Below are 55032 nucleotides of genomic sequence, written 5' to 3'. Positions count from 1 at the left end.
AATGGCCTTCTTGGTATGTGCAACACGTGAAAGAGGCGGGATCCCCCATGACCACCAAGGCCCAGAAGAGCGACGACGGCAAAGTGCGCGGCCGGTTTCTGCTGAAGCTGTCCGGAGAGGCCTTCTCCGGTGGCGGCGGCCTGGGCGTCGACCCCGACGTGGTGCACAAGATCGCCCGCGAGATCGCGGCCGTCGTACGTGACGGCGCGGAGATCGCGATCGTCATCGGCGGTGGCAACTTCTTCCGCGGCGCCGAACTCCAGCAGCGCGGCATGGACCGGGCCCGCTCCGACTACATGGGCATGCTCGGCACGGTCATGAACTGCCTCGCCCTCCAGGACTTCCTGGAGAAGGTCGGCGTGGACTGCCGGGTGCAGACCGCCATCACCATGGGCCAGGTCGCCGAGCCGTACATCCCGCTGCGCGCCGTACGGCACCTGGAGAAGGGCCGCGTGGTCATCTTCGGCGCCGGAATGGGCATGCCGTACTTCTCCACCGACACCACCGCCGCCCAGCGCGCCCTGGAGATCGACGCCGAGGCCCTGCTGATGGGCAAGAACGGTGTGGACGGGGTCTACGACTCCGACCCCAAGACCAACCCGGACGCGGTGAAGTTCGATCACCTCGGCTACGGCGAGGTCATCACGCGCGATCTGAAGGTCGCCGACGCCACGGCCGTGACCCTGTGCCGCGACAACAAGCTCCCGATCGTGGTCTTCGAGCTGCTGGCGGAGGGCAACATCGGACGTGCCGTCAAGGGTGAGAAGATCGGCACGCTGGTGGGGGACCCCGGCAGCCGGGACTGACACCCCGGGTACAACCCCGTCCGGGGGACGGACGGGACGGAGCCGGGCCGGGGGATGGACAATGTCCTGCCGGTCGGGAACCGTGCAGGAAGAAGACGCGACGCAGCCGGCCGCCGCCCCACATGGAACCGCAGCCGGGCCTACTCAAGACACGCAGGAGCAAGTGGTGATCGAAGAGACCCTCCTCGAAGCCGAGGAGAAGATGGAGAAGGCCGTCGTGGTCGCCAAGGAGGACTTCGCCGCGATCCGCACCGGCCGTGCGCACCCGGCGATGTTCAACAAGATCGTGGCCGACTACTACGGCGCGCCGACGCCGATCAACCAGCTGGCCTCGTTCTCCGTGCCCGAGCCGCGCATGGCCGTGGTGACCCCGTTCGACAAGAGCGCGCTGCGCAACATCGAGCAGGCGATCCGCGACTCCGACCTGGGCGTCAACCCGAGTAACGACGGCAACATCATCCGTGTGGTGTTCCCCGAGCTCACCGAGGAGCGCCGCCGCGAGTACATCAAGGTCGCCAAGAGCAAGGGCGAGGACGCGAAGATCTCGATCCGCTCCGTGCGCCGCAAGGCCAAGGAAGCCATCGACAAGCTGATCAAGGACGGCGAGGTCGGCGAGGACGAGGGCCGCCGTGCGGAGAAGGAGCTCGACGACACCACCGCGAAGTACGTCACGCAGGTGGACGAGCTCCTGAAGCACAAGGAAGCGGAGCTGCTCGAGGTCTGATGAACGACTCTTCCTGGGGGGCGCCGCCACAGGCCGGGTACTGGGAGCCCACCGACCAAGGGCATGGTCACGGGCACGTCCAGGGCCCGGGCCAGGGGCACGTCCAAGGGGCCGCTCCGGCGGGTCCCGCATACGATGCGTATGAAGCGCCTCAGACTCGCCCCATGCCCATCGTGCCCGACGTGACCGCATTCGGCGGAAACCAGGATGACGACCGGGGGGCTGCTCGGCTGAGCGGCACCCCGGTCCGAAACGACACGAATCCGGAGCCCATGCCCGACGCCCCGCAGCCGGCGCCCAAGCCGTCCAAGAAGAGCGCGGGTCGAGACCTGAGTGCCGCGATAGGGGTCGGTGTCGGGCTCGGTGTGGTGATCGTCGCCTCGCTGTTCGTCGTCAAGGCCGTGTTCGTCGGTGTCGTCGCGGTGGCCGTGGTGGTGGGCCTGTGGGAGCTGACCAAGCGGCTGGAGGAGCGCAAGGGCATCCGGGCGCCCCTCGTACCGCTCGCGCTCGGTGGTGCCGCGATGGTCGTCGCCGGGTACGTCCGGGGCGCCGAGGGCGCGTGGGTGGCGATGGCGCTCACGGCACTGGCCGTCCTGGTCTGGCGCATGACCGAACCGCCCGAGGGCTTCCTGAGGGACGTCACCGCGGGTGTCTTCGCGGCGTTCTACGTGCCGTTCCTGGCGACCTTCGTCGCGATGATGCTGACCGCCGACGACGGGCCGCAGCGGGTGCTCACCTTCCTGCTGCTCACGGTCGTCAGTGACACCGGGGCGTACGCCGTCGGCTGGCGGTTCGGCCGGCACAAGCTCGCCCCGCGCATCAGCCCCGGCAAGACCCGAGAGGGCCTGCTCGGCGCGGTCTCCTTCGCCATGGTCGCGGGGGCGCTGTGCATGCAGTTCCTCATCGACGACGGTGCCTGGTGGCAGGGCCTGGTGCTGGGCCTCGCGGTCGCGGTCACCGCCACACTCGGTGACCTCGGTGAGTCCATGATCAAGCGGGACCTCGGCATCAAGGACATGGGCACGCTGCTGCCGGGGCACGGCGGCATCATGGACCGGCTCGACTCGCTGCTGCCCACGGCTCCGGTGGTGTGGCTGCTGCTCGTGCTGTTCGTCGGGTCCGGCTGAGGCGTACTTCTGTCAGCGAGCCCCCGTCCTTCCGGTCGGGGGCTCGCTGCCGTCTCGGGGAGACGTCCGGAGGCATGAAGTGGGACGATTCAGATGTACCTCCCAAAGGAGGCCATCATGGCCATCATTCGAGAGAGCATCGACGTGGACCGCCGCCCCGAGGAGGTCTACCAGTACGTCATGGACGCCGGCCACATGCCGGAGTGGCAGCTGAGCGCGGTGTCAGCGGAGCGCCTCGACGAGGGGCCCGTCGGCATCGGCTCGAAGGTCCGGGTGACCCGGCACGTCGGCCGCCGCGTCATGCCGATGACCATGGAGGTCACCGAGTACGACCCGCCGCACAGCTGGGGCATGCGCGGTGTCGACGGCCCCGTACGGGCCCAGGTGCACGGCGAGGTCGAGCCCTACGACGAGGGTCGCCGCTCGCACGTCACGATCGACATCGACTTCGAGGGCCACGGCATGGGCAAGGTCCTGGTCCCGCTCGTCGTACGCCCCCAGGTCCGCAAGGAACTCCCACGCAACGAGCAGCTCCTGAAGGACCGGCTGGAGCACACGGCCGAGTAGGAGCGAGGGCGGAGGGGGAGGGGCGAGGGGGGCACTGCCCTCCGGCGGCGCGGCTCAGCGCCGCCGGGGGAACCTCCAGCCGTTCTGCCGCAGCTTGAAGAGGACGAACACGCCGCAGAGCGCCCACACGCCGAGAAAGGCCCACTTGAACCACGGGGGGCCCTGCCATTTGTCCGCCAGCTGCACCGGTGCCGCGTAGAAGGACGTCATTGCTCGCGGGTGCCCGGCTCCTCGAACGGGAACACTCGGTTCCGCGGCGCCGGAGCCGACGCATCCGTGGCGCCGGAGCCGACGCACTCCTGGGCAAGGCCGTGTGGCCTCACATCCTCGACCTGCTTGGAGCGACGGCCTGGGCCGACCGGCGACGGGGCCCTGCCGGTCGTTGTCGCGCGGCACGGCCGGCATCTCCGCCGTCGTGCCAGGGTCCTTGCCGGCGCTGGACGCGGTTCCCAGGTCAGCCCCTAGTCGTCCCCGCCGCTGTGCTGGGTGCGGGAACTCCGGCTCGCGCTGCGGGCCAGTTCGCCGCCGATCAGCGTCGCCTTGGCCACGCCACGTGCCCAGCGAGGGGCGTCGCCCCGGGCTGCCCAGAAGACGCAGACGCAGCCGCCGATGATGAGCAGAACGACTGCCGACAGTATGAGCACGAGCATGCTCGCCCCTCGTCTCGTGTGATGGTCCGCTCAATCCTTGCAGGCGGTCTCATTCGGCAGGCCCTGAACGTCACAGCGGCGCGGCTGGGCTCGCGCGAGCGGCACGTGCGTCGAACTGGGCATCGCCCCACCCCTTGGGCGTCTGCACGCGGGCGACTGGGCCCCGAACCAGACTGAAGGCGACGAGGTGCTGTACTTGTTCGACGGCGGTCGGCTCGGCCAGGACGAGCCGACCAGGATCAGCTCGCAGACCGAGGAGCTGAAAAGCTTCGCCTCCACACACCCGAGCAGATCTCGGAGCTCACGCTCCCGCGAATGTCCCGGCGCATCATCGCCACACCGGAAACCCGAGACGCGACTGCGTCCCTCTCCGTGGGGCAGACACCCGACACAGAGGCGGCATGACGTCCCGCAACATGAGTCGAGAGAAAGGCATTCACCTCGTCCAGCGGCTCATGAACGCCGACTACGCCGACGAGGCCGAAGCCGACGAGATCATCGCAGCACTCGCTCGCGGACTTGGCTGCCCACACATCAGCGACTACGTCTTCTGGGACCACGATCCGCAGCTGACGGCGGAGAAGGTCGTCGACCGGGCCATGTCTTACGAGCCGTTCGCCCTGTGATCGCACACTCGAACGGTGTCGGATCCCAGCCGGCGCTTGACGTTCTGGTCCAGTTGATAGTTGACGGCGGGCCTGAGGCTGTCCCGTCTCTGGCTACCCTGCGGTCATGGAGCAGGACCACCCCCTTGTCCGTGATGTCTTCCCGGATCTCGTGTCAGAGCTGATCACTCTTCTGGAGAACGAAGGAGAACGTGAGCTGGCCAATTGTGCGTGGGATCTTCGTCTGGTTGACGAGTGCCGCTGCGGCGATGCCTCTTGCCAGAGCTTCCAGACCGCAGCTCATCCACAGGGGCAGCCATACGGCGCCGGCCATCGGTGCGTGCCGCTCCTGCCTTCACGAGGCATGCTGTGCCTGGACGTCGTGGACAGCCGGATCATGTACGTCGAAGTACTCGATCGGCCACCCATGCACCGCCAGAGTGAGCGGAGATGAGGTCGACCTCGACAACCGACATCTCCACCAGCGCCCATCCCGCCTCCCCACCTGCTCCGCAACGACGCGCACAGAAAAGCCGATCACGGCCACTGAGCGCCGGCTGCGGTGGCGGACGTCAGCGCCATCTCGGGTGCCGGTGTCACGGACACGATGAACTGGGGCTGCCGAACGGGCAGTGACGGACAAGCACCGCTGGGCGTCTGCACCCCCGTAGGCGCCCAGCGGTGCTTTCCCGCGTTCGGGGGCCATGGACAGTGGGGGCGGCGAAGCGCTCGGGCCCGGCATCACGTGTCGGGTGCCGTGCCCTCGGCCCCCGCTCTGCGGGCGGCTCCGGCGATCTCCTCCAGGGCGGCCAGATGTGAGGCGAGCCTCTGGCGGCCCTGGAGGGTGAGTGAGATCCAGGTGCGCGGGCGCTTGCCGAGGTACCCCTTGCGGACGCTCACGTAGCCCGCCTTCTCCAAAGCCGCGACCGTCTTGCTCATCACGGAGTCCGACACGCCGCAGTAGTCCCGCACGGCGCCGAACTCGGCCTCCGCGCAGCCGGAGAGGAAGGCCGCCACGGTCAGCCGTGTGGGGTGGTGGATCTCCTTGTCCAGAGCGGGGGGGATCATCGGGCCGGTCATGAGGGTTTCCGCGCCTGGGCCTGGGCCTGGCGCCTGAAGCCTTGTGCCCAGGTGACCAGCCCTGCGGTGATCCCGAAACCGACGAGGCCGCCCGTCATGCCGTAGGGGATCAGCGCGAGCAGACCGACCGCGATCGGTACGGCAGGCAGGCCCCGGGAAAACCAGGACGACCTCGTGTCACGGGGTGCGAACCAGGGGGCCACCCCGCCGTGGTGCATACCCAGCCAACTCGCGCCCAGCAGGCCGGCGAGGCAGACGAGGGCGATGACGATGAGGAGCCCTTCCCACTCGGAGTCGGCCATGGACAGGCCTAGGGCGGCGAATCCCCCCGCGCACAGCAGGCCCTGCACCACGGGGAACCAGCCCGGCAGCGCACGGGGGCGCTGGGCTGCGGCCTGCGCGGCCTTCGAGCTCCGTAGGGCGGCGGCGGCCGCCTCGGGGTCCGGTCGCCTTGCTCCAATGCTGTTCATGACACGCAAGCCCTTCACATGACGGAGGTGAACTGTCGCTCTTTCATCATGGCAAAGTACTTTCCGGATGGGCAAGTAGATTCCATCAAGGCGATACTGGGGCCACCCACGAGCCACCCGGAGGGCCCGCCTATGCGTGCGGGCAAGGAGGGAAAGCCACCGCGAGGTCATGGGGTCGAGCGCCGCGGTATCGCTGAGCGGTTCTCGTGGCACGAGCGCTGCCGTCAATGGCCATATCGGTATTCCTGCAGATCAGGCCAGCAGCGCAGGGGTGGTGCTCGGGCCAATCGCCGAGGTCGGGCAGGAAGGGCCGGCGGAGCCGGGCCGCCGTACCGCCGCCGTCACGGATGCGGCAGCGTGAGCGGATCACCGCCTAGGGGTGGCTGCCGCGATGTGGCTGAGCCCGTCGTGGGCGCTCCGCCAGGCGCGCCGTGGTGGAAGGACTGGGGGTCGTCCGAGGCCGGCCAACGCTGACAGTCGGCACCCACGGGTGACCGCCCCCACCTCCCTCCGGCCTGGGCAACCGGAGTTGATCTGCGACACTGGGAGGGTTATGCCGAAGCCCGGAGAACTGATGTGCTCCGGGCATGAAGAAGCCCCCTACCAGCGATGTTGTCGCCAGTAGGGGGCCGTCTTGTGCCCGCTGGGCCGTCCCTGGGCCGTCAGGGCTCCTGGGCCGTGCCGAAGACGCCGTCCAAGGCCCGGCGGGCGCGCTCGGTGCTGCTGGGCATCAGGTGGGCGTACACCCGCAGCGTCATCGCCGGATCGGAGTGCCCGAGGTATTCGCTCACGGCCTTGATGCTCTCGCCCGCGTCCAGGAGGACGGAGGCGTAGAAGTGGCGAAGGGCGTGCATTCCGTGCTGCCGGGCGGAGGCGTACGGCTTTCCGGGTTCGGGCGTCGGGATGAGGCCGGCGGCTGCGAGGGCGGGCTTCCATTCCTGGATGTTGAAGTTGCTTCGCCAGACGATGCCGCTGGCAGTGTTGGTGAAGATCAGGCGTCGCTCGGTGAGAGGACCGTCCGGCCTGGCCCACGGCAGCTTGATTGCTACGGGCGGGTGATTCTCCATGTGCCGCCGCAAGGCGGTGGCGACCGAGGACGGCAGCGGTACGTCTCGCTCCTTGTTGCCCTTGGGCGGAGCGAAGACCGCGACCCCCCGGATCAGCTTGACCTGAGCGGTGACCCGGAGGGTGTCGCTGTCGAGCTGCAGGGTGTCTTCCGCCAGACCGATGATCTCGCCCTGTCGGAGGCCGCAGCCGCTGCCGACGTCGACCATGGCTTGGTAGCGCTCGGGCAGGGCGTCTCGAACCGCACGTACCTGGGACGGAAGCCAGGGCACGACCCTGAGGGTCAAGACGGCGGGTGGGCGCACTGACGCTGCCGAGCACGGATTACGGGCGAGAAAGCCGTCATCCACGGCCGCCGAGAGAACGGCACGGACGTTGGCGTAGATGTTGCGGGCGTAGGTGCCCCCCATCGGACCGTTCTCCAGGTCGCGCACGAACTCGCGGATGTGGACCGGGCGGAAAGACCCGAGCGGTCGAGCCCCGATACGCGGGAAGGCGTGCAGCCGAAGCCGGGTCTCCACACCGATGCGCGTGTTCAGGTCGGTCGTCTGTCCGGTGATCCAGCGCTCCGCGTACTGCTGAAAAGTGGTCTGCGCTGCCCTGGGGTCCACGTACTGACCACGGGACATGTCGGCAGCCGTCTCGGCCAGCCACTCTTCGGCCCGCCGCTTCTGACGGTCTGGGAAGGACTTGCTCTTCTCGGTGCCGTCCGGGCCGACGTACCGGGCCCGGTAGCGGAGTCCGTTGCCGTGGCGGTCGGTCTTGACCCTCACCGGCTTGCCGTCGGGTCCTGGCTCGGTTTTGTACCAGCGGTCTTGGATATGGCCAGCCATCAGGCAGCCTCCGCAAGCTGCGAGTCCACCCAGGCCCGCACGTCACGCGGGTCGAAGCGCAGGTGCCGGCCGACCCGGAAGCCGCGGGGGCCGGTGTGCTTCCGGCGCCACTGGTAGACCGTCTCGACGCTGGGAAGCTCGAACATCTCGACCAGGTCCTCAGGGGTCAGGAACCGGTTCGGCAGCTCTGACGCCATGGTCAACAATTCCTTTCGTCGGCGAGCAGGGTGGGCAGTTCTTCACGAGCGGTTTCGCGGTTGTGTTGGATGTCGCGGCGGATGTTGGCGGCGAGCCAGGATTCGCCGGGGGTGTGGCCGTGCCCGGCGTAGGACCAGTGGGCGAGGGTCAGGGTGGTTGCTTCGTCGTCATCGAGGTCGGGCAGGCCGAGGGCTTCGCGTTGCTGGGCGGCGCGGTAGTCGGCGCGGGTCTGGCGGAGGGCGCCGAGGGTGGTGGAGTAGCGGCGGGACTTGGTGGAGAAGTGGCCGCGGAAGCCGAGCATGTGAGCCCAGTCCCGGAGCTTGCGGTCCGGGTAGAGCGCGTGCAGGTCGAGGCAGGCTTCAATGAGCCGGGCAGGGTGGTCGGGCACGCCGAGCAGGACCAGCGCTTCCTTGTTGCCGATGCGGCGGTCGACGGTGCCGGTGGTCTCGGCTGCTTTGGTGGCGTACTTGGCGACGTAGGAGGCGACGGCCTGTTCGGTGATCTCTTCGCCGTGGCCGAAGGCGCCGATCGGCTGCACGTCGAGCTGCGTGCCCCAGTGCAGCGTCCGGGCGGGCTGGTCCCCGGCGGCGGGCACGTCGACCGCGACGCGGGCGGCGGCGGCATGGATGGAGTCGGTGAGCAGGTCGAGGGTGGCCCATGCCGGTGGCGGGTCGTTCGGCCCGTCGGGTCCGTCAAAGCGGATCACGGCATGGAAGTGGACGGCCCCGCGCTTTTGGTACTCGGCGACCTTGCCGAAGGAGACGCGGGACTGTTCCTTGGCAGCCTTCTGTGTGAGCCCGGCTCGCTTGGCGATCTCGCGGCGCAGGTAGATCGTGAAGTAGCGCCACAGCTCGGAGGCGTGGTTGTTCCACAGCACCGCGCACGCGTAGTCATAGCCGTCGGGGTCGAGCGGGGTGCCGAGTTCGGGTGCGTCCTCGCCGTGGCGGGTGCCGCAGCGGCAGGGCCGGTTTCCGGGGCGGTTGTGGACCGGGCCGAACGAGGGCGCGGTGAGGGTGGCGAAGACCCTGGGGTGGTCGCGGATGGTGTGCGGGGTGCCTTTGGCGGGGTCGCCGACGAGGCCGGCGCGGATCAGATGGTAGGTGTCGCCCGCGTAGGTCCAGGCGCAGGCCGGGCAGCGGGAGGCCCGGCGGTTGCCGCAGGCGACGCGGAGCCGTCCGCCGGGCTCGGTGTCGGTCGAGTAGGAGTGCAGGACCTGCCCGGTGGTGGCGTCGCGGGTGACGGTGGTGCCTTGCAGGTGGATGGGGTCGGAGCAGCCGCCAGTGCGGCGGATCTGGTCTTGGATGCGGTCGAAGCCGGTGGACCCGGCCAGCCTCAGCACGTCGGCGAGGGTGGCCGGGTCCAGGCCCGCCATGGTGGCGGTGTCGGTCACACGGCACCGTCCGGGGTGGTGTCGGCGATCCGGTCGAGGACCGAGGCGGCTTCCTCAGCGGCGCGGGCCAGGGCGCGCAGGGCGTCGGCGGTGTCCGGACGGGCGATCAGCGCAAGGTCGATGAACTCTCCCCCGACACGGAGGCTGACGAAGCCTTCATCCTCGGGCGTGGGAGCGAACACGCTCACGCGGGCGGTGGTGTCCGGCTCCAGGTGAGCTGAGGTGGTGATGGTCCTCATGGCGGCGGTCACCTCCCGACGCGGGCGAAGCGGGCGGCAGGCGCGTTGCCGGTGCCATGGCAGGCCGGGCAGCCCACGGTGAGGGTGACGCGGGTGCCGTCGGCGTGGCGGCTGCCGGTGGTGATGACGACGGCGGCGAAGCCGTCGCAGTCGCGGCAGATCCGCACGGCGGGAGCGTGCTGGGGCATCATGAGCTTGCCTTTCATGTCCGTTGGGTGTGGAAGGTGGGAAGGCGCCCGGAGCGGCGGAAGTTTGGCGACCGAGGCCGCTCCGGGGGCCGTTCAGCGGTGGTTGTTCAGGTCCTTGACGAGCAGGCGCAAGACGACCGCGACCACGGCGATGGAGACGCCGGTGATGGCGACCGCGAGGAGCATGGAGACCAGGACTGCGCCGACGACGAGGACCACCGCGCCACCGCCAGCGGCAAGGGCAAGCGCGCTGCCCGGGGTGAGCTGGACCGTCGGCCGGTTCGAGACGGGCGCGACCGGGGGCGGGGTCGGCTGGACGGGCGCCGGGTGGCGGGCGACCGTCGGGGCACCCGTGGCGTTGACCGGGGGTGCGGTGTCCTGGGGCGGGTACTTTGGCGTGAACACGAGGCGGTTCCCTTCTACTTGAGGACGGTGGCGAGGGCGGGGGCGAGGAAACTTCCGGCGACGAGGTAGCCGCCGACCAGGAGCACGGCCACCAGCCACCACGGCGGGCGGGCGAGCTTGACGCCGAGCCATCCGACGACGAGCAGGGCGAGCCAGAGCGGTACGTCCATGGCGCGGTCTCCTGTCAGACCTTGCAGCGGTGGGTGCGGGCGGCGAGTTCGGCGCCGGCGCGGGTGTCGTAGTCGGCGGCGAAGCCGCAGCCGGGCGCAGTGCAGGCGGCGGTGTGCTTGTCGCGGCCCCGGCCGTCGTAGGCGGTGGCGACCTGCACGGGGCCGATGCGGATCACATTGCGGAAGCGGCGGTAAGCAGGCACAGGCGGTTCTCCCTTCGGATCAGGCGAGCTGGAGTTGGGCGGCGATGGCGTCGGCCACCGGGGCGGGCAGACCGAGCCGGGCGGACAGGGCTTCGGCGGGCATCGGTGACCCGGTAGAGGCCTGGTGGGCGTCGGCGATCTTCCGGGCGTGGTCGAGCAGCGCGGCCGGAACAGCAGGGGCACTGGGAGCGGACTGTGGCGGGGCCTGAGTCAGCTCGGGCACGGTCGCCGCAGGCTCCGGGTCGGGTGAGAGGCCGGGGGCGGTTTCGGCCGTGCGGTGGATCTCGACTTCCGGCACGGCTGGCTCGTCGTCCACAGGCTGTGCCGAAGGGGCGGGCGGTTCGGCAGGGGAGTGGACCAGGAGGGTCCCGCCGAGGAAGGCCAGCGCGGGCCAGCCAGCGACGAGGATGCGCAGCCACGCGGGCACGTCGTGCAGGTCGAGCAGGCCTGCGGTGGCGATGTTCGCGCCGAGCGAGGCAGCCAGGGCGATGACAAACCAGGTCCAGGCGGAGCGGTCGCGGCGGGCTGTGCGCAGCCGGTGCCAGGCGGCGACCAGGAGCAGATCAACCGAGACCGGGTAGGCCCAGGCCTTCCAGCCTGTCTGTCCGGCAGCTTCGGCCAGGTCGTGCAGGTGGGCGAAGGACAACGCACCGGCAATGACGGCCTGGATAAGAACGGCGTCCGGGCGGATCGAGCGAGACACGTGGGCACCTCCCTTCAGGGAGTGGGGCCGGGGCGGGCGGAGATCGATGTCGGGCCGCCCATCGGCATGGCGGGGGTAGGGACCTGGCGCGATGCGGTCGCGCCGTCCGTGGCGGTACGGGGTGTTACTCGGTGACCGGGCGGGGCTTGACCAGCGACGGACCGGCGGCCGGCGCCCCGGCGGGCAGGTGGGGGCGGAACGGTTCGAGGAACGGCAGGGCCGGGACCAGGTGGGCGAACTCCCGGCAGACGGATACCACTTCGTCCCGCGAGGTTTCCGGGGTGCGGATCTTCGACCAGCCGCCCGAGGGGTCCGCCGCGACAGCGGTTCCGGGGCGGTTCATGGGGATCAGGCTTGCGGCCGGTACGGCGTCCGGGGCCACGTCCGCCAGGCCCATTTCGGCGGTCTGCTTGTCGTTGACGCGGTGCACCACACGGCCGGTGAGCTGAGCACGCAGCATGGTGGCGCCCTTGCCCAGGTCGGAGCCGAAGCGCTGCCCGCAGACCTCCAGATGGATACCGATGGCGCGGGCCATCTGTGCGAGCCGGATCAACGCGGTCACGATCCGTTCCCGGCGCTCCTCATCCTTCTTGGAGGAGATCAGGAACAGTTCCGCCACCTCGTCGACCAGGACGACCACCGGCACCGGCCGCACCTCGTCGGGCAGCTCCCACAGGTCCGAGACGCCGTGACGACTCAGCAGGTCGAAGCGGTCCTCCATCTCCGCGACCAGCACGCCGAGCAGCGAGGCGGCATCGTCGGGAGTGGTGACCAGCGCCGACAGCCGGGGCGCGAACGCGGACTGTTCCACCCCGCGCTTACAGTCGATCCCGACCAGGGCCACCGGCAGTTGCGCCAGCCCCTTGATCAGGTTGCGCTGATACATCGACTTGCCCGAGTGATTCGCGCCCAGAGTGAGCGCCATCGGGGCCTTGCGGTAGTCCCGCTCGAAGGCGGTCCCGTCCTCGCGCACCGCGACCGGTACGGCCATGTCGTGCGGGCGGGCCTTGCGGGGCATCCGCACCCGGCGCAGCACGTCATAGCCGGTCATCCGCAGTTCCACGAAACCGGGCTTCGTCTCGACCACGGTCACCGAGTGCACTCCCCAGGCGTGCCGGAGCCGCTCCGAGGAAGCCATCACATCCGCGGGCTCCAGACCGGCGGGAAGCCGCAGGGTCACCCGCAGCCCGGTCGAGGTGCCGCGTACCCGGCGGATCTTCGGCGGGACCGGCTGCACCTCACGGCGGGCCACGTTGCGGGTCATGAACGCCCGCAGACCCGACGGATGCACCGTCAGCCCACAGACATCCATCGTCGAGCGGTACGAGATGAGGAAGCGGCCCCAGGTGACCGGCATCCCGACCAGCGACCAGTACACGCGCGGGGCGCGTACCTTCGCGTAGCCGAGACCACCGGCGCCCGCTAAGGCTCCCGTGGCCTCCAGCCACATCGTCAGGTCACTCATGGTCAGGCCACCGGGGTGATCGCGACCGCACGGAACGAGATCCCGTGCCGCTTCTGGCCGTTGAACTCGTTCTCCCAGTCACGAGCCTTCAGGCCGACGACCTTCACCGGCATGCCCGGCGCCAGACCCTCCTGGTAACCCGTCTCCGGAATGGTGACCTGGTACAGGTTCCCCTCCCCCTCGTCCGAGACCAGCAGACCCACGGTCGAGAGCGGGGCGCCGGTCTCCCGGTCCATGGCCCGCTCACCCGTCTTGGCGTTGGCCAGCTTCGGCACGGGTGCGGTCGCCACGAACACGACAGCGGACGAAGTGTCGATCTTGAACGACGGCATGGGTACTCCTGATGTCTCACGGCTTTGAAGCAGCCCAAAGAAGGCCTTTCCTTCCCGCTGTCCTAGGACTGCGGTGGGCTTGGCAAGACTGTGGCACGCAGTCCTAGGACTGTCAACAGTCCTGGGACTGTGCTTGACTGGTGGTGTCGAGAGGAGTCATGCAATGACGCCCAAGTGGCGGGAGCTGGCGGACAAGCTGGCTGAACAGATCAACAGGGGTGAGTACGAGCCCGGCCAGCAGCTCCCGCAGATCAGGGAGCTGGTCGCAGCGGGTGAGGGCTCCAAGTCCACCGTCCACCAGGCGTACAAGGCTCTTGAGGCCGAGGGCCTGGTGACGTCTTCTCGCGGTCACGGAACCGTGGTGCGGGAGCGAGTGCCTCTGAAGCGTCTCGGCATCGCCAGGTACGACAAGGCGAAGTGGCGGGACGGCGACGAGGTCGCCTTCATTGCGGACCGTGTGGCTTCCGGACGGGGGTACCGGCGGAACGAGCAGACCCAGACGGTCACTCGCGTTGTAGCGCCACCGGAGGTGGCGGCCGCACATGGGCTGCCGGAAGGCGCCGAGGTCTACGCCCGCGCGCGACTGGTCAAGGAAGGCGACCAGCCGACACACACGCTGACCAGCTACTACCGTCCCGAGCATGTTGAGGGAACACGCCTGGTGGATCCCACGCCGGGGCCCGCCGGCCGAGGCGGCGGATTTCGCGTGCTGTACGACGCGGGTTACGAGATCGATCACATGAGGGAGCGACTCTTTGCCCGTGCTGCTACACCGGACGAGGTGAAGCAGCTGCAGCTACCGCCGGGCGAGCCCGTCGTCGAGTTGCACCGGACGACGTACACGGCCGCAGGCACCGTCGTGGAATTCGCCGTTGGGGTCCACGCGGCATCCCGCTTCGCATGGGAGTACGACTTCAAGGTGCCCGACTCGGCCAAGGACAGGAAGGGGCAGCAGTGATCTCGACACAGAACTGGGCAGACGCCCGACGCGTGTGGGACTACCACCAGATGGGCCACTCTCCCCGGCCGTGCTCGGTAGCCATCGGACTTGGCAGCCACGACCTGGGCGTAGCCGACAGAGCAGTGGACCTGTACAAGCGCGGCATGGCCCCCCTGCTCCTCTTCACCGGCGCCACGAGCCCCACGACACGGGAACGCATGCCCCGCGGCGAGGCCGTCCACTACCGGGAGCGGGCAGTGGAACTCGGGGTCCCCAGCAGTGACGTTCTGGTCGAGCCTCGCGCACGCAACACGGGCGAGAACATCCGCTTCTCACGAGAGTTGTTGGAGGAGGCCGGGGTGGAGGTGTCCTCGGTGCTCCTGATCAGCAAGCCGTACGAGGAGCGGCGGGCGTACGCCACCGCGCGGAAGCTCTGGCCCGGAGTCGAGGTCGTCAGCGCCTCCAGTCCGATGACGCTCGACGAGTACGTCGACTCCATCGGTGACGCCCGTCTGGTGATCGACATGCTGGTCGGCGCGCTCCAGCGGTTGATGATCTACCCGGAGCAGGGCTTCATGATCAGCCAGCCCCTACCTGCCGACGTGCTCGAAGCGTACGAGCGCCTTTGCCGAGCCGGATTCACAAGCCGACTCCTGACCAGCGGTGCATCTTCAGCCTGACCCGGCGACAGCGAAGCTGTTACAGGTTTCTCTACCTCATCAAGCCCCGGCTGCGCTCCGCTCCGCCGGGCGCGCTTCCCGGCTCCGCTCGGGCGCCGCTCCTGCCTTCGGCCCGCTCCGCCCGGGCTGCGCCGACGCGCGCCCACATGTGGATAGGGCCGGTGCCATGAGTCGGGAACCGCGGAGCGCGGCAACGCTCAAAGACATGCCTCCGGCGGGGGCGCTCAGGCTCCGAGATGGCGGGGGCGCCGTTCGCGAGTGCCGGCCGAGTAGTGGCGTGCGCGGGGAGCTCCCATCCCGCCTGCCATCGACCCAGGCAGAGCCGAGCAGACGCGGCCCCTGGCGTCCAGGTCGTTCGTACAGTGGCGCGCTCCACCTGGACGCCAGGGACCACGCCCGCTCCACGGTGTGTGGGTCGACGGCAGACGGGATGGGAGCTGGGGTGAGTGGTGGGTTGAGCAAGCAGCACGGCCGCTTCAGCGGGCAGATTCAGGGATGTGTGTCCGTCCACGGCGCTGGATGAGTAGGTTGCGGCTATGGCACGCAAAGACCACGTAGGCGGAGACATTCTCGTCAACTGCCCGAACTGCTCCGGGCCAGCCATTGCCCGGGTCGAAGCCGCAATGATCCACGAGGACTTCCAGGAGCCTGCTGCTCTCTACGAGCTGAGCCGCTGCACCAAGTGTGGTGCTCCCTTGCTTGCTTGGGAGGAGGACATCGGAAGCGGTTGGGACGGGGAGCCACTGGTCGTCTGGCCGACGAAGCGGGAACAGCGGGCCCTGAGCCCCAAGATTCCCCATCAGCTTCGCCAAGCGCACGAGGAGGCACGGAAGTGTTTCTCGGTCAAGGCGTACACCGCTGCGGTTGCCATGGTTCGAAGGACGCTGGAGGGCGTCTGTAAGGATCAGAACGTTCAGCAGGGCGGAAGAGCCAAGCTGTTCCAGATGCTGGAAGCGCTGAAGAGCGCAGGCAAGATCGATGGACGTCTCTTCGAGTGGGCTCAAGCGCTTCGCGTGCTCGGCAACGAAGGTGCTCACTTCACCGGGGTCGAGGTCACACGGGAAGACGCGTCTGACAGCATTGATCTCGCAGAAGCGCTCTTGGACTACCTGTATGTCCTGTCTGCACAGTTCGATGAGTTCAAGGCTCGTCGTGGACAGGCTCAGAGAAAAGACACAGTTGGGGCGTCGGGCGGATCTGTCGAGGGCGAGCCTGGCGCCTGACATCAACGGCTGACACCAACGAGGGCGAACAGCGACGGGTGGCGCTGAATCTCCAGGGACGATTGGCCCAAGCAGAGAGCCGGATGGCCAACGTCGCGGCCCCGGCGTGATCGACCTGATAAGGATGAGGATCGAGCCTGCGCCAGGTGGGGCGCCGCTCTCAAACGGTGAGCGGCGTCCCGTCGGCTTGACTCGGCTATTGAGGATCCGCCGACCTGAGTGCTCCGCGGCAGGCCTCAGGGCTCCCTGTTTCGGAACTGTAGGGCAGGTGACCTTTCCGGCTGGAGAGCGTCCCGATCTGAGACGCCAATCAGCATGTTGAAAAGCCACACAAGCCTGATAGACCTAGCCGAGCCTAGGAGCAGCAGGAATTCTATGAGCCATCCCGTGTATCCGGCAGACTTAGCCCGGTCCAGCACTAGCAGTAGAAGGCATCCCGCCGAAATTACCAGCATGCCGGTAAGAATGCTTAGCCAATTCTTTCTAAGGCTGGTACCGAAGCGTCTGCGCAATTCGCGCATATCTTGACCGTGTGAACTTGCGTATTGTGCTATTGCGGCGGTTCCGAAGCCGCCGACTAGAGCAGATACTGAGGCGGCTGTCGTGTATAAGTCCTTCCGTCGGTCGGCTGGCAATCCCTCTATGATCCCTGGCCATGATGCCCAGTGGGCGGCACCTAAATGGCCACCCACGAACATAGCGGCTAGAACCCAATCAAACCCAGGTACCTCGCTCCATGCGTCCTTTAGTCGACGCACTGCAGATCCGAAATGCGACACGGCATCACCCCCCAACGTGGAGGTGGCCGACTCTACTGGCCGGCACCGACAGCGGCCTTCAGGTCGCGCCGCTTCTCCTGGGCTACCTGCATGATTGCGGCCACGCTCGCCTCATAGCGGGGGCGTCCATCGGCGTGACTGATCTCAACTCGGCACTTGGCTGTGATGTGATGCTTGATGAAGTCCAGGGGCTCGTCCCCCGCTTCGCCTTCCTCCCCGGGAAGGGTTACCAGCGCCTGCGCCCTGTCTACTCCCGTCGGACCCTCCAAATACCCCAGTTCTGACATCAGTGATTGAATGTCGCTTTGGAGTCTTCTCTGTCCGCGTAGCCTGGCTACCGGGCCGGGTCCGCCTCTTTTTGGAACTTCGAGTTTAAGGGTGATGCGATGGTCTGGGTACCTGGAGTCACCTAGCCGCACGAAACTGGCTAGCCCTTCGCCATCCGGCGGAGCGATCGCTGGGCTCGGCCGATAGCTGAACTCAAAGCTATGTACGGCTTCTGCCTTTTCCAGCTTCTCCCACACGTTGTTTCCGATGACCGGCCATAGTGCGATCTCGTCGTTCGCGATCTGGCAGGAATTGAGCCAACGTTGAACGGCGGCTGCCCTTGGGGATCCCGGTTTCCCTTGGAGGATCCCAATGATATTTCCGTATTCCAGGAAGGATACGGTCGTTGTGTCAATCGTGCCTTTGTTGCCTTCGAGGCGTATATCCTCGATGTGTCCGTGATCGAGGTCGACGGTTTGAAGTTCGCTGGCACCTATCCTGCCGACCAGAAGATGCAGGCGTCCTTCTGCTCTAACTGCCTGCCCAATAAAACTGTCACTGCGATGGGTCGAAATTCGATCGGCGGCAGGTGTTCTCTCTAAGTTGCCGAGGAATACCTGCCAGTCCGTTTCCTGCATTCGCGCATTCAGTGAATCCTTGGCGCGCACGATCTCGAAGAAAGCGACAGTCCCCAGACGGGTAGCCATGGTCCCCCCAGGCCCGTAAGTGTTGACTACATGGAAGAGCAAGGGTCCACGCAGTGATCGTGATACGCAAGGGGGGCGCGCGTTGCGAAAGGGGCGCACGGTCAGAGCGCGCCTCACAGGTTCGGGCTGAGTCGCGGCCCTACTCGCGATCGCCCTCTGGGCCGTCTCTGGGCCGTCCGAGGTAGACCAACGACGACAGACGGCGATCACGGGTGACCGTCCCCACCCCGTTCTGGCCTGGGCAACCGGAGTTGATCTGCCACACTGGATGGGTTATGCCTGCACCCGGAGAACTCACTTTCGTCGCCCCCCGCGGAGCCAAGAAGCCGCCGCGGCATCTCGCCGATCTCACTCCTGCCGAGCGCAAGGAGGCCGTTGCCGCGGTCGGGGAGAAGCCGTTTCGTGCCAAGCAGCTCTCGCAGCACTACTTCGCGCGGTACGCGCACGATCCGGAGCAGTGGACCGACATCCCGGTCGGCGCCCGGGGGCGGCTCCAGGAAGCCCTGCTGCCCGAGCTGATGACCGTCGTGCGGCATCTGTCGACCGACCAGGGCACCACCCGCAAGACCCTGTGGCGGCTGTTCGACGGGACGCTCGTCGAGTCCGTGCTGATGCGCTACCCGGACCGGGTGACCATGTGCATCAGTTCGCAGGCCGGGTGCGGGATGAATTGCCCGTTCTGTGCTACCGGGCAGGCCGGGCTGGACCGGAATCTGTCCACCGCCGAGATCGTGCACCAGATCGTGGACGGCATGCGGGCCCTGAGGGACGGGGAGGTTCCCGGCGGCCCTGCGCGGCTCAGCAACATCGTCTTCATGGGCATGGGCGAGCCCCTCGCCAACTACAACCGGGTCATCGGCTCCATCCGGCGGCTCACCGACCCCGAGCCCGACGGCGTGGGGCTCTCGCAGCGCGGTATCACCGTCTCCACCGTCGGCCTCGTCCCCGCCATCCACCGGTTCTCCGACGAGGGCTTCAAGTGCCGCCTCGCCATCTCGCTGCACGCGCCCGACGACGAACTGCGCGACACCCTCGTGCCCGTGAACACGCGCTGGAAGGTCCGCGAGGTGCTGGACGCCGGCTTCGAGTACAGCGCCAAGTCCGGGCGCCGGCTGTCCATCGAGTACGCGCTGATCCGGGACATCAACGACCAGGCGTGGCGGGGTGACCGGCTCGGGCGGCTGCTCAAGGGCAAGCCCGTGCACGTGAACCTGATCCCGCTGAACCCGACGCCCGGGTCGAAGTGGACCGCCTCGCGGCCCGAGGACGAGAAGGCCTTCGTGGAGGCCATCGCGGCCCATGGTGTGCCGGTGACGATCCGGGACACCCGTGGTCAGGAGATCGACGGGGCGTGTGGTCAGCTCGCGGCCACCGAACGGTAGTCTGACCGCCGTAAGAACATCTGCATATTCCGACAGGGGAGCGCCACAGCGCTGAGAGTGCGGCACAGGGCCGCAGACCCTCCGAACCTGGCCCAGGTCATTCTGGGTAGGGAGATCGGTCATCACTCGAGCTGTTGCGCCCCGCCCGGGACCACGGAAGTCCCGGGCGGGGCCGCGTCTTCTCCTGGTCACTCCAGGAGGAATCCAGTGGGTAACAACATCAAGCGGCTGACGGCGGCGGTCGTCGGGCTCGGCATGGCCGGCACGCTCGCCGCGTGCGGGGAGTCGTCCGGCGGCGGGCAGGGGTCCGGCGACTCCAAGACCGTGACGCTGGTCAGCCACGACTCGTGGGCCGCGTCCGAGGACGTCATCGCGGCCTTCGAGAAGCAGTCCGGCTACAAGGTCAGGGTCCTCAAGGACGGCGACGCCGGGCAGGCCGTGAACAAGGCCATCCTGACCAAGGACAACCCGCAGGGCGACGTCTTCTTCGGCGTCGACAACACGCTGCTCTCGCGGGCGCTCGACAACGGGCTGTTCCAGTCGTACGAGCCGAAGGGCTCCGACACGATCAAGGCCGAGTACCGCGTCGACCAGGACCAGCACCGGGTCACGCCCATCGACACCGGCGACATCTGCGTCAACTACGACAAGAAGTACTTCGCCGACCACGAGCTGGAGCCGCCGAAGAGCTTCGACGACCTGGTCAAGCCCCAGTACAAGAACCTGCTGGTGACCGAGAACGCCTCCGCCTCCTCGCCCGGTCTCGGTTTCCTGCTCGGCACCGCCGCGAAGTACGGCGATGACGGCTGGGAGGGCTACTGGAAGAAGCTCAAGGCCAACGGCGTGAAGGTCGTCGACGGCTGGGAGCAGGCCTACAACGAGGAGTTCTCCGGCTCCAGCAGCGGCAAGAAGGCCAAGGGCGACCGGCCGCTCGTCGTGTCGTACGCCTCCTCGCCGCCCGCGGAGGTGCTGTACGCCAAGCCGAAGCCCACCGCCGCCCCGACCGGGGTCGCCGAGGGCACCTGCTTCCGGCAGGTCGAGTACGCCGGGCTGCTCAGCAACGCGAAGAACACCAAGGGCGGCAAGGCCTTCCTCGAATTCCTCGTCAGCAAGCCGTTCCAGGACGACATGCCGCTCAACATGTTCGTCTACCCGGTGCGCGAGGGCGCCCAGGTGCCGCCGGAGTTCGTGAAGTACGGGCCGCAGGCGAAGGACCCGGAGACCATGGACCCGGCGAAGATCGCCGACCACCGTGACCAGTGGGTCAAGTCGTGGACCTCACTCGTACTGAAGTAGCCGCCCGGACGCGGGGCGCGGCGGCGCGGTTCGGTCTGCTGGCCGCGCCCGTCGCGTTCTTCGCGGTCTTCTTCGCCTACCCCGTCGCCGCGATCGTCGCGCGCGGCCTCAAGACCGACGGGACCTGGCACCTCGGACGGATCGGGGAGGTGCTGGCGCAGTCCGACGTCCGGCACGTGCTGTGGTTCACCACCTGGCAGGCAGTGGTCTCCACCGCGCTCACGTTGCTCGTCGCTCTTCCCGGCGCGTACGTCTTCGCCCGCTTCGACTTCCCGGGCAAGCAGGTCCTGCGGGCGGTCGTGACCGTGCCGTTCGTGCTGCCGACGGTCGTCGTCGGTACGGCGTTCCTGGCGCTCGTCGGGCGGGGCGGGCTGCTCGACGAGCTGTGGGGCGTACGGCTGGACACCACCGTGTGGGCGATCCTGCTCGCGCACGTCTTCTTCAACTACGCGGTCGTCGTCAGGACCGTCGGCGGGCTCTGGGCGCAGCTCGACCCGCGGCAGGAAGAGGCCGCGCGCATGCTCGGGGCGTCGCCGTCGAAGGCCTGGCGGCAGGTCACGCTGCCCGCGCTCGCCCCGGCCGTGGCCGCCGCCGCGCTGATGGTCTTCCTGTTCACCTTCACCTCCTTCGGGGTGGTGCAGGTCCTCGGCGGGCCCACCTTCTCCACTCTGGAGGTGGAGATCTACCGGCAGACCTCGGAGATCTTCGACCTGTCCACGGCGGCCGTGCTGACCCTCATCCAGTTCGTCGCGGTGGGCGCGATCCTCGCGGTCCACGCCTGGACCGTGCGGCGGCGGGAGACCACGCTGCGGCTGGTGGACGCCGCGGTGACCGCCCGCCGGCCGCGCGGCGCGGGGGAGTGGGCGCTGCTCGGCGGAGTGCTCGTCACCGTCGCCGTCCTGCTCGTGCTGCCGCTCGCCGTGCTGGTGCAGCGGTCCCTGGGCGCGCCGGACTTCGGCTACTACCGGGCGCTGACCAGCGGAGACAGCGGAGTGTTCCTGGTCCCGCCGATCGAGGCGATCGGCAACTCCCTGTCGTACGCCGTCGCCGCCACGCTCATCGCGGTGGCGATCGGCGGTCTCGCCGCGGTCGCGCTCACCCGCCGGGACGCCGGACGGTTCGTGCGCGGCTTCGACGCCCTGCTGATGCTGCCGCTCGGGGTGTCCGCGGTGACCGTCGGCTTCGGGTTCCTGATCTCCCTCGACGAGCCGCCGCTGGACCTCAGGTCCTCCTGGATCCTGGTGCCGCTCGCGCAGGCGCTGGTCGGGGTGCCGTTCGTGGTGCGGACGATGCTGCCCGTGCTGCGCGCGGTGGACGTGCGGCTGAGGGAGGCGGCCTCGGTGCTCGGGGCCTCCCCCTGGCGGGTGTGGCGGGAGGTGGACCTGCCGATGGTACGGCGGGCGCTGCTGATCGCGGCCGGGTTCGCCTTCGCCGTGTCCCTCGGCGAGTTCGGCGCGACGGTGTTCATCGCACGGCCCGACAACCCGACGCTGCCGGTGGCCGTGGCCCGGCTGCTCGGGCGGCCCGGCGAACTCAACTACGGCCAGGCGATGGCCCTTTCGACGATTCTGATGATGGTGTGCGCGGTGGCCCTGCTGGTACTGGAGAGGCTCCGCACGGACCGGACGGGGGAGTTCTGATGCTGCTGGCCCTGCAGGGCGCCACGGTCCGCTTCGGCGGGCGTGCCGTGCTGGACGCCGTCGATCTGGAAGTCGCCGAGCACGAGGTCGTGTGCGTGCTCGGGCCCAGTGGCAGCGGCAAGTCGACCCTGCTGCGGGCGGTGGCCGGGCTGCAACCCCTCGACTCCGGGCGAGTGGTGCTCGACGGCCGAGACCAGGCGGGTGTGCCCGCGCACCGGCGCGGGGTCGGGCTGATGTTCCAGGACCACCAGCTGTTCCCGCAGCGGGACGTGGCCGGAAACGTGGCGTTCGGGCTGCGGATGCACGGTGGGCAGAAGCGGCGACAGGTCGAGCGGGTGCAGGAGTTGCTGGACCTGGTGGGCATGCCGGGCGCGTCCCGCCGGGCCGTCGCCGCGCTGTCCGGCGGGGAGCAGCAGCGGGTGGCGCTGGCCCGCGCCCTCGCGCCGAACCCCCGGCTGCTGATGCTGGACGAGCCGCTGGGACAGCTCGACCGGTCGCTGCGGGAACGGCTGGTCGTCGAACTGAAGGAACTGTTCGGGCGGTTGGGCACCACCGTGCTCGCCGTGACGCACGATCAGGGGGAGGCCTTCGCGCTGGCCGACCGGGTCGTGGTGATGCGGGACGGACGGATCGCCCAGTCCGGTACGCCTCTTGAGGTGTGGCAGCGGCCGGCCGACGCGTTCGTGGCCCGCTTCCTCGGCTTCGAGAACGTCGTCGAGGCGACGGTCGGGGCGGAGGCCGCGGACACGCCGTGGGGCAAGGTGCCGGTGCCGGAGGATGCCCCGCAGGGCACGCGGACCCTGCTGGTGCGGCCCGCCGGTGTGCGCCTGTCGCCCGCCGGTACGGGCCTGCGCTGCACGGTGACCGCGCGCACCTTCAAGGGCACTCATGTCGCCGTCCGCCTCCAGCCGGAGGACGCCCCGCGCCTGGAGGCGGCGTGCGCACTACGGGCGGCGCCGGAGCCCGGCGACGAGGTCGGGGTGGAGTTCGACGCGGCCGAAATCGTGGTGCTCGACTGATCGGCAGCTGCCTAGGGTGCGGGAACTGCTGGAGTTCTGGCTGGAGCGGGCGACCTTCGGCTAGGGCCGGGAACAGGCGATGGCCCGCCCCCACGAGAGGGACGGGCCACCACCGGGCGCTGACGGGCGGGCGTCAGCTGTCGCTGTTGCTCGCCCCACGACGGCGCATGCCGAAGAACACCGCACCGCCACCGACGACGACCAGGGCCGCCGCGATACCGGCGATGATGCCGGTGTTGGAGTCGGCACCGGTCTCGGCGAGGTGGGAGTCACCGGCCGCGGGCGCGGGCGCGTTGCCCGCCGGGGTGCTGCTCTCGCTCTCCGACGGCGAAGGAACCGGGGTGTCGGTCTCCTCGGCCGGCTTCGAGGGGGAGGCCGACGGGGCCGGCGTGGCCGGGGGAGTCGCCGGAGGCTTCTCCTCTTCCTTCTTGCAGGCCGTGGCCGGGGTGACGAGGTTCGGCTTGATGTCCTCGTCCACGTAGCGGGCGGCCTTGACGTGGATGCGGTACTCGGCGTTCGGCTTCCAGTCGTCGGCGAAGGTGATGGTGGTGCCTTCGCGCGAGCCCTTGACCACCTGCGTGCCGACCTTCTTCGCGTCGGCGCCGTTGTTCTGCAGGTACACGGTGACCGTGGCCGGGATGCCGGCGGGGTCGACGTCGGTGACGGTGATGACGCCCTTGTCGCCATCGCACTTCGCCTCGGCGGAGAACTCGGTGATGTCGCAGGCGAGCGCGTTGCCCGCGGTGCCGAGCGCGAGCGCGGCCGAGGCGGAGACGACACCGAGGACGCGCACGGCACGTGCGCGGCGGGATACGGACAGAACTGCCACGTTTGTCCTTTACAGGATTGCTAAAGCGGGGGGCTGAGGCAGTGTTGACTGAACATCAGCACTACCGTGAGGCTCACAGGTCTATAAGCGCCGCATAAGTAGTGTCAACGCATATGCAGGCTGCAAGCACTTGCTTTGCCTTCTTATTAACCGCCGAGACGTTTCAAGGCCTCCGGCGCCTCCTCGATCCGGTCCACCAACGCGATCCGGGCCTCCATCGAGCGCCCCGCGGACAGCGACCGGAGCAGCGGCCACGCGGGCAGCTTCTCCGTCCAGTGCACGCGGTTCACCAGCACCATCGGCGTGGGTTCGCCGCGCGACTCGTAGTAGTTGGGCGTCGCGTTGTCGAAGATCTCCTGCAGCGTCCCCGCGGCGCCCGGCAGGAACACCACACCCGCGTTCGACCGGGCCAGCAGGCCGTCCTCGCGGGTGGCGTTGGCGAAGTACTTGGCGATGTGGGAGGCGAAGGCGTTCGGCGGCTCGTGGCCGTAGAACCAGGTCGGGATGCCCACCGAGCGGCCGCCCTGGGGCCAGCGGGCGCGTATCTCGAAGGCGGCCGAGGCCCACTGGGTGATCGACGGGGTGAAGTGCGGTGCCTTGCCGAGGAGTTCGAGCGACTCGGTGAGCATCTCGTCGTCGAAGGGGGCGGCGTAGGCGCCGAGGTTGGCCGCCTCCATGGCGCCCGGACCGCCACCGGTGGCGACGGTGAAGCCGGCGCGGGCCAGCTCCCGGCCGAGCCGTGCGGCGCCCGCGTACTCCTCGGTGCCGCGGGCCATCGCGTGACCGCCCATGACCCCCACGACCCGGGCGCCGGACAGGAGTTCGTCGAGCGCGTCCGAGACGGAGTCGTCGTGGACCGAGCGCAGCATGGACGCGTAGATGTCGCGGTCGGCCTTGGTGCGCTGGAACCAGGCGTAGGCGAGGGCGTCGGGCGTGGCCTCGTAGCCCTCGGCCAGCGACGCGAACAGTTCGTCCGGGGAGTAGACCAGGCCGCGGAACGGGTCGAAGGGCAGGCCCGGGACCGGCGGGAAGACCAGGGCGCCGTCGGCCCGGACCTTCGCGTCCGCGTCCTCGCGCATCGCGCAGCCGAGGAAGACCGCGCCCGCCGTGTCGTTGGTGAGCAGCTCGCGCGTACGGTCCGTCAGGTCGACGGCCTGGACGCGGTATCCGGCGAGGGTGCCGCGCGCCGAGACGGTCGCGTCGAACTCCTCGATGCTCTCTATCTCACGGTCGTCGTGGTGGGCCGCATGGGCTGGCATCGTCTGCACCCGCCCATGCTAGGCCGCACGCCGTCAGCCCTGGACGGCCGCGGGGTCCATCCACACGACCTCGAAGGTGTGGCCGTCCACGTCGTCGAAGGCGCGGCCGTACATGAAGCCGTGGTCCTGGGTCTCGCCCGAGACGGAACCGCCCGACGCGACCGCCTTCTCGACCAGCTCGTCGACCTTCGCGCGGCTCTCGGCGCTCAGCGCGATCAGCACCTCGCTGGTCTTCGTGGAGTCCGCGATCTCCTTCTTGGTGAACTGGAGGTACTTCTCCTTGGTGTGCACCATGACCACGATGGTGTCGCTGATCACGACCGAGGCCGTCGTGTCGTCGCTGAACTGCTCGTTGATCGTGAAGCCCAGCTCCGTGAAGAACTTCTTCGAGGCGCCGAGGTCGCCGGTGCACAGGTTCACGAAGATCATCTGCTGGTACATGCGAGGTTCTCCCATCACGTCCGTGTCGTTACGCGGGATAGACCGTGGGCCGGTCCGGAACTCATCGCGGTACGGAGATCTTTTCTTACGAGTTTTCCGGCGGGGGCCGCGGCCTCAGCGCGCCAGGGGCAGCGCCGCCAGTTCCGCGACCGTCAGGGTGAGGGGACCGAACAGGGCGAGCAGGGCGCCCGCGCGCAGGGCGGCGGCGCTGCGCAGCATCGTGGCGGGGGCGCCGAGGCGCAGCAGCGCGGCGGTGGTGCCGGCGCGGGCCTGCCGGGCCTCGACGGCGGCCGTCAGGAGCGTGGCCGTGGTGCAGCCGGTCACGAGGAGCACGCCGAGGGTGGTGAGCGGGCCGAGCGAGAGCCCGTCCGGGGCGTGCAGCAGCGCCATCGCCCACGCGGCGGACAGGACCGCGCAGACGACACCCAGGGGGCGCCCGATGCGGACGGACTCCGCCATGAGGATGCGGCCGGCCAGCAGCCGCCGGGCGCCGGGGCGGGCCGACTGGAGCAGCCGTCCGCACAGGTGCGTCAGGCCCGGACCGGCCAGGGCCAGGCCGACGACGGCCAGCGCCCAGCCCGCCATCACGCCGGGGGAGGCACCGGAGAAGGACAGGTCGGGAGGCGTGGGGGCGGTACGGCTCGTGTAGCTCTCCACAGCCAGGCCCGCGGCCAGCACGGTGATGCCCCAGGGCAGACCGGAGGGGGCGGCGACGGTGTCCGGCAGGGCCGCGTCGGGGGCGGTGACGTCGTAGGGGGCCGCGGCAGGTGGGCCCGGGTGCCTGGCCAGGGCCCCGGCGGGGCTGATGGCGCCTGCCGCGTCCGGCGCCGCCGCGCGGGGGCTGAGCCACTGTGCGGGATCACCGGCCCGGGCGCTCGCGGCCGCGGCCTCCGGTGAGGCCGGGTGGGGGGCCGTGGGGAGCCGGGACGGGTCCCCGGCCGAACTCCCCGCGGCCGTCTCCGGGGTGGCCGGCTCAGCCGGTCCGGCGTGCGTGTGGTCCGGCACCCCGGCCTGAGGATCCGCGACCGCGCTCACCGTCCCGCCGGGGCCCGCGACCGCCGCCGCGGCCGACCCGCTCGTCCGGGCCGCCGGCGGTCCGCTCTTCGCGGCGGGCTCGGCGGCAGGGCCGACCGTGGGCCGGACGATCTGCCGGCCGAACCGGCCGTACGCCCCGAACGTCTCGCGGGTGCTGGTGCGCCGGTACGCGCCGAAGCGGCCGTACGTCCGGGGCGCCCGGGGCCCGGTGGGCCCCGCCTCGCGCGGCCGCAGGGCCAGTGCCACCGCCACCGACGCGCCGACGGGCACGAGCGACAGCAGGGTCAGGGCGGCCGGCAGCGGCAGGGGCAGGCCCGCGGCGAGGGACTCGGCGGCGGCGCCGTCGAAGGGCATGCCCGTCACGTCGCCCCGCAGGTGCAGGAAGACGAGCAGGGCCAGCATCGAGCCGAGCGTGCAGGACAGGGCCGTCGTCGTCGCCGAGACGGCCATCATGCGCACCGGGCCGAGGCCGATCGCCGAGAGAGCGGCGCGGGGTTTGGTACCGGGATCGGTACGGGCGACCGCGACCGCGAAGTACACCGTGGCGGCCAGCGGGGCCGCGCACCAGGCCAGCCGCAGCGCGGCGGAACCGGGGGCGCCGGGGTGGGCCAGCGCGTAGCCGAGGGCGCAGAGCAGCAGGAAGCCCGTGCCCGCCGAGGCGGCCGCGACCAGGAGACGGCGCAGCTGGACGGCGGGGTGGGCGCCGCGGGTCAGACGGAGAGCGAGCACGCGGCCCGGCCTTCCGGCTCGCTGGTCTCGGCGACCGGCGGGAGGTGCACCGTCTGCACGCGCCGGCCGTCGAGCAGGGACACCGTGCGGTCGGCGAGGGCCGCGGTCTCCGCGTCGTGGGTGGCCAGGACGACCGTGATGCGGTGGGAGCGGGCCGCGGTGGTGAGGGTGCGCAGCACCTGGGCGCGGTCGGCGCGGTGCAGGGGCGCTGTGGGCTCGTCGGCGAAGAGCACCGAGGGCGCGGGGGCCAGCGCGCGGGCGATGCAGACCCGCTGCCGCTCGGCCTGCACCAGCTGGTGGGGCCGTTTGCGGGCGCTGTCGCCGATGTCCAGGCGCTCCAGCCACTCCAGGGCCGCGGTCTTGGCGCGGCGCCGGCTGGTGCCGCGCAGCATCAGCGGCAGGGCGGTGTTCTCCCAGACGTTGAGCTCCGGGACGAGGGAGGGGGCCGGGTCGATCCAGCCGAAGCGGTCGCGGCGCAGCCGCTCGCGGGTGAGGGCGCCCATGGTGTGCACGGGCACGCTGTTGAACCAGACCTCGCCGCGCCGGACGGGCACCAGGCCGGACAGGCACCGCAGCAGGGTCGTCTTGCCGCTGCCGCGCGGGCCGCTGAGCGCGAGGATCTCGCCCTCTCGCACGCCGAGCGAGACGCCGCAGAGCGCGGGCGAGCCGTCGTCGTGCTGGAAGTGCAGGGCGCGTGCCCAGAGCACGTCGTTGTCCGGCGGGGCCTCCATGCGCGTACACCTCGGTTCAGATCCGTAGTTCCCGTGCCATCCCCCGTGCGGGGGAACGAAGGCAGGGCCGATCGGTCACTGGGCACGCTAGGCAGAAGGCGGCGGGACGCCGGACAGCACGCGGCCCCGGGCCGCCGTTTCTCACTCGAACGGGCGGCACCGGGGCCGGTGTTGATCATCCAGGCAGACGATCGGAGCGCCGGGGCGTCAGAGCTTGGTCCACGCCTCCGTGAGGGTGGCGCGCAGGATCTGCTCGATCTCGTCGAACGTCGACTGGTCGGAGATCAGCGGCGGGGCGAGCTGGACGACCGGGTCGCCGCGGTCGTCGGCGCGGCAGTACAGGCCGTTGTCGTACAGCGCCTTGGACAGGAAGCCGTACAAGACGCGCTCGGTCTCCTCGTCGTTGAAGGACTCCTTGGTGTGCTTGTCCTTCACGAGTTCGATGCCGTAGAAGAAGCCGTTGCCGCGGACGTCGCCGACGATCGGCAGGTCGTGGAGCTTGTCCAGGGTGGAGCGGAAGGCGCCCTCGTTGTCCAGGACGTGCTGGTTGAGGTTCTCGCGCTCGAACAGGTCGAGGTTGGCCAGGCCCACGGCCGCGGAGACCGGGTGGCCGCCGAAGGTGTAGCCGTGCAGGAAGGTGTTGTCGCCCTTGTAGAACGGCTCCGCCAGGCGGTCGGAGATGATGCACGCGCCGATCGGGGAGTAGCCCGAGGTCATGCCCTTGGCGCAGGTGATCATGTCCGGCACGTAGTCGAACTTGTCGCAGGCGAAGTAGGTGCCCAGCCGGCCGAAGGCGCAGATGACCTCGTCCGAGACCAGCAGGACGTCGTACTTGTCGCAGATCTCGCGCACGCGCTGGAAGTAGCCGGGCGGGGGCGGGAAGCAGCCGCCCGCGTTCTGCACGGGCTCCAGGAAGACGGCGGCGACGGTGTCCGGGCCCTCGAAGAGGATCTGCTGCTCGATCTGGTCCGCGGCCCAGCGGCCGAAGGCCTCCGGGTCGTCGCCGAAGAGCGGGGCGCGGTAGATGTTGGTGTTCGGGACCTTGTGCGCGCCCGGCACCAGCGGCTCGAAGGGGGCCTTCAGGCCCGGCAGGCCGGTGATGGACAGGGCGCCCTGCGGGGTGCCGTGGTAGGCGACCGCGCGGGAGATGACCTTGTGCTTGGTGGGCTTTCCGACCAGCTTGAAGTACTGCTTGGCGAGCTTCCAGGCGGTCTCCACCGCCTCACCGCCGCCGGTGGTGAAGAAGACCTTGTTCAGGTCGCCCGGGGCGTGGTGCGCGAGACGCTCGGCCAGCTCGACGGCCTTGGGGTGGGCGTAGGACCACACCGGGAAGAACGCGAGCTCCTGCGCCTGCTTGAAGGCGGTCTCGGCGAGCTCGACCCGGCCGTGCCCGGCCTGCACCACGAAGAGGCCGGCGAGGCCGTCCAGGTAGCGCTTGCCCTGGTCGTCGTAGATGTACGTGCCCTCGCCCCGGACGATGGTGGGGACGGGGGCCTTCTCGTACGACGACATGCGCGTGAAGTGCATCCACAGGTGGTCGTACGCGGACTGGGAGAGGTCCTTGCTCACGGCTATCGGGTCCTCACGGTTATCGGGTTCCCCACATGTAGGTCTGCTTCTTGAGCTTGAGGTAGACGAAGCTCTCGGTGGAGCGCACTCCGGGCACCGCCCGGATGCGTTTGTTGATGACCTCCAGAAGGTGGTCGTCGTCCTCGCAGACGATCTCCACCATCAGGTCGAAGGAGCCTGCGGTCATCACCACGTACTCGCATTCGGACATGGCCGACAGCGCGTCCGCGACCGCCTCCACGTCGCCCTCGACGTTGACGCCGACCATCGCCTGTCTGCGGAAGCCCACGGTGAGCGGGTCCGTGACGGCGACGATCTGCATCACGCCCTGGTCGAGCAGCTTCTGGACGCGCTGGCGCACGGCCGCCTCCGAAAGGCCCACGGCCTTGCCGATGGCGGCGTACGGCCGGCGGCCGTCCTCCTGGAGCTGCTCGATGATGGCGAGGGAGACGGGGTCCAGCTGCGGCGAGCTGCCGTTCCTGGACTCGCGGGAGGGCTCGCGGGACTCCCGCGAGCCCTTCTGGTCTGCGCTTCGACTGGCCACGAGGTCACTGTGCACGAGGTCTCGACACTTCCGCAAGCCTGGATCGATGAAATTCGTTGTTTGAGTCCCCTGCTCCTGCGGATTCCGCACGCTCGAAGGGAGCAGGGGTGTTGAAAACGTGGGTCGGCCGACTAGGGTGGGTGTCTCAAGTACTGGACATCCGAACTGGAGGGCCGGCAGTGAGCACCGAGCTTCGTCGTCTGCGCAACTACATCGGCGGTGAGTTCCGGGACGCCGCCGACGGACGGACCACCGAGGTGGTCAATCCCGCGACGGGTGAGGCGTACGCGACCGCTCCGCTGTCCGGGCAGGCGGACGTGGACGCGGCGATGGCGGCGGCCGCCGCGGCCTTCCCCGGCTGGCGCGACACCACGCCCGCCGAGCGGCAGAAGGCCCTGCTGAAGATCGCGGACGCCTTCGAGGAGCGCGCCGAGGAGCTGATCGCGGCCGAGGTGGAGAACACGGGCAAGCCCGTCGGGCTGACCCGCTCCGAGGAGATCCCGCCGATGGTCGACCAGATCCGCTTCTTCGCGGGCGCGGCGCGGATGCTCGAGGGCCGCTCGGCCGGTGAGTACATGGAGGGCCTCACCTCCATCGTGCGCCGTGAGCCGGTCGGCGTCTGCGCGCAGGTGGCGCCGTGGAACTATCCGATGATGATGGCCGTGTGGAAGTTCGCCCCGGCGATCGCGGCGGGCAACACCGTCGTGCTGAAGCCGTCCGACACCACCCCGGCCTCGACGGTCCTCATCGCCGAGATCATCGGCTCGATCGTCCCCAAGGGCGTCTTCAACGTCATCTGCGGCGACCGCGAGACCGGCCGCATGATGGTCGAGCACGAGACCCCTGCGATGGCCTCCATCACCGGCTCCGTGCGCGCCGGCATCCAGGTCGCCGAGTCCGCCTCCAAGGACGTCAAGCGCGTCCACCTGGAGCTGGGCGGCAAGGCCCCGGTCGTGGTCTTCGAGGACACCGACATCGCCAAGGCCGTCGAGGGCATCTCGGTCGCGGGCTACTTCAACGCCGGCCAGGACTGCACGGCCGCGACCCGCGTGCTCGTGCACGAGTCCATCCACGACGAGTTCGTCTCCGCGCTGGCGAAGGCCGCCTCCGAGACGAAGACCGGACAGCCGGACGACGAGGACGTGCTGTTCGGCCCGCTCAACAACCCCAACCAGCTCAAGCAGGTCGAGGGCTTCATCGACCGCCTGCCCGCGCACGCGCGCGTGGAGGCCGGTGGCAAGCGGGTCGGCGACAAGGGCTACTTCTACGCGCCGACCGTCGTCTCGGGCCTGAAGCAGTCCGACGAGATCATCCAGAACGAGGTCTTCGGCCCGGTCATCACCGTGCAGTCCTTCTCCGACGAGGAGCAGGCCGTGGAGTGGGCCAACGGCGTCGAGTACGCGCTGGCCTCCTCCGTGTGGACCAAGGACCACGGCCGTGCCATGCGGATGTCCAAGAAGCTCGACTTCGGCTGCGTGTGGATCAACACGCACATTCCGCTGGCCGCCGAGATGCCGCACGGCGGCTTCAAGAAGTCCGGCTACGGCAAGGACCTCTCGGGCTACGGCTTCGACGACTACACGCGCATCAAGCACGTGATGACGTCGCTGGACGCGTGAGCCGGCAGGACACGAACGAGCGGCCCCGGACGGCAGGATCCGTCCGGGGCCGCCGTGTGCTCAGGTGTTGTTCGCGCTGGACGGGCCGAAGAACTCGACCTCCGCGATGGCGACCTGCTTCTTCGCCGAGGTGCCGTAGGCGGAGTCGATGGTGAAGCGGACGGCGGTGACCTCCCCGACGCGGAAGGCGCGCCGCTGCGGACCCGCGCCCTGGTCGAGGGTCAGCCGACGGGTCGTGGTCCTGCCGTCGGAGCCGGTGACGGTGGCGGTGAGCCGGTGCGGCAGTGCCGACTTCGATAGCTCGTCGGCGCGGGTGGACATGCCCGGCGTGATGATCAGGTCCAGCAGCCGGGTGGGCTCGTCGAAGCGGGCCTCGATGTACTGGCCCTGACCCGACTCGGACACGCCCGGGCCCCACCAGCTGTCGTTGATCTTGTCGAAGGCCAGGTCAGGCTTGTGGCCGGGATAGGAGCGCGAGGCGCTGTAGCGGTCCGGGGAGACCGGGGCGCGCTTGGCGAAGTGGTCGCGGGTGGCCTGAATGCCCTGCGGGATGTTGACCGCCAGCGCGATCAGCAGGGCCAGGACGATCGCGATGCCCAGCCAGGACAGGACGCGGTCGAAGGTGCGGCGCAGCCGGGGGCGGTCGCCCGCCCAGGGTGTTTCCCGGCTGCCGAACGGGCCGAGCCGCCGCCACCAGGGGAGCCGGGCCGGGGTGGGGCCGTCACCGGCCATGGGCATCGCACACCGCGCGCAGAAGTGCCGCTCGGGGCGGTTGCGCGTGGCACACCAGGGGCAGGGCGCGCCGCCGTCGACGCCGTGCTCCTCGCCGGGGGCCCGGACGGACTCGGGACGCTGGGGGGTGGGGCGGCCGGGCAGGACCGGGGCGACGGAGGGTTCGGCGGCGGGGCGGGGTTCGGGTTCGTCGACCGGTATGAGCAGGCGCCGGGCCCGGGTGTCGATGCCCTGGGTGGTGGAGGGGACCGGCTCTTGAGTGGCCGGGGGGACGGGTCGGGTGGGGGCGGTGTCGTCCGGGGCCGGATGTGCCGTGGCGTTGGGGCGCGGCGTGTCGTCGGTGGGTGTCCCGTGGTGGTCCGCGGGGTGTGCGGCGGCGGGGCCGGGCTGCGGGCTCCGTGCGGCTGGGGCGGTTTCGGCTTCGCCGGGGGCCCAGCCGTCGACGGGCGGGGCGGAGGTGTCCCCCGCGGCGCCCGGCGTTGCACCGGCCTGCCCCGTACGGTCCCGGGCCGCACGGGGCAGGCCCGTACCGCCGTCCGGGCGGGAGAAGGCGTCCCAGCCGGAGCGGGCGTCGGCGGACGCGGCCGCGGTGGGTGGGGGCGGTGTGGCGGATCCCGTGCCGGCGGCACGGGGGGCGGGGCCGGGGTGGCCGGGGCCGGTCCTGCCGGAGGCGTTGCCGGGGTTGCCGGGAGCGGTGGCACCGAAAGCACCCTCGGAGTTGCCGGTCGAGGTGCTGCGGGGTGCAGCGTCGGGGCTGCCGGTTTCCGTGCCACGTGGGGCATGGGAAGGGCTGCCGGTTCCCGTGTGACGTGGGGCGCTGGAAGGGGTGCCGGTTTCCGTGTCACGTGGGGCATGGGAAGGGGTGCCGGTTCCCGTGTGACGCGGGGCGCTGGAAGGGCTGCCGGTGTCCGCGTCACGGCGGGCAGTGGAGGAGCTGCCGGTTCCGGTGGCGCGGGCGGCGCCCTCCGTCCAGCTCAGTACGGACCCGCACGCGTCGCAGAACGACTGGCCCGGTTGCGCGCGGGTGCCGCAGTCGGCGCAGTTCTGGGGGGTCGTCATGGGTGCGGGGTCCTCTCGGGAGTTGCGGTCACCTGGACGGTGTAGGGCATGTGGGCGGGCCGGGCGGCGGACACGAGGGTGTCCAGACGGTGCCGGTCCGCCGGGGTCGGGGCGGTCAGGCGCAGATGGACGTGGAGGCGGGGGCGCGGGTCGCCGGGGAACGGTCCCAGCGGGCGGGCGTTCCACGACGCGCCGCCGCTCTCCGTGATCTCGGGCTCCACGCCGAACGCCAGCCGGACAGCCTCGGACAGCCCGCGCCGGGTGCCGCGGATGCGGTGCAGATACGCGGCGGCGGCCACGGCGGCCCGCAACAGCGGCTCGGGTTCGTCGCCCTCGGTCTCCGCACCCACCCAACCCCCCAGCCACTGCGTGAAGTCGAGCGGTGCGAGGGACGGGCGGAAGTAGGTGTCGAGACAGTCCAGCACGCTCAGGATCGGGGCGAGAACGTCGTCGAGCCCGCCCACGAAGCGCTGGGCCAGGTCGTCGTCGGCGAAGACGGCCGGCAGCATCACGCCGATCGGCGCGGAGGATCCGAGGCCGTCGACGGAGCCCCTCATACGCTGCTCGCCTTCAGGAACGGGCTCATCACGATCCGTCTCCGATCACCCGGACGCGATGGTCGAAGGAGAACACCAGCGACGGCGCCGACAGGTCGATCCGGTCCGTCGGCTCACCGCGTTTGCCGGTGAGCGGGTCGGCGGGGTGCAGGATCACCTCGTCCACCAGCTCGACCCCCGGCACGCGCTGCAGCACCGCGAACACCTCCCCGGCCTGGACGGGCCGCCCGAACGGCCAGCCCCTGCCGTCGGCACCGCCGGTCAGTGGATCGAGGTGCCGGTACAGGGCGTCGTGCGCCTGCCGGCGCACCCGGTCGGTGTCGACACCCCGGAACGCGTGCACCGTGGCCACGACCGTGACGCCCTGGTAGTACGGCGGGCCCACCGCCAACCGGGTGCCGATCAGGCGCCGTTCGTCCAGGTATCGGGTGATGCGGTCCAACAGGTCGTCCCCGGGCACCAGTTGCTCGAAGCGCAGCCGGCCGCCCGGGTCCGGCACGGCCTGCGGCACCACCAGCACCCGTACCGCGTAGGCGCCGTGCTCACCCTCCTTGCCCTCGAGGCAGGTGATGCGCGCGGTCTCCGGGGCGGCGCGGCGGGCCAGCTCCTCGTAATCGCGCAGGGTCACCGCCCGCTCCTGGGCGCGCAGCGTGATCGGGGCCCGGACCTTCGCCTCCTCGACCGTCTCCCCGTCCACACCGCCGCGCGCGGCCTCGCGGTTGACGACCTCGGAGACGTACGGGATGGAGGTGCGCAGGATCCGCACGGCGCCGCGCGCCACGTTGCCCGCACGGCCACCGCCCGTGCGGTAGCGGCGGGCCCGGACGGGGGAGCCCTTGGGGGCGACCGCCCCGTACTGCCGCAGCGAGCCGTCGGGTTCGCGCACGGCCGGGCCGAAGGCGATCTCGCCGGTCGTGGCGTCGAGCGTGATGTGCCGGTCCTCGGGCCCGGAGGACGCGAAGTCCGGTACGACCCGCCAGTCCGCCCAGCCGTCGTGCTCGGCGGTCTGCAGCAGCACCGGCGGGTCGTCCCCGACGACCGGCGCGTGCGCGAGCCGCAGCCGTTGCCCCGGCAGCCCGGTGGACTCGCCGAGTGCCTCGTCGTGAACGGTCTCCGCGTGCACGGCCCCGGTGGTGCCGCCGATCGTGAACGCCTCGGCGGCCCGCACGGTGGGCGAGGTGGTGTAGAAGGGCTGGCCCGGCAGGGGTTCGGTGACCCGGCAGCGCAGCCAGCCCGCCTCCTGGCCGGCGTTGCGGGACAGCACGTGGCCGCCGGGGACGTGCAGGACGACCTCGCCGGGCCGGTTGAGACCGCCGGTGCCGTCCCGTTCCACCTCACAGGCCTGCCAGCCGTCCGCGGTCCACGCCTCCCACACCAGCGGCGGCTGGCGCGGGTCCACGCCGACGCCGTCCACCCGGCTGTCCAGGTCCAGGGCGACCGCGCAGTGCGGCACCGCCGCCGTCAGACCGAGCAGCATGGCGTCACCGGGGCCGGGCGACTCAGCGAAGCACAGCAGGTCCTTGTCCTCCTCGGCGAGGTCGTGCGTCCGGTCGGCCACCGGCTCGCCCCGGTGCTGCACCAGCAGGTGGCGCAACGCGCAGGGCACCACGGTCAGTTCGCGCTCGGTCGCGAAGACGACGGCCTCCTCGCTCTCGGTGCGCAGCGTGGCGACCTCCGTGCCGACCGGCACCCGCACCGGTTCCTCCTGCGGCGCCGACAGCCAGAACGTCATGTCGGTGCGGGCCGCGGACGGCGGGAACAGGGTGATCCCCACGAGGTCCAGGAACGCCAGATGGTTCTTCTCCGGCACCCGGTTCAGCCGGTAGACGAGCTGGTCGGCCATGTGGGCCACCGTCTCGACGAGGGTGACGCCGGGGTCGGAGACGTTGTGGTCGGTCCACTCCGGGGCGCGCTGCTGGATGTAGCGCTTGGCGTCGTCGACGAACTGCTGGAAACGGCGGTCGTCGAGGTTGGGGGAGGGCAGGGCCATCAGCGGTCGCTTTCGGGGGCGGTGCCCGTGCCGGGGGCGTCGGGCTCCTCGTGGGACGGAATGACGTAGAACGGGAAGACCAGGCTGCGCGGGTTGTTGGTGCCGCGGATCGAGTAGCGGACGTCGATGTAGAGGACGCTCTGGTCTCCGCCGGCGGTGACCTCGACGTCGTCGACCTCGATGCGCGGCTCCCAGCGGTCCAGGCTGACGTACACCTCGTGCTGGATGCGGCCCGCGGTCTGCTCGTTGACCGGCGCGAACACCAGGTCGTGGATCGCGCAGCCGAAGTCCGGCCGCATCGGGCGCTCGCCCGGCGCGGTCGACAGCACCAGCCGGATCGCCTCCTCGACCTCCCGCTCCCCGCTGACGAGGGCGATCCCGCCGGTCGGCCCGATGCGCAGCGGGAACGACCAGCCGGAGCCGACGAACTGCTCGGCCATCAGAAGCACATCCTGTCTTTCCTCGTCGGTCCTGGTTTGCCGGAGCCGGAGCCGGAGCCGGAGCCGGTGCCGGTCACGGGATCGGCATCGGGACGGGAATGGTGGTGACCCCGAACGTCTTCGAACCGATCAGCGTGCTCGGCGACTTGATCGTCGTGTTGACGAGCGAGTTGATCTGCACGGTGGCCTTGCCGGTGAGGCTGGCGATGCCGGTGGCGTCCAGGCTCAGGGCCCCGGCCGCGTTCACCGCGATCGCGCCCGCGGCCCGCATGTTGACCACGCCGCCGCCCTGGATGGTGAGCGGTCCGCCGCTCTTGATGCTCAGACTGCGCCGGGCACTCAGCGAGAGATCGCCGCCCGCCTCGACCGACACCGAGCGGCTGCCCTTGATCGTCACCGAGCCCTTGCTGTCCACGACGATCTCGGTCTTCGTCCGGTCCAGGTTGATGGTCAGCTGCTTGTCACCGGAGACCAGCCGGACGCCCTGCTTGCGCAGGCCCGTCTTCTGGCTGAGCAGGTCCATCCGGTTGCCGTCCCGGTCGGAGACGGTGTGCCGGCTCGCCTTCTTGCGGACCGTGTCGTGCAGCGGCACGTCACCGACGGCGGTCGGCTTGTCCCGCCCGTTGTAGAGCCCGCCGATCACGAACGGATGGTCCAGGGCACCCCGGTCGAACGCCACCAGCACCTCGTCGTTGACGTCCATCGGGAACACCCCGCCGCCGCCCAGACCGCCCCACTGCACGGTCCGCGTCCAGTCGCTCACGTACGTGTCGTCCAGCCACGGGAACTGCAACCGCACCCGCCCCTGCTTGAGCGGGTCGTTGACGTCGGTGACGAGGGCGTTGGCCACGCCGGGCAGCCGGGGCGCGGCGGGCGTCCCGCCCGAGGCCAGCCCGTACAGCGAGCGCCACTGCCGTCCGCTGACCGTCACCCACGCCTCGTAGTGCCTGCCGTCGCCGAAGTCGTGCCGCACCGAGGTGACGGTGTACTTGCCCTCGAAGGGCACGCCGACGTCCGCCAGCGCCACCGGAACTCCCGGGCGCAGCTTGGGGTTTCCGCGTGCGACGACCTCCAGCTCGGCGAACGAGCCGGTGACGTCGTCGGCGAGGGCGTCGGCGGCGAACTTCACCTCGCTCTGCTTGTCGTAGGGCGTGCCCGTCTCCACCAGCGTCGTGGCCTTGAACTTCCCGGCCGCGGCGCCCGGGGTGGTGCCGATGCTGATGCCGGGGTTGCCGGTCGCGGGCGCGGTGGCGGTCAGCTTCTTCTTCGTGGTCACGTCCCAGCCGCGCGACTCGACCTTGGCCACCTGGTCGGCGGCGGTGACGGCGGCCCGCAGGCGCAGGATGTCGTGCCCGCCCTGGAGGACGAACGGGCTCTTGTCGCCGTCGGTGTTCGGGGAGGGCGCGCCGGAGGCCGACTTGGGCTTCACGAACCGGAACCTGCCGTCCGCGTCCACCGACATGACCATCTCGTTCTCGTCGGCGAGCCGCGCGAGGAAGTCCCAGTCGGTGACGTTGGACTGGCTGATGAACTCGTACACCGTCTTCGTCGGCTCGATCCGCCCGATCGGCACGCCGTCCTGGCCGGCGAGCTTGCGGGCGATGTCCGACGCACTCTGGTTGCGGTACGCCGCCACCCGGCGCCGGCGCAGCAGGCGGTGCCCGGCGTCGTAGCCGCGGACGACGGTGTAGCTGCCGGTGCCGTCGTAGTCGGCCTCCAGGCCGGTGACCTCGCCGGTCAGCAGCGGATCGCCGGCGCCCTCGCCGTCGGCCACCGGCGTGAACACCACCTCGGTGCCGAAGGTGATGCCCAGCTTGCCCAGCAGCAGCCGGTACGGGTCGCGGAACGTCAGCCGGAACGCGGCCGGGACGCCGACCCCCTGGTCGACGTGGCTCTCCACCAGGTCCGGGAGGAACTCGGGCGGCAGCGGGGCCCCGCCGATCTTCACGTCGACGACGCTGACGAAAGCGGACTGCACCATCAGGAACGCACCTCCTCGGCGGCCGGCAGCACGAGTTCGATCCCGGTCGGCAGCCGCGAGGGGTCGTCGATGCCGTTGGCCTCGGCGATGGAACGCCAGGCGGCCGCGTTGCCGTACTCCCGCCAGGCCAGGGACTGCAGGGAATCGCCCGCCACGACCCGGTGCACACGCTGCGCGGTGAGCGCGCCGGAGGTCGGGTTCTGCCCCTTCGTCTTCATCGGGATCTCGTGCAGCTGCACCCGGCACGTGGCGCGGATGGGCACGCCCGTCGTCGAGAACAGCGTGTAGTCGGCCGACACGGAGCTCACGTACGCCGTGAACCGGGCCGTCGAGAACGACCCCCACTGGAAGACGACCCACGGTGGGGACGGCTGTTTGGCGGCGATGCTCTTGGTCGTCACCTCGCAGCAGGCGAGCAGTGAGTCGACCTTCTTCATCACGGAGTTGCTGGTCGGCTCGTCCGAGGAGTCCAGGAAGATCTCGACGGCCATCTCGCGCGGTTCCGCCCCCATGAACTCCGGCAGCGGCCCGACCCGTTCGGTCTGCGCGGGGGTCGCCTTCCACTGGGCGCGGCGGCTCAGCGACAGCTGCGCCGGGTTGAAGTCGAAGTCGAACGTCTTGATGATCCCGCCGGGCGTCCTGCTCTTGCCCTTCGGCGGCTCGTGAATGGCGAGCGTGGCGCGGATGAGGCTCTTGCCCGCGCCCCTCTTGCTGCCCTTGGCCATGGTGTCCGGTCCTCCCCTCGGTCCGTTCTGTTCCGTCCGTCCGCTCAGTCCGTGAATCCGTGGTGGGTGATCTCCAGCACCTCGGTCGCCACGGCCGGGTTGGCCGGGTCGAGGGAGGGTCCGGTCCAGCTCACCGGCAGCACGTCGATGAGGCCCCACCGGGCGACCTCGGAACCGTCGGCGCGCAGTGCCGCGATCTGGGCGGTGGGCCGCTTGATGCCCGTCTGCAGCGACGAGATCCACTTGGCGACCTTCGTGGTGTCCGGGGTGAGCGGCCGGGTCAGCCGGATCGTCGAGAACGACACACGGGTGGGCAGTTGCCAGACGAAGCCGTTGTTGCCGCCCTCCTGGCGCTGCTCGATCTCCACCTGCGAGGACAGCCCTTCGCATCCGTTGAAGTAGCCGAGGCTCTCGCCGTCGATGCTGAGGGTGAACCAGATGGTGGAGCCCGGATCCTGGCGGGACATCGCGGGTGGGCCTTTCTGTCGTTCCCGGTCGTTCGTTTCCGGGGTGGGGCTGGGTGCGGCCGGGTGGCGCCGGTCAGTGGCGGGGGTCGCGGAGCCGGCCGATGCGTTCGCGGTCCAGGCGCAGTTCCGCGCGGATCAGGCGGGTGATGCGGCCGATGATGCGGTGCACGAGTTCGTCCAGCTGGAAATCGGTCAGCTCTCGTGGGTCGAAGGCGCCGGCGGGGACTTCCGCGTACGCCGGCGGGGGCTGTCCGGCCGGGGCTGTGCTGGGGGGTGGAGGCTGCGACGGGCCGTTGGGGGATGGCGGGGCCTGGTTGGTGAGGCTGGTGGCGACCGTGGCCGCGGCGGCCGCGGCGAGGGCTCCGGTGGCCGAGGGGGGCGTGGCGTCGGGCGCCGTCTTGGGCTTCTTGCGGAAGAGGTGCTGGACGACGGGGAGGGGTGGTTGGGGGGCCGGGGCGGTCGCGGGGCTGGTCGGCTGGGGGGCCGGTGTGCGTGGTGCGGAGGGCAGCGGCGGCGGGGGTGTCGGGTGCGGTGTGTTGCGGGAGGGCGCTGCGGGGAGGCCGCTCGGAACGGGCGGTGGCGTGGTGTGGGTGAGCGGGGTGGGTACGGGGGCGCCCACGGGGGAGCGGCGGGGGACGGGCGAGGGGGCGTGGGGGGTGCGCGAGGGCGAGGGGGGTGTGGCGAGGCCGGCCGGGGACGGCGGAGTTGCGGGGGCGGGCCGTGCGGTGAGAGGGGCGCCGAGGCCGAGGCGAGGAGGGCGGGGGGTGGTGGTTCGCTGGACGGGGGGTGTGGCGGTGAGGGGTGAGGGCTTCACGGGCTGGGCGGGTTTCACGGGCTGGGCGGGCTGGGTGGGTTCCGCAGGCTTGGTTGTCACCCGGTGGGGGGTGGTGGCCCCGCTGGGTGCCGGGTGGGGGCCGGGCATGGCCCGTGCGGGGCTGGGGGCCCGGGTGTGGTCGACGGGCGGGTTTGTGACGGCGTGAGGGTTGGGGGCCCGGGTGTGGTCGACGGGCGGGTTCGTGACGGCGTCAGGGTCGGGTGCGGGGGAGAGGGTGGGGGGCGTCGTTCGCTGTACCTCTACGACCGGCGTCGAGTGAGCGGGGTGGCGTGTGGCCCGGGCGGGTGTGGAGGGGGAGGCGGATGCCGTGGGAGCGGGGTGGCCGTCGCCGGGTGCTGGTGTGGAGGCGGCGGTGGAGGGCGTGCTCGGGGGGCGGGGCACCGGGGTGGTGCTGATCGATGTCGCGGGGCTGCGGGGGCCGGGGGCGGCGGGGGTGCCCCGGGTGTGTGACGCCGGGGTGGTGCCGGTCGCAGTCGTACGGTCCCTGTCGGCTGGTGCCCGTACGGGCGTGGGCGTCGTGGAGTCGGTGTGAGAGGCCTTGACCGCACGGGCCGCAGGGGTGTCGGGCCGGGGGGTGGGCCTGGGCGTCGTGGGGCCGCCGGAGGCGGGGACGGGCGCCGTACCGCTGCTGGTGGCCGGGGGCCGTGGCGACGGGCCGGAGCCGGCCGTGAGGCGCTGGACGGCGGGGGCCGGTTCACCGGAGGCGTCGGCCGATGTGCGGGCTTCCCTTGTGGGAGGTGTCGGGGTACTCGCGGGTTTGCCGGGGACGGGGCGTCGCGGCTCGGCAGGGGCGGAGGACGTGGCGGGGCGGGAGGGCGGCTGGGCGGTCCCCGCCGTGGGGCGGTGCGGCCCGGTCGGGGGCGGGGGTGTGGCGGGGTCGGAGAGGGGCTGGGTTTCTGGCGCGGGGCGGCGCGGCCCGACTGGGGCTGAGGGCGTGGTGGGACCGGGGAGTGGCTGCGCGGGCGCTCCGGTAGCGGGTCGGCCGTGGTGTGGGGTGGTGCCGGGTCCCGGGGCGGTCGCCATGGGGCCAGGGGCGGCAGCGGAGGACGGCATCCCGCCATGCCCGGGTGTGCTGCGCTCCTGGTCGTGCGCCGCATCCCGCCGCACCACCGGGGTGTGCTGTACCGGGACGCCACCGGAGTGGGGCACCGGAGTACTGGGCCGCGCTGCGGAGTTGCCCGTGGGCGAGGGCAACGGCCGCCGCTGCACCGGGACGTCATGGGGGCCGGGCGCGCCGGAGGGTGCTGCAGGGAGGGGGACGCGCTGCACCGGGGTCCGAGAGGAACTCGGTGCAGCGGGCATGCCGGACCCTGCCGCCGAGCCACTGTCGGGACGCGCGGGCGTGGGCCGCACCGGGGCGGCACGGGAACCGGGTGGTGCGCCGGGAGATCCCGCCGGGGCACCGGGCCCTGCTGCCGCAGTGCTGCCGGGCACCCGCACCGCCCTCTGGACCGGCACGCCCTCGGTCGCACCCGTGTTGCTCGACCCTGGTACGGGGTCGACGGGTCGGCTGCCCAGCGCCGGCGGCTCGGGTGCGGCCGGCACCGCAGGGGTGGGAACGTGCGCTCGACCGCTGTCGGTCGCCGTCGGAGCCGCACCCGCCGTGCTGCCCCGGGGGGACCTGGCAGCTCCTGGTGCGGTCGGCAGTGTCCGCCGCTGTACGGGAGCCGCTGCGGTCGACGTCCTCGTCAACGACCCGGTCGTGGACGGCTGGTTCGTCGGCACGGGGGTCACCCGGAGGCCGGACGCGGAGGGCGCGGAGGCAGTCGCTTCGGCTGCCCGCAGGCTTGCGGCCGAGTCGGCGGACCCGGCACGCGGCGACGCCGAGCGGGCTCCCCGCGCTGCGGCGGGAGCCTCAGGAGCCGAGCCGCCTGTCGTCGGGCCCGGGCGCCCGGGCGGGACGGCGGGGGTGCGTTGTGCAATGGCGGTGGGTCCGGCCGCGGGTGTCGAAGTGGCAGTCCCCGCCTCCTGCCCGGGGTGTGCGGCAGGGGAGCGCGGCACAGCCGTAGCGGCTCGGTGTGCTGTGGCGGGAGTGGTCCTGCCTGAGGGCGCCGAAGGGGCGGGTCCCGTCACGGGCCCGGGGTGCCCGGGACGTGCCGCGGGGGTGCGCTGCGCCGTCACGGGGGAGGGCCCGGCCGCGTGTGTCGAGCCACCCGACCCGTGGCCCGGGCGTGTGGGACCGGCAGGAGAGGAGCGCGGAGCGGCCGATGGCCTGCCGGTCGGGGCCGGTGCGGGGGCCACCCCGGGCACCGGGGTACCGCCGCTGCCGGAGCGAGGGCCCGGGGGCCTCACCGCACTCCCCGCGCGCGGAGACGGGCTCGCCGACGCGGCCGGCACGCCACTGCGCACCCGCTGCACGACAGGCCCGTTCCCGGCGCCCCGGAAAGCACCCGGTACCCCGTCCACCACTGCACCCGATCCCCCCGCCCTGGATCTACCGGCCACCGCAGGACCGCTGGTAGCTCCAGGACCACCGGCGACCTCAGAGCTTCCGGCCACCCGCGGACCTCCGGCGACCCCCGGGCTACCGGCCACCCGCGGACCTCCGGCGACCCCCGAGCTTCCGGCCACCCGCGGACCTCCGGCGACCTCAGACCTACCGGCCGCCTCAGGCCCCTTCGGCGGAAGTGCCCGCAACGGCACCGCTGGTGGCCGCTGCGCCACCGGCTCCGGCCCGGCCAACGGCAGCGCCCCCGGGCGGCGTTCCAGGCCGGACACCGGCCTGCCCGCCGTCGGGCGAGGAACGTCACCGAGTACAGCGCTCGACTGCCCGTCCAGGACGGCGTGGGACGCCATGCCCATGAACGACGGGTTCTGCCACGTGGGCAACCGCCCGCCGAATCGCGCGTCCGCGACCCCGGGCCGCTGCCCCGGGGGCGACGCCAGCTGGATCGGCGGCAGCCCCGGCCAGGAGGCGGCCACCACGGGGCGGGCACCCGCCCGTGCGTCTACACCCGGTACGCCCGTACCGGCGTCAACCCGCCCGTCCGTGCCTGCCCCGACCGACCCGCCTGCCCCGACCGACGGGCCCGGACCGACCGACCCGCCCGAACCTCCCGACCCGCCCGGACCGGCGTCGGACCGCGCCTCCGCCCCCGCGCCACCGTCGAGCGGCACCGCGCGTGCAGCCACGTCGCCGTCGCCGTCGCGGTCGCCGGAACCGGAGCCGGATCCCAAGGCGGGGCCGGGGCCTGATGCAGCAGCCCCGTTCCCCCGCCTCCGCCGACGCCCCAGAAACCCCACCCCTCAGCCCTCCGCCCCGGCACGCGTCACCAGGGACGCGATCTCGTTGGTGAACCGGCGGCGGTCGTGGTGTTCCAGGTCCAGGATGTCGTCCATGCTCCAGTGGAAGTGGTAGGCCACGTACGCGATCTCCTCGTGCAGCCGGTCGGTCGCGTACGTCACGATTCCCCCAGGCGGCTCCCGCCGAGTTCCACCTCGAAGTGCTCCGTGCAGTGCGGGCACCGCACGGCCGCGCGGGTGTGCCCCTCCGCGTTGATCTGGCGGTAGAAGTCCTGCAGGAAAGCCAGGTCGGAGGCGAAAATGTTCTCCACGATCCCGTCGTGGACCATCGGCAGCGTGCCGAGCCGGGTGATGACCCGGCCCAGCAGGACCACCGACAGGTACGCCGGGTTCTCCTGGACGCGGACGTCCCGCAGCGGGACCAGTTCGTCCCGAGCCGTCGACAGGCGCATCACGCCGTCCCGGTGCACGGTGCCCGAGTCGTCGACGTAGCCGCGCGGCAGCTGGAAGGGGAACTCGGTGCGCAGGTGGTCCTGCGGGAGGAGCGGGGCCTGCTCGGGGGTGGCGAGGTCCTGGGCCGGCTCGGGCCCGGGCTCCGCACTCCCCGGTGCCTCCGGCGCGGCCCCGCCCGCCCTCGCAGCCGTACGCCGCATTATTCGATGACCAGTTCTTCGAACACGATGGTGACGGTCTCCGTGAGGGCGGCCGCCTCGCCGGCCTTCACCGTGCTCGTGTCGATCTTGCTGCACCAGGCGTTGCGCAGGTTGTACCGCTTCACCGGGTTGTCCTCGAAGTCCATCATGATGATCGAGGCGTTCTTGCGGGCCGTCGCCATCCGGCCGGCGATGGAGTCGTTGATCCACTGCGTGAACGACGCCGACTGGGTCATGCCCCGTACGACGGTGCACTGCCCGTTCTTCTGCACGCCCGGCAGCAGGGCCACCTCGGACCTGCCCTGCGCGGTGTTCTGCTGGTAGGTGATGACGTCCTGTTCGAGGGTGAGGCCGCTGACCTCGGCCAGGTACTCGACCATCACACCGTCGATCTGCAGGCCGAAGTTGTGTGAGGTGAGGGCGTCGCCCGGCTGGAGACTCATGTGTGGGATGTCCTTGTGACAGAGATCGTGAGGGGGGGTACGAGAGGGCGAGGGGCGGGGGCCGGGGGCGGGCTACTCCTCCAGCTCCCCGTTGCCGCTGGAGAACTGGGCCAGCCGGAAGATCACGAACTCGGCGGGCTTGACCGGGGAGATGCCGATCTCGCAGACGACCCGGCCGACGTCGACCGACTCGGGCGGGTTGGTCTCCTCGTCGCACTTGACGTAGTACGCCTCCTCGGGCCGCTGTCCGAAGAGCGCTCCGCTGCGCCACTCGTTGACCAGGAACGCCGAGATGTTGCGGCGGATCCGGGCCCACAGGTTGTGGTCGTTCGGCTCGAACACCACCCACTGGGTGCCGATCAGGATCGACTCCTCCAGGTAGTTGAAGTACCGGCGGATGTTGAGGTAGCGCCAGGCCGGGTCGGAGGAGAGGGTGCGGGCGCCCCAGACGCGGATGCCGCGGCCGGGGAAGGCGCGGATGCAGTTGACGCCGATCGGGTTGAGCAGGTCCTGCTCGCCGCGGGTGATCTGGGTCTCCAGGTCCACCGCACCCCGTACGACCTCGTTGGCGGGCGCCTTGTGCACCCCGCGCTCGGCGTCGCTGCGGGCCCAGATGCCGGCCACGTGGCCGCTCGGCGGGACCAGCCGGGCCTGGCCGGTGGCCGGGTCGAAGGTCTTGATCCAGGGGTAGTACAGGGCCGCGTACTTGGAGTCGTACCCGGCGGTCTCCTGCCGCCAGACGCGGATCTGGCGGGCGTTGAGCCCCGGCGGCGGGTCGATGACGGCGACCCGGTCGCCCATCAGCTCGCAGTGCGCGATCAGCCCGAGCTGGACCGCCTTGACGGCCTCCAGGTCGATCGCGCCGCGCTGATAGGCGGCCATCAGGTCAGGCACCGCCACCATGGAGATCTCGTCGACGGCCTCCAGACCGCCGAAGCCCGTCCGGTCGGCGGAGTCACCGAGGTACTGGGCCGGGCCCGGCTGCGCGCTGCCGGCCGACTCGGCGGGGGCGGCGGCGGGCGCGGGAGCCGGTGCCGCCAGGGCCACCGTCTGGTTGTCCGGGCGGGCCAGCTGCGCGGCCGGGGCGGCCTCGGCGACGGCGATGAGCTTGGAGCGCTCCTTGACCTGCGTGACGACGTAGTTGCGGCCGCCCTTCTTGGCGGTCACGTCGAACGTCTCGACGGGCTTGCCGTCGTCCTTGACGATCAGCCGGAACCGCTCGGCGGGGCCCTCGCCCTCGGGGTCGGCGACCTCGACGCTCAACTTCCCCTGCGCCACGGCGGTGACGGTGAACGTGCCGAGCTGCTTCGGCTCGCCCGCGGGCAGTGCGGCCGGGGCGTCCGAGCGACCGGTGACGGCCGCGGGGCCCTGACCGGCGTCGACCGGAGCACCCTCGGGGGAGCCGCCCACGCGGACGACGTACGCGGCGGAACCGCCGTTGTTGAAGAAGCCGTAGACGGAGTGCGCGAGGTAGTACCCGTCGGTGAACTCACCGAAGGCCGCCACGTACTGCGTCCAGTTGGTCACCAGCGTCGGCTCGTTCAGGGGACCGGTCGGCGCGAGCCCCACGAAGGCCGCCACCGACGTCCCCACCCCCTCGATCGGGCGTGAGCCGCTGGCCACCTCCTCGACGTAGACGCCGGGCGACAGGTAGGACGGCATGCTCTGCTCTCCTCGGGGTACGAGACACGAACACCTCCCACCCTCGCGCGCGCCCGACCGCGGATGAAACGTCCTCCGGTGCCGGAGCGGGGGCAATGCCGTTGCCCGCGAGGGCAGCCCGGCGACACCCCCGGCCCGCTTTGCCCCCATGTCTGCCCTCCCGGCCCTCCCGTGCCGCGGCGACGGCCGGTACAGCTGACGGGTCAGCCGTCGATCATCGAGGGGAACGCCGTGCACGCACACGGAACACGGGGCGGGCGGGCCGCTGACCGGGACGACCGCCGTGCGGACGCACCCGGCGCGCCGGCCCACCGCATGCTGGCCCTGCAGCGCATGGCCGGCAACGCGGCCGTCACCCGCGCCGTGGAGGAGGAGCGCCACGAGCACGACGGAAACTGCGGGCACACCCCCTCCGTGCAGCGCCGGGCCCTGGTGCACGACGTGCTGAACAGCCCGGGGCAGGGCATGGACGCCGGGCTGCGGACCGAGATGGAGGCCCGGTTCGGCGGGGCCGACTTCAGCGGCGTCCGCGTGCACAAGGGCCCCCTCGCCCAGGAGTCGGCGGCGGAACTGGGCGCGAAGGCGTACACCTCCGGCGCCCACATCGTCGAGGGCGCGCCCCTGACCAAGGAGGACTGGGCGCACGAACTCACCCACTACCAGGACCAGATGACCGGCCCCGTCCCCGGTACGGACAACGGCGCCGGGGTGCGGGTCTCCGAGGAGAACGACTCGGGTGAACGGCACGCCGTGGAGAACGCCCGGCGGGTGATGAACGGGCCGGTGCCCGCCGTGCAGCGGACCCCGGAGGCGGGCACGGGCCCCGGTGGGCCGGGGCCGGCGGCGCAAGGGGCGCAGGAGACGGCCGGACAGCCACCTGTCCCGGCCGCCACCGGCGGCCCGCGCGAGGGGACGGTGCAGCGGACCGTGTGGACGTTCGACCAGGGCTCCAGCGTCCAGGACGAGCGCGGACGGCCCCACTACCGCTGGCGCAGCGAGGACGCCCCCGGCGCCCTCAAGTCCTCCGGCGACCTGGGCCTCGACCCCGAGCGCAAGCCCCGGCCGGGCGACCTCTACGACGACGAGACCGAACAGCTCCACAGCAGCGACAACGTCGAGTTCTCCACCAAGGGCCGGATCCCGGAGCGGGAGCTCGCCCTCGTCACCACCCGGACCAGGCGCGCGGTCGCCGAGGCCAAACACCGCATCGCCACGGCCCTGCACCTGCTGAAGGCGGCCGGCGAAACCCCCGGTGGCCCGCTGCTGACCGCTCTCCAGTCGGGCTTCCCCCTGTTCCGGAGCGTGCCGGCCCAGCAGCTCGGGGCGTTCCTGCCGCACATCACCGAGGTCGTCCAGCGCATCCAGGCCGGTCTGAACGCGCAGGGCGCGCAGATCGCCCTGGTCGGCAGCGGAGTCCCCGGCGTGCCGGGCAACGCCACCGCCTGGGTCGACGGGAACCTGTCCGAGAACCTGGCGGGTCTGTTCAACCTCGGCCATCAGAAGACCAGTGAGGAACTGCCGCCGACGATGGAGCGCTCCGGCCCCCTCCATCTGCTGGAACGCGGCCAGAACGCCTGGTACATCGTCCACGAGGCCACCCACCGGTTCGCCGGAACCCTCGACTTCCAGTACAGCCCGTACTTCGAGGAGGTGACGGAGGACGACTTCCTGGCCGCGGCGGACCCGGAGGTGGCGGCCGCGATGGAGCCCACGACGCTCGACCGGCGCAAGGTGCGCGATCCCAAGGAGTTCACCGGCAAGGACGAGCAGACCTTCCGGCCCAAGCAGGCCAACTGGTACGCCCTGGGCCGGCGCGCCCTCATGAACGCCGACTCCTACGCACAGTTCATCCTGACGGCGACCGGGGCGCAGACGCCCCGGACCTGACGGCCCCGCGGCGTGGCCCGTTCGGTCATGTCATCCTGCCCTCACGCTTCCTGACGTGCCGTCGGCACCGGGCTAGCGTCGCGACAGTGAGCCTGTGGACTTCCCTGGAACCCGCGTCCGCGACCGTCGACCCGGGCAGCGTGACGCGCGTCCGGCTGCGCCTGCGCAACACCGGCGACGTCGTCGACGAGTACCGCTTCGAACCGGTCGGGCCCGTCGCCCCCTGGACGACGGTCGAACCGGCGGCCCTGCGCCTCTACCCCGGCACGACCGGGTCGGTGGAGCTGACGTTCGCGCCGCCCCGGACGCCCGACGCCACGGCGGGGCCCAACCCCTACGCGGTGCGCATCACCCCGACCGAACACCCCGAGGCGACGACCGTCCCCGAGGGGAACCTGACCATCACCCCGTTCACGGAGGTGCGGGCGGAACTGGTGCCACCCACCGTCAAGGGACGCCTGCGGGGCCGGCCCCGGCTCGCGGTCGACAACGTGGGCAACACCCGGCTCACCGCGTCCCTCGGCGGCAGCGACAACGGCGACGAACTGTCGTACGACCTCCGCCCGGGCAACGTGCAGATCGAGCCGGGCCGGGCCGCCTTCGTCAAGGCCACGCTCAAGCCGAAGAACATCATCTGGTTCGGCTCGAAGGAGCAGCGGCCCTACACCCTCACGGTGCAGCGCTCGGGCGCCGAACCGCTGCCCGTGGAGGGGACGTTCGTCCAGCGCGGATTCCTGCCGCGCTGGCTGGCGACCTGCTTCGGGATCCTGTTCGCCCTCGCGTTCACCTTCCTCATGCTGTGGATCACCTACAAGCCGGCGGTCGGCACCAAGGCCAATCCCGGCCGGGCCGTGGAGGCGGGCAGCACCCTCGCCCCGTCCCCGACCCCCACCCCGGCCCTCACCTCGGCCCCGCCGCCACCGTCACCGACCCCCCAGCAGCCGGAGGACGGCGACGGTCAGGGCGGTGGAGGAGGAGGCGGCGGAGGAGGCGCGCCCAAGCAGACCAAGAAGCCCCCCAAGCCCGTGGTGCCGGCGGAGAACATCCTGCTGCGCAACCCCACCACCAGGAAGTGCGCGAGCCTGCCGGGCAACGACAAGGGCAAGATCGACGGCCGCGTGCAGCAGTTCGCGTGCAACGAGTCCCCGCAGAGCAACCAGCGGTGGAACCTCGAGGTGAGGTACCCGGACAAGGGGCCGGGCGGCCAGGCGCTCTTCCAGATCCGCAACGTCAAGGACCAGCTCTGCGTGGACCTGCCCGCCTACGGGGCGGCCCCCGTGCGGTCGCCGATCACCGAGTACACCTGTGACGGCACGACCCGCGACAACCAGCTGTGGTGGCTCGACAAGCAGCCGAGCGGCGCCTACTGGATCCGCAACTTCGCCAGCAACAACAAGTGCCTGGACGTGGCCGGTTACAGCACCGGCGGCGACGGCACCAACCTGACCCTCTTCGACTGCTCCAACACCGACGACCAGGAGTGGGACATCGTCGAGCCCTCCGAGGGCTAGGGCCCCGGCCGCTACCAGGTGCCTTCCCCCGGCACCAGACGGCCGGCCTTGCGGTACTCGCGGCGGGCGCCCTCCAGCAGGTCGTCCGCCGTGACGCCGTCACCGCGCCCCGCGGCCAGATACGCGGCGGTCACCACGGCGCTGCGGATGGAACCGCCCGCCAGCTCGAAGTCCTCCGCCAGCGAGCCCAGTTCGACGCTGTCGGCGCCGGGCACGTGCGACAGGCTGTGCCGCCACAGCGCCAGGCGCTGCCCCGGGTCCGGGAACGGGAAGTCGACCACCAGGTCCAGGCGGCGGGTGAACGCCTCGTCGATGTTGGCGCGCAGGTTGGTGGTGAGCAGCGCGATGCCGTCGAAGGACTCCAGCCGCTGGAGCAGATAGGAGCTCTCCAGGTTGGCGTACCGGTCGTGCGCGCCCTTCACCTCGGACCGCTTGCCGAAGACGGCGTCGGCCTCGTCGAAGAGGAGCACCGCGTCGGTACGGTCGGCCTCGGTGAAGATGCGTTCGAGGTTCTTCTCGGTCTCGCCGACGTACTTGTCGACCACGGACGACAGCTGGACGACGTACAGGTCGAGGCCGAGGTCGGCAGCGACCACCTCCGCCGAGAGTGTCTTGCCGGTGCCTGAGTCGCCCGCGAACAGGCCGAGGACACCCCTGCCCCGGCCGCCGCCCGCGCTGAGCCGCCAGTCGCCGAGGACCCGGTCGCGGTGGCGGGCGCGCAGGGAGAGTTCCCGCAGCCGGGCCAAGGGCTCTTCGGGCAGGACGAGGTCCCGCCAGTCGACGGCGGGCCGGATCCGCCGGGCATGCCGCTCCAGGCCGGAGGCGGACTGCCGGCGGGCGGCGAGGCGCAGATGGGCGGGGGAGAGGGGGACGCCCTCGAACGCGGCGAGGTCCCGGGCCGCGCGGGCGGCACGGGTGATGTGGTCACCGGCGAGGCGGTACGGGGCGACGGTTCCGGCCAGGTCGAAGTCCGGTTCCCCGCCGAGGGCGGCCGTCCAGGCGTGCACCGCGCCCGCGTGCCGCGGCGGAGCCTCCAGGACGAGCGGGTCCCTCTCGCACCACCGGGGGTCGTACGGGCGTGTTGCGGTGATCAGCACCGGCACGTCGTCCGCCGCGGCCAACTGCCGGACCATCGGCCCGGGTTCGCCCGGCAGCCCGGTGACGACGACCGCCAGGCCGCTCAGCCGGGCCTCGCGCAGCAGATCGGGGACCCGGTCCTCGGGGCCCGAGAACCGTACGGCCGTCAGACCCGCGTCCCACAGCGCCGTGGTGAGGCCGGGGAGTGCGTCCCCCTCGCGGCGCTCCCGGACGTACGCGGTCAAGGGCGTCCCGGTGGTGAGGCGGGCGGTGAGCAGGCCGGTGAAGCGGGCGGACTCCTCGTCGTCGCCGGGGAGGCTGTGCGGCAGCGGATGGAGGTGCCCGGCGAGTGCCGCGTCTGGGGTGTCGTCCCCGAGGAGATGCGCCACCAGCCGGTCCGGCGCCCGCAACGAGCGGCTGAGGAAGGGCCGTTCCGGCTCCTCGATGGTGAGCAGTCCGAGCGCGGACAGCGGGGCCGTGGGACGCAGCCGGGCCCGCGCCGCGGCCAGGTGGACGGGGACGCCGCACAGGTCGAGGGCGAGGGCCACGGTGGCCCGTCGCCTGCTGACGTCGTCGTTGAGGTAGCCGTACAGCGGCTCGAAACCCCGGTCCAGGTCCGGGGCGAGGGCGATCAGGAGCAGCGCGGTGTCGAGTTCGGTCAGACCGAGCCGGGCGGACAACTCGGCCAGCCGGTCCCCGGGCGGCCCGTCCGGGTCGGGGCAGGTGAGCGGCAACGGCTCGGCCGGGTTCAGCAGATGCCGCACGGCCTCGTCCGACAGGTACAGGCCGCGCAGCGGGTCGCCGGCCGTGGGGTCGCCGGCCGACCGGTGGTCGACCAGCAGGGCGGCCTGGTGCCGCAGCGCGGCGAGGCGGGCGAGGAGGGAGGTGGCGGGGGCCGTCCCGGGAGTCCTGGTGGTCACGTCGACGGTTTCCGTCCCCGTCCCGTGATGCGCCGCGCTCTCCTGCGGGCCTCCTCGGCCGCCGCCACCTGCCGGGGACTGTGTGCGCGTTCCTCCGTGCCGGACGGCGCTCCGTCCAGGGCGCTCATCCGCACCGCCGCGCCCTCGGTGACGGGCGGCCCGGCGTCGTACTCGGGGTAGGCCGGGAAGGGCGCGGTGACCACCAGGTCCAGGGACGGCTTGAGTTCGCCGCCGAGCGCGGACCAGATCTCGGCGAGGGAACGCGACTCGGTCTGGATCCCGGCCACCGACACCGGGATCGTCATGCCCAGCGCGGCCAGTGAACCCGGCAGTTCGGAGGGGGGCAGCAACTCACGCGGGATCAGCGTGGCCAGCACGGCGGACAGCAGCCGGTGTTCGTCCTGGGGCTGCTTCGTCCACGCCGTCACCAGGTACGACAGCCGGAACCAGCGCGGCGGTTGACGGCGCTTGACGACGATGTCCCTCTCGTCCCGGACCGGGAGCTGTCCGCGCTGGCGGCGGTTGACGTCCTCACGGATGTCGTAGAGATAGGCGTTGATCGTGGGCGCGTTGCGGCGGGCGGCCCAGTCGCGGGTCGGGGCGTCGAGGGCGATGTCGATGCCGGAACCGGCGAGCGCGCCACCGCTGAGCAGGCCCTTGAGGACCTCGTCCACCTCGTGGATCACCGCTGCGCTCCCGCTTCCGCCGTGCCGTGCACGTCCCGCGTGTCACCTGCCGCCCTGCTCGATCCTGCCCGGGCGACACCCCGGCCCGCAGGGACGCCGGGGACGGCAGCGGGGCACAAGGCGCTGCCCGTGGGGGCGGATCCGGATGCCCGTTCGGTCAGATGTAGCCTTCCCGGAGGGCATGCGCCACGGCGTGCGCCCGGTTGCGCAGGTGCAGTCGGGTGGTGAGCCCGTGCATCACGTTCTTGACGGTGCGTTCGGAGTAGGACAGCTTGCTGGCGATCTCACCGGTGTCGAACCCCTCGGCCACCAGGCGCAGCACGTCCAGCTCACGCGGTGTCATCCCCGACACCGGAGCGCCGGTACGGCCGGCGGCGCCGCGGTGCAGGGTGCCCACCTGGTTGATGAGCCGGCCGAGCAGGTCGGCGGGCAGGTCGCCGTCGCCGCGGGCGGCCGCCAGCACGGCCTGCACCAGCCGGGTCGCGGTGGCCTCACGCCGCCACACGATGGCACCGACCCCGCACTCGATCACGTCGAGCAGTTCCGTCTCCCGCAGAGCGCCCACCACGAGCACCGCTCGCGCGCCCTCGCTGCGCACGAGCCGGCGCAGCCGGGCCAGCGCCGCGTCGTCGAGCACGTCGTCGATGAGCAGGGCCACCGTGCCGGGACCGGATTCGGTCTCCTCCCGCAGGTCGATCTCCGGGAACCGGCGCAGCTGGCTGACCGCTCCCTCGCGTGAGATCGGGTCCGCGGCGTGCACCGCCACGGGTATCCGGGCCGTCACGTCGGCCGTGCCGGGGCCTGTGGTCCGCGATGAGCTGAGCAACCGATTCCCCTGTGTCCGCGTGCTTGCCACCTCCGTGGGGGCGGTGGCCGATGTGCACTCCTCAGACTTCTGGGACCGGTGGGCCGGGCGCAATCGTGGAGGACCACGAGCAGAACCACGAGATCGGGGAACGGCCGGGACCACGAACGGCCCCTCGCGGGCGCGGTCATGACGCTCCGCCCGGTTGGGCCGGGGCCGGATTCCGCCGCCGTGGTTCTTGTCACGGCACCGCCCCCGCGCACAGGCCGTCCTCGACGGGGGAAGACGCCACGTCCGACCAAGGAGCCAGAAATGCCCGATCCGCAGCCCGAGCAGCCCGAGTCCGGACGGTCACGGCCCCACCCCCGGCCCGGCGAACACCGCGAGGCGGCCGCCCTGCTGGCCGCCGGCATCGCCCGCGCACGGTCCGGCACGGGCGGCCTCGTCCTGCTGCGCGGCGCGACCGGCACCGGCCGGACCAGCGTCCTGGAGGCCGCCGCCGAAGCCGCCGCCGCCCAGGGCATGCGGGTACTGCGTGCCCGCTGCGCACCGGGGTACGCGGCCGGGCCCTTCGCCGCGGTACACCAACTCCTCGACGGGGCCGCCGCGTTCGAAAGACCGGACCCGGACGGTGACGAACGGGAGCACGCCGACCTGCTGTGGCGGACCCTGCACGCGCACGTCGGCGACTCCCCGGTGCTGCTCGCCGTGGACGACGTCCACCTGGCCGACGGACCCTCGTACCGCTGGCTCGTCGAAGCGGCCCGGCACGTCGGCCGATTACCCCTGCCGGTCCTGCTGACCGTCACCGAGCGCAGCCAGTACGACATCGACCCGCCCGCCCCCGGCTTCACCCACACCCTCTCGCCCGCCCTCGTCGACACCCACACCCTGGCCCCGCTCACCGCGGACTCGGCGGCGCGGATGGTGCGTGCCGAGCACCCGGACGCTCCCGCCGAGTGGATCGAGACCTGCGCCAGGGCCGGTGCCGGCAGCCCTCTGCTGCTGCGCGCGCTCCTCGACGATCTCGGAGCCGTGACACCCCGGCCGTCCCCCGCACACGAGCCGGCGGGAAGCGCTCCGACGGACGCGCCGAGCACCCGGAGCCACCTCCCCGCCGACGACGCCCCCACCCCCTACCCGCCCGTCCCCGAGACCTCCGCCGCCCTCTACCCCGGCTCCTACCCGGCTGCCGTGCAGTGGTGGCTGGACAGCGCCGGACCCGCCACGGCCGAGGTCGCCCGGGTGCTCGCCGTGCTCGAGGACGGCGACGACACGGCGGGACCGGCCCGTGGCGGGCTCGGATCGGCCGGTGGTGGGCTCGGATCGGCCGGTGGTGGGCCCGGACTGTCCGGTGGTGGGCTCGGATCGGCCGGTGGTGGGCCCGGACTGTCCGGTGGTGGGCTCGGATCGGCCGGTGGTGGGCCCGGACTGTCCGGTGGTGGGTTCG

At 71.2% G+C, this 55032-nt stretch carries 56 protein-coding genes and 1 riboswitch; of the genes, 18 read left to right on the top strand and 38 right to left on the bottom strand.

The features are described 5' to 3' along the window. The first annotated feature begins 47 nt into the window (after positions 1-47). The 4 genes from pyrH (at position 48) to ACZ7EG_RS29435 (ending at position 3224) form a co-directional block, all read left to right on the top strand. Positions 48-806, top strand: coding sequence for a UMP kinase (gene pyrH / locus ACZ7EG_RS29450; protein ID WP_030852122.1), 759 nt, complete (start codon positions 48-50; stop codon positions 804-806). A 166-nt stretch (positions 807-972) separates the two neighbouring features. Then, on the top strand, positions 973-1530 hold the full coding sequence (gene frr, locus ACZ7EG_RS29445; RefSeq protein WP_471085301.1) for a ribosome recycling factor: 558 nt from the start codon (positions 973-975) through the stop codon (positions 1528-1530). Continuing rightward, a complete protein-coding gene (locus ACZ7EG_RS29440; protein WP_471085298.1) occupies positions 1530-2657 on the top strand; it encodes a phosphatidate cytidylyltransferase in 1128 nt (375 codons plus the stop codon). Before frr ends, ACZ7EG_RS29440 begins: the two co-directional genes overlap by 1 nt. A gap of 117 nt (positions 2658-2774) precedes the next feature. Next, positions 2775-3224 carry an SRPBCC family protein gene (locus tag ACZ7EG_RS29435; protein WP_471085295.1) on the top strand — a complete coding sequence of 150 codons (450 nt, stop codon included), beginning with the start codon at positions 2775-2777 and terminating at the stop codon, positions 3222-3224. Between the two features lie 54 nt (positions 3225-3278). On the opposite strand, the gene ACZ7EG_RS29430 is transcribed toward ACZ7EG_RS29435, so the two are convergent. Further along, positions 3279-3434, bottom strand: coding sequence for a hypothetical protein (locus ACZ7EG_RS29430; protein WP_471085292.1), 156 nt, complete (start codon positions 3432-3434; stop codon positions 3279-3281). 251 nt (positions 3435-3685) lie between these two features. Continuing rightward, the gene (locus ACZ7EG_RS29425; protein ID WP_471085289.1) at positions 3686-3874 is read right to left on the bottom strand and encodes a hypothetical protein; all 189 of its coding nucleotides are present in this window, start codon (positions 3872-3874) and stop codon (positions 3686-3688) included. Between the two features lie 416 nt (positions 3875-4290). Between ACZ7EG_RS29425 and ACZ7EG_RS29420 the strand changes: the two genes are divergently transcribed. Both ACZ7EG_RS29420 and ACZ7EG_RS29415 read left to right on the top strand, forming a co-directional pair. After that, positions 4291-4500 (top strand): e9imm peptide, encoded by a 210-nt coding sequence (locus ACZ7EG_RS29420; RefSeq protein ID WP_471085286.1) that lies wholly within the window; start codon positions 4291-4293, stop codon positions 4498-4500. Positions 4501-4606: 106 nt separating this feature from the next. After that, positions 4607-4933 carry a hypothetical protein gene (locus ACZ7EG_RS29415; RefSeq protein ID WP_471085283.1) on the top strand — a complete coding sequence of 109 codons (327 nt, stop codon included), beginning with the start codon at positions 4607-4609 and terminating at the stop codon, positions 4931-4933. A gap of 287 nt (positions 4934-5220) precedes the next feature. Here the strand turns inward: ACZ7EG_RS29415 and ACZ7EG_RS29410 are convergent, their stop codons facing one another. The 13 genes from ACZ7EG_RS29410 to ACZ7EG_RS29350 form a co-directional block, all read right to left on the bottom strand. Then, complete coding sequence (locus ACZ7EG_RS29410) at positions 5221-5547, bottom strand: transcriptional regulator (protein ID WP_471085280.1); 327 nt, start codon at positions 5545-5547, stop codon at positions 5221-5223. A gap of 8 nt (positions 5548-5555) precedes the next feature. Further along, complete coding sequence (locus ACZ7EG_RS29405; RefSeq protein WP_471085277.1) at positions 5556-6029, bottom strand: hypothetical protein; 474 nt, start codon at positions 6027-6029, stop codon at positions 5556-5558. Positions 6030-6691: 662 nt separating this feature from the next. Continuing rightward, positions 6692-7927: a tyrosine-type recombinase/integrase gene (locus tag ACZ7EG_RS29400; RefSeq protein WP_471085274.1), complete on the bottom strand. Its 1236-nt coding sequence runs from the start codon at positions 7925-7927 to the stop codon at positions 6692-6694. After that, positions 7927-8124 (bottom strand): helix-turn-helix transcriptional regulator, encoded by a 198-nt coding sequence (locus ACZ7EG_RS29395; protein WP_062929315.1) that lies wholly within the window; start codon positions 8122-8124, stop codon positions 7927-7929. Before ACZ7EG_RS29395 ends, ACZ7EG_RS29400 begins: the two co-directional genes overlap by 1 nt. Before the next feature lie 2 nt (positions 8125-8126). Further along, positions 8127-9515: a replication initiator protein RepSA gene (gene repSA, locus ACZ7EG_RS29390; RefSeq protein WP_471085270.1), complete on the bottom strand. Its 1389-nt coding sequence runs from the start codon at positions 9513-9515 to the stop codon at positions 8127-8129. Beyond that, complete coding sequence (locus ACZ7EG_RS29385; RefSeq protein ID WP_397931415.1) at positions 9512-9754, bottom strand: hypothetical protein; 243 nt, start codon at positions 9752-9754, stop codon at positions 9512-9514. Before ACZ7EG_RS29385 ends, repSA begins: the two co-directional genes overlap by 4 nt. Before the next feature lie 8 nt (positions 9755-9762). After that, positions 9763-9942 carry a hypothetical protein gene (locus ACZ7EG_RS29380; RefSeq protein WP_397931448.1) on the bottom strand — a complete coding sequence of 60 codons (180 nt, stop codon included), beginning with the start codon at positions 9940-9942 and terminating at the stop codon, positions 9763-9765. A 93-nt stretch (positions 9943-10035) separates the two neighbouring features. Continuing rightward, positions 10036-10347, bottom strand: a complete 312-nt coding sequence (locus tag ACZ7EG_RS29375; protein ID WP_397931417.1) for a SpdD protein — start codon at positions 10345-10347, stop codon at positions 10036-10038. Positions 10348-10361: 14 nt separating this feature from the next. Then, positions 10362-10517 (bottom strand): hypothetical protein, encoded by a 156-nt coding sequence (locus tag ACZ7EG_RS29370; RefSeq protein WP_191846588.1) that lies wholly within the window; start codon positions 10515-10517, stop codon positions 10362-10364. Positions 10518-10531: 14 nt separating this feature from the next. Then, on the bottom strand, positions 10532-10720 hold the full coding sequence (locus ACZ7EG_RS29365; protein ID WP_369196901.1) for a mobile element transfer protein: 189 nt from the start codon (positions 10718-10720) through the stop codon (positions 10532-10534). A 19-nt stretch (positions 10721-10739) separates the two neighbouring features. Further along, positions 10740-11423 (bottom strand): DUF2637 domain-containing protein, encoded by a 684-nt coding sequence (locus tag ACZ7EG_RS29360; protein ID WP_471085264.1) that lies wholly within the window; start codon positions 11421-11423, stop codon positions 10740-10742. Positions 11424-11547: 124 nt separating this feature from the next. Next, the gene (locus ACZ7EG_RS29355) at positions 11548-12888 is read right to left on the bottom strand and encodes an FtsK/SpoIIIE domain-containing protein (RefSeq protein WP_471085261.1); all 1341 of its coding nucleotides are present in this window, start codon (positions 12886-12888) and stop codon (positions 11548-11550) included. Positions 12889-12890: 2 nt separating this feature from the next. Next, complete coding sequence (locus ACZ7EG_RS29350) at positions 12891-13220, bottom strand: SCO3933 family regulatory protein (protein ID WP_062929322.1); 330 nt, start codon at positions 13218-13220, stop codon at positions 12891-12893. Positions 13221-13383: 163 nt separating this feature from the next. On the opposite strand from ACZ7EG_RS29350, the gene ACZ7EG_RS29345 reads away from it, so the two are divergent. From ACZ7EG_RS29345 to ACZ7EG_RS29335, 3 genes are all read left to right on the top strand, one after another. Further along, the gene (locus tag ACZ7EG_RS29345) at positions 13384-14178 is read left to right on the top strand and encodes a GntR family transcriptional regulator (RefSeq protein ID WP_471085258.1); all 795 of its coding nucleotides are present in this window, start codon (positions 13384-13386) and stop codon (positions 14176-14178) included. Beyond that, positions 14175-14840 (top strand): YdcF family protein, encoded by a 666-nt coding sequence (locus ACZ7EG_RS29340; RefSeq protein ID WP_471085255.1) that lies wholly within the window; start codon positions 14175-14177, stop codon positions 14838-14840. The genes ACZ7EG_RS29345 and ACZ7EG_RS29340 overlap by 4 nt, the downstream gene beginning before the upstream one ends. A gap of 536 nt (positions 14841-15376) precedes the next feature. Continuing rightward, positions 15377-16063 (top strand): DUF4145 domain-containing protein, encoded by a 687-nt coding sequence (locus ACZ7EG_RS29335; protein WP_471085252.1) that lies wholly within the window; start codon positions 15377-15379, stop codon positions 16061-16063. Between the two features lie 811 nt (positions 16064-16874). On the opposite strand, the gene ACZ7EG_RS29330 is transcribed toward ACZ7EG_RS29335, so the two are convergent. Then, the gene (locus ACZ7EG_RS29330; RefSeq protein ID WP_471085249.1) at positions 16875-17816 is read right to left on the bottom strand and encodes a hypothetical protein; all 942 of its coding nucleotides are present in this window, start codon (positions 17814-17816) and stop codon (positions 16875-16877) included. A gap of 275 nt (positions 17817-18091) precedes the next feature. On the opposite strand from ACZ7EG_RS29330, the gene rlmN reads away from it, so the two are divergent. From rlmN to ACZ7EG_RS29310, 4 genes are all read left to right on the top strand, one after another. Beyond that, positions 18092-19198 (top strand): dual-specificity RNA methyltransferase RlmN, encoded by a 1107-nt coding sequence (rlmN, locus tag ACZ7EG_RS29325; protein ID WP_471085246.1) that lies wholly within the window; start codon positions 18092-18094, stop codon positions 19196-19198. A gap of 24 nt (positions 19199-19222) precedes the next feature. Further along, a riboswitch (TPP riboswitch) is annotated at positions 19223-19329 on the top strand. 124 nt (positions 19330-19453) lie between these two features. Then, positions 19454-20494 (top strand): thiamine ABC transporter substrate-binding protein, encoded by a 1041-nt coding sequence (locus tag ACZ7EG_RS29320; protein WP_471085711.1) that lies wholly within the window; start codon positions 19454-19456, stop codon positions 20492-20494. 38 nt (positions 20495-20532) lie between these two features. Then, the gene (locus ACZ7EG_RS29315) at positions 20533-22134 is read left to right on the top strand and encodes an ABC transporter permease (RefSeq protein WP_471085708.1); all 1602 of its coding nucleotides are present in this window, start codon (positions 20533-20535) and stop codon (positions 22132-22134) included. Then, the gene (locus ACZ7EG_RS29310) at positions 22134-23153 is read left to right on the top strand and encodes an ABC transporter ATP-binding protein (RefSeq protein ID WP_471085243.1); all 1020 of its coding nucleotides are present in this window, start codon (positions 22134-22136) and stop codon (positions 23151-23153) included. The genes ACZ7EG_RS29315 and ACZ7EG_RS29310 overlap by 1 nt, the downstream gene beginning before the upstream one ends. Positions 23154-23286: 133 nt before the next feature. Here ACZ7EG_RS29310 and ACZ7EG_RS29305 read toward each other — a convergent pair whose 3' ends face one another. The 7 genes from ACZ7EG_RS29305 to ACZ7EG_RS29275 all read right to left on the bottom strand — a co-directional run bounded on the left by ACZ7EG_RS29305 (position 23287) and on the right by ACZ7EG_RS29275 (position 30305). Further along, complete coding sequence (locus ACZ7EG_RS29305) at positions 23287-23973, bottom strand: LAETG motif-containing sortase-dependent surface protein (RefSeq protein WP_471085705.1); 687 nt, start codon at positions 23971-23973, stop codon at positions 23287-23289. Positions 23974-24128: 155 nt separating this feature from the next. Then, on the bottom strand, positions 24129-25250 hold the full coding sequence (locus tag ACZ7EG_RS29300; protein ID WP_471085240.1) for an LOG family protein: 1122 nt from the start codon (positions 25248-25250) through the stop codon (positions 24129-24131). Between the two features lie 24 nt (positions 25251-25274). Then, entirely contained in the window at positions 25275-25682 is a 408-nt protein-coding gene (locus ACZ7EG_RS29295; protein WP_471085237.1) for a VOC family protein, read from the bottom strand. A 114-nt stretch (positions 25683-25796) separates the two neighbouring features. Then, on the bottom strand, positions 25797-27446 hold the full coding sequence (locus ACZ7EG_RS29290) for a hypothetical protein (protein WP_471085234.1): 1650 nt from the start codon (positions 27444-27446) through the stop codon (positions 25797-25799). Further along, complete coding sequence (locus ACZ7EG_RS29285) at positions 27428-28177, bottom strand: ABC transporter ATP-binding protein (RefSeq protein WP_471085231.1); 750 nt, start codon at positions 28175-28177, stop codon at positions 27428-27430. Before ACZ7EG_RS29285 ends, ACZ7EG_RS29290 begins: the two co-directional genes overlap by 19 nt. Positions 28178-28384: 207 nt before the next feature. Beyond that, a complete protein-coding gene (locus tag ACZ7EG_RS29280; protein ID WP_471085703.1) occupies positions 28385-29752 on the bottom strand; it encodes an aspartate aminotransferase family protein in 1368 nt (455 codons plus the stop codon). 13 nt (positions 29753-29765) lie between these two features. Beyond that, positions 29766-30305 (bottom strand): Lrp/AsnC family transcriptional regulator, encoded by a 540-nt coding sequence (locus ACZ7EG_RS29275; protein WP_471085228.1) that lies wholly within the window; start codon positions 30303-30305, stop codon positions 29766-29768. Between the two features lie 164 nt (positions 30306-30469). On the opposite strand from ACZ7EG_RS29275, the gene ACZ7EG_RS29270 reads away from it, so the two are divergent. Further along, the gene (locus tag ACZ7EG_RS29270) at positions 30470-31909 is read left to right on the top strand and encodes a gamma-aminobutyraldehyde dehydrogenase (protein ID WP_471085225.1); all 1440 of its coding nucleotides are present in this window, start codon (positions 30470-30472) and stop codon (positions 31907-31909) included. Between the two features lie 60 nt (positions 31910-31969). Here the strand turns inward: ACZ7EG_RS29270 and ACZ7EG_RS29265 are convergent, their stop codons facing one another. The 8 genes from ACZ7EG_RS29265 to ACZ7EG_RS29230 all read right to left on the bottom strand — a co-directional run bounded on the left by ACZ7EG_RS29265 (position 31970) and on the right by ACZ7EG_RS29230 (position 40734). Then, positions 31970-33700, bottom strand: coding sequence for an NADase-type glycan-binding domain-containing protein (locus ACZ7EG_RS29265; RefSeq protein ID WP_471085222.1), 1731 nt, complete (start codon positions 33698-33700; stop codon positions 31970-31972). Beyond that, complete coding sequence (locus ACZ7EG_RS29260) at positions 33697-34257, bottom strand: phage tail protein (protein WP_471085219.1); 561 nt, start codon at positions 34255-34257, stop codon at positions 33697-33699. The genes ACZ7EG_RS29265 and ACZ7EG_RS29260 overlap by 4 nt, the downstream gene beginning before the upstream one ends. A gap of 28 nt (positions 34258-34285) precedes the next feature. Beyond that, positions 34286-36247, bottom strand: a complete 1962-nt coding sequence (locus tag ACZ7EG_RS29255; protein ID WP_471085216.1) for a putative baseplate assembly protein — start codon at positions 36245-36247, stop codon at positions 34286-34288. Next, positions 36247-36687, bottom strand: coding sequence for a GPW/gp25 family protein (locus ACZ7EG_RS29250; RefSeq protein ID WP_471085213.1), 441 nt, complete (start codon positions 36685-36687; stop codon positions 36247-36249). The genes ACZ7EG_RS29255 and ACZ7EG_RS29250 overlap by 1 nt, the downstream gene beginning before the upstream one ends. 73 nt (positions 36688-36760) lie before the next feature. After that, positions 36761-38668 (bottom strand): VgrG-related protein, encoded by a 1908-nt coding sequence (locus ACZ7EG_RS29245; RefSeq protein ID WP_471085210.1) that lies wholly within the window; start codon positions 38666-38668, stop codon positions 36761-36763. After that, positions 38668-39393, bottom strand: a complete 726-nt coding sequence (locus tag ACZ7EG_RS29240; RefSeq protein WP_471085207.1) for a CIS tube protein — start codon at positions 39391-39393, stop codon at positions 38668-38670. Before ACZ7EG_RS29240 ends, ACZ7EG_RS29245 begins: the two co-directional genes overlap by 1 nt. A gap of 44 nt (positions 39394-39437) precedes the next feature. Next, positions 39438-39860, bottom strand: a complete 423-nt coding sequence (locus tag ACZ7EG_RS29235; protein ID WP_190053470.1) for a phage tail protein — start codon at positions 39858-39860, stop codon at positions 39438-39440. 73 nt (positions 39861-39933) lie between these two features. Further along, the gene (locus ACZ7EG_RS29230) at positions 39934-40734 is read right to left on the bottom strand and encodes a hypothetical protein (RefSeq protein ID WP_471085204.1); all 801 of its coding nucleotides are present in this window, start codon (positions 40732-40734) and stop codon (positions 39934-39936) included. A gap of 313 nt (positions 40735-41047) precedes the next feature. Between ACZ7EG_RS29230 and ACZ7EG_RS29225 the strand changes: the two genes are divergently transcribed. Continuing rightward, positions 41048-41227 carry a hypothetical protein gene (locus ACZ7EG_RS29225; RefSeq protein ID WP_471085201.1) on the top strand — a complete coding sequence of 60 codons (180 nt, stop codon included), beginning with the start codon at positions 41048-41050 and terminating at the stop codon, positions 41225-41227. Positions 41228-43941: 2714 nt separating this feature from the next. Here ACZ7EG_RS29225 and ACZ7EG_RS29220 read toward each other — a convergent pair. The 4 genes from ACZ7EG_RS29220 to ACZ7EG_RS29205 form a co-directional block, all read right to left on the bottom strand. After that, positions 43942-44100 (bottom strand): DUF6760 family protein, encoded by a 159-nt coding sequence (locus tag ACZ7EG_RS29220; RefSeq protein WP_352096950.1) that lies wholly within the window; start codon positions 44098-44100, stop codon positions 43942-43944. Further along, a complete protein-coding gene (locus tag ACZ7EG_RS29215; protein ID WP_471085198.1) occupies positions 44097-44591 on the bottom strand; it encodes a hypothetical protein in 495 nt (164 codons plus the stop codon). The genes ACZ7EG_RS29220 and ACZ7EG_RS29215 overlap by 4 nt, the downstream gene beginning before the upstream one ends. Further along, positions 44591-45034 (bottom strand): phage tail protein, encoded by a 444-nt coding sequence (locus ACZ7EG_RS29210; RefSeq protein ID WP_142159014.1) that lies wholly within the window; start codon positions 45032-45034, stop codon positions 44591-44593. Before ACZ7EG_RS29210 ends, ACZ7EG_RS29215 begins: the two co-directional genes overlap by 1 nt. A gap of 72 nt (positions 45035-45106) precedes the next feature. After that, positions 45107-46696 (bottom strand): phage tail sheath family protein, encoded by a 1590-nt coding sequence (locus tag ACZ7EG_RS29205; protein WP_471085195.1) that lies wholly within the window; start codon positions 46694-46696, stop codon positions 45107-45109. Between the two features lie 231 nt (positions 46697-46927). Here ACZ7EG_RS29205 and ACZ7EG_RS29200 point away from each other — a divergent pair, with 231 nt between their 5' ends. Together ACZ7EG_RS29200 and ACZ7EG_RS29195 are read left to right on the top strand one after the other, a co-directional pair. After that, positions 46928-48583 (top strand): eCIS core domain-containing protein, encoded by a 1656-nt coding sequence (locus tag ACZ7EG_RS29200; RefSeq protein WP_471085192.1) that lies wholly within the window; start codon positions 46928-46930, stop codon positions 48581-48583. A gap of 86 nt (positions 48584-48669) precedes the next feature. Beyond that, entirely contained in the window at positions 48670-50094 is a 1425-nt protein-coding gene (locus tag ACZ7EG_RS29195) for an RICIN domain-containing protein (protein WP_471085189.1), read from the top strand. A gap of 11 nt (positions 50095-50105) precedes the next feature. Here the strand turns inward: ACZ7EG_RS29195 and ACZ7EG_RS29190 are convergent, their stop codons facing one another. The 3 genes from ACZ7EG_RS29190 to ACZ7EG_RS29180 form a co-directional block, all read right to left on the bottom strand. Then, on the bottom strand, positions 50106-52091 hold the full coding sequence (locus tag ACZ7EG_RS29190) for an ATP-binding protein (protein WP_471085186.1): 1986 nt from the start codon (positions 52089-52091) through the stop codon (positions 50106-50108). After that, positions 52088-52777 carry a Pvc16 family protein gene (locus tag ACZ7EG_RS29185; RefSeq protein ID WP_471085183.1) on the bottom strand — a complete coding sequence of 230 codons (690 nt, stop codon included), beginning with the start codon at positions 52775-52777 and terminating at the stop codon, positions 52088-52090. Before ACZ7EG_RS29185 ends, ACZ7EG_RS29190 begins: the two co-directional genes overlap by 4 nt. A gap of 157 nt (positions 52778-52934) precedes the next feature. Continuing rightward, positions 52935-53603 carry a helix-turn-helix transcriptional regulator gene (locus tag ACZ7EG_RS29180; RefSeq protein WP_471085180.1) on the bottom strand — a complete coding sequence of 223 codons (669 nt, stop codon included), beginning with the start codon at positions 53601-53603 and terminating at the stop codon, positions 52935-52937. 291 nt (positions 53604-53894) lie between these two features. On the opposite strand from ACZ7EG_RS29180, the gene ACZ7EG_RS29175 reads away from it, so the two are divergent. After that, positions 53895-55032 (top strand): ATP-binding protein (locus ACZ7EG_RS29175; protein WP_471085177.1); only part of this gene is annotated, 1138 nt, incomplete at its 3' end.

This window comes from Streptomyces sp. NPDC037100 (genome assembly GCF_055606225.1).
The sequence above is the reverse complement of the archived record's forward strand: the minus strand, read 5'-3'. Positions and strand labels throughout refer to the sequence as shown.

What these genes read in the sequence shown, in the direction of transcription:
- ACZ7EG_RS29345 (WP_471085258.1), top strand. Translation starts at nt 13,384, where the DNA reads ATGACGCCCAAGTGGCGGGAGCTGGCGGACAAGCTGGCTGAACAGATC.
- ACZ7EG_RS29435 (WP_471085295.1), top strand. Translation starts at nt 2,775, where the DNA reads ATGGCCATCATTCGAGAGAGCATCGACGTGGACCGCCGCCCCGAGGAG.
- ACZ7EG_RS29385 (WP_397931415.1), bottom strand. Translation starts at nt 9,754, where the DNA reads ATGAGGACCATCACCACCTCAGCTCACCTGGAGCCGGACACCACCGCC.
- ACZ7EG_RS29320 (WP_471085711.1), top strand. Translation starts at nt 19,454, where the DNA reads ATGGCCGGCACGCTCGCCGCGTGCGGGGAGTCGTCCGGCGGCGGGCAG.
- ACZ7EG_RS29260 (WP_471085219.1), bottom strand. Translation starts at nt 34,257, where the DNA reads ATGAGGGGCTCCGTCGACGGCCTCGGATCCTCCGCGCCGATCGGCGTG.
- ACZ7EG_RS29420 (WP_471085286.1), top strand. Translation starts at nt 4,291, where the DNA reads ATGAGTCGAGAGAAAGGCATTCACCTCGTCCAGCGGCTCATGAACGCC.
- ACZ7EG_RS29210 (WP_142159014.1), bottom strand. Translation starts at nt 45,034, where the DNA reads ATGAGTCTCCAGCCGGGCGACGCCCTCACCTCACACAACTTCGGCCTG.
- ACZ7EG_RS29285 (WP_471085231.1), bottom strand. Translation starts at nt 28,177, where the DNA reads ATGGAGGCCCCGCCGGACAACGACGTGCTCTGGGCACGCGCCCTGCAC.
- ACZ7EG_RS29410 (WP_471085280.1), bottom strand. Translation starts at nt 5,547, where the DNA reads ATGATCCCCCCCGCTCTGGACAAGGAGATCCACCACCCCACACGGCTG.
- ACZ7EG_RS29295 (WP_471085237.1), bottom strand. Translation starts at nt 25,682, where the DNA reads ATGTACCAGCAGATGATCTTCGTGAACCTGTGCACCGGCGACCTCGGC.
- ACZ7EG_RS29330 (WP_471085249.1), bottom strand. Translation starts at nt 17,816, where the DNA reads ATGGCTACCCGTCTGGGGACTGTCGCTTTCTTCGAGATCGTGCGCGCC.
- ACZ7EG_RS29255 (WP_471085216.1), bottom strand. Translation starts at nt 36,247, where the DNA reads ATGGCCCTGCCCTCCCCCAACCTCGACGACCGCCGTTTCCAGCAGTTC.
- ACZ7EG_RS29265 (WP_471085222.1), bottom strand. Translation starts at nt 33,700, where the DNA reads ATGACGACCCCCCAGAACTGCGCCGACTGCGGCACCCGCGCGCAACCG.
- ACZ7EG_RS29240 (WP_471085207.1), bottom strand. Translation starts at nt 39,393, where the DNA reads ATGGCCAAGGGCAGCAAGAGGGGCGCGGGCAAGAGCCTCATCCGCGCC.
- ACZ7EG_RS29215 (WP_471085198.1), bottom strand. Translation starts at nt 44,591, where the DNA reads ATGCGGCGTACGGCTGCGAGGGCGGGCGGGGCCGCGCCGGAGGCACCG.
- ACZ7EG_RS29335 (WP_471085252.1), top strand. Translation starts at nt 15,377, where the DNA reads ATGGCACGCAAAGACCACGTAGGCGGAGACATTCTCGTCAACTGCCCG.
- ACZ7EG_RS29425 (WP_471085289.1), bottom strand. Translation starts at nt 3,874, where the DNA reads ATGCTCGTGCTCATACTGTCGGCAGTCGTTCTGCTCATCATCGGCGGC.
- ACZ7EG_RS29380 (WP_397931448.1), bottom strand. Translation starts at nt 9,942, where the DNA reads ATGCCCCAGCACGCTCCCGCCGTGCGGATCTGCCGCGACTGCGACGGC.
- ACZ7EG_RS29245 (WP_471085210.1), bottom strand. Translation starts at nt 38,668, where the DNA reads ATGGTGCAGTCCGCTTTCGTCAGCGTCGTCGACGTGAAGATCGGCGGG.
- ACZ7EG_RS29400 (WP_471085274.1), bottom strand. Translation starts at nt 7,927, where the DNA reads ATGGCTGGCCATATCCAAGACCGCTGGTACAAAACCGAGCCAGGACCC.
- pyrH (WP_030852122.1), top strand. Translation starts at nt 48, where the DNA reads ATGACCACCAAGGCCCAGAAGAGCGACGACGGCAAAGTGCGCGGCCGG.
- ACZ7EG_RS29405 (WP_471085277.1), bottom strand. Translation starts at nt 6,029, where the DNA reads ATGAACAGCATTGGAGCAAGGCGACCGGACCCCGAGGCGGCCGCCGCC.
- ACZ7EG_RS29415 (WP_471085283.1), top strand. Translation starts at nt 4,607, where the DNA reads ATGGAGCAGGACCACCCCCTTGTCCGTGATGTCTTCCCGGATCTCGTG.
- ACZ7EG_RS29430 (WP_471085292.1), bottom strand. Translation starts at nt 3,434, where the DNA reads ATGACGTCCTTCTACGCGGCACCGGTGCAGCTGGCGGACAAATGGCAG.
- ACZ7EG_RS29310 (WP_471085243.1), top strand. Translation starts at nt 22,134, where the DNA reads ATGCTGCTGGCCCTGCAGGGCGCCACGGTCCGCTTCGGCGGGCGTGCC.
- rlmN (WP_471085246.1), top strand. Translation starts at nt 18,092, where the DNA reads ATGCCTGCACCCGGAGAACTCACTTTCGTCGCCCCCCGCGGAGCCAAG.
- ACZ7EG_RS29350 (WP_062929322.1), bottom strand. Translation starts at nt 13,220, where the DNA reads ATGCCGTCGTTCAAGATCGACACTTCGTCCGCTGTCGTGTTCGTGGCG.
- ACZ7EG_RS29395 (WP_062929315.1), bottom strand. Translation starts at nt 8,124, where the DNA reads ATGGCGTCAGAGCTGCCGAACCGGTTCCTGACCCCTGAGGACCTGGTC.
- ACZ7EG_RS29235 (WP_190053470.1), bottom strand. Translation starts at nt 39,860, where the DNA reads ATGTCCCGCCAGGATCCGGGCTCCACCATCTGGTTCACCCTCAGCATC.
- ACZ7EG_RS29440 (WP_471085298.1), top strand. Translation starts at nt 1,530, where the DNA reads ATGAACGACTCTTCCTGGGGGGCGCCGCCACAGGCCGGGTACTGGGAG.
- ACZ7EG_RS29205 (WP_471085195.1), bottom strand. Translation starts at nt 46,696, where the DNA reads ATGCCGTCCTACCTGTCGCCCGGCGTCTACGTCGAGGAGGTGGCCAGC.
- ACZ7EG_RS29370 (WP_191846588.1), bottom strand. Translation starts at nt 10,517, where the DNA reads ATGGACGTACCGCTCTGGCTCGCCCTGCTCGTCGTCGGATGGCTCGGC.
- ACZ7EG_RS29250 (WP_471085213.1), bottom strand. Translation starts at nt 36,687, where the DNA reads ATGGCCGAGCAGTTCGTCGGCTCCGGCTGGTCGTTCCCGCTGCGCATC.
- ACZ7EG_RS29355 (WP_471085261.1), bottom strand. Translation starts at nt 12,888, where the DNA reads ATGAGTGACCTGACGATGTGGCTGGAGGCCACGGGAGCCTTAGCGGGC.